The following is a 55,579-nucleotide window of genomic DNA, read 5'->3' on the forward strand; positions in this document are numbered from 1 at the left end:
ATGCACATCGGACAAGTCCGACGCTTCGATGCGGGTTTTCCCCAACACGCGATTGTCGTAATAACAACGCTCACTGCTGCACCATTCGCGCTCGCTTCGCCGCCACAGCTCGGATGCACGCCGGGACTGCTCCTTGTAGGGCAGCCTGCGCCAAGCGTCCGGCGGCGTTGGCGGCTCCCAAGGCTGCAGCGAGTACAACGTCACATCCTGTGCCGTGTCCAACGCCGCCAATGCCATGGCCCGCGGGCTGCCCGGGTCGGGCCGGCTCAGCTCGACTTCGAAGTCCGCGCTCTCGACGACAGGCGCGAGCTGTTTTCCATCGAACGCAGTGGCCCCGGCCAGCGTCGCCGATAGCGCAACGACCAGCACGCCCGCAAGCTTGCGATACGCAACCATTCGCTCATCCTTGGCAATAGCGTCGAAACACAACCGACGGCGGCGACGCCGCTCACTTCCACCCCGGCATCTTCTCCGGCTTCAACCCGCCGACCTCGAAGTTCGCCGTGCGGGTGCCGCCGGCCTTGACCGGGAACTCGATGCTCAGCTCCTGCGCGCCGCCGGCGATGCGCCACAGGCCGCGTTCGTCTTCGATGAACATGGCGATCGCCTCATCGGTCTTGGGCCGGCTGCCGGGCAGGGTCTTGGGCTTGCCGTCGGCGACGATCTTGAGCTTGCAGCCGCCGTAGCAGTTGAAGTCGCCGGTCTGCAGCACCAGGTAGGCGCTGCGGCCCCAGTCGGGGTGATCGCGGAAGATCAGCTGCACCGGCCGCGGCACGCTGCCGTCGGTCTCCACGTTCGCCCGGGCGTAGATCGACGCCGACAGCTGGGTGCCGGCCTTGCCCTTGGCGGTCTTCACCGGCGTGCTCATGTACGACCACAGCGATTCGACCCGGCGCCGTTCGCGCTCTTGCTTGGCCTTGGTTTTCGCTTCCTCGTACTGCGCGGCGATGCGGTCGGCGGTGGGCGTGCCGGCGTAGCGCGAGGTGACGATCTCGCCGTAGGCCGAGGCCATTTCCCAATTCTGCTGGCCGTAGGCGGCGTCGAAGTTCTTGGCTTCGGTCGCGGCCGCCTGCTCGCGCTGCGCGGCCTTGGCCGCCTCGGCGATCTTCGGATCGGGTTTTTCGCACCCTGCGAGCAACATCGCGGCGGCGAGCAGGAGCGTGGCATGGCGCAGTGTCATCGTGCTTGGCCCTTGGCTATCAGTTGGTTGACGGCATCGGCGGCGGCGGCGGGACGCTCGACGATCGACATGTGGCCGCAGCCGTCGAGCAGCATCCGCCGCGCCTGCGGCAACCGCGCCGCGTACAGGTCCAGCGCGCTGGGGTCGATCACCGCATCCTGCCGGCACCATAGCAGCAGGGCCGGCTGGCGGATGCGCGCGGCTTCGTCGCCGGGCAGGAAGCGCTCCTGGCTGCGGCCGATCTTGTCCAGCACCGCCTGCTCGAACCCGGCGTCGCGCTTGCGCCGCTCGATGTAGATCCGGCTCGCCGGCCAGGGAATGCGGGGCTTGGCGGCATCGTCGTAGAACACGATGTCGAGGTAGCGCTGCAGCGAGGCGGCATCGGAGACCGCGAACGGATTGCGCCCGCGCAGCACCGCCAGGCCGAAGGCGTTGTCCTGGAAGCGCACGCCGGCGGCGTCGAACAGGCCGACCCGGGCCACGTCCCGCGGATGCCGCGCCGCGGTCAGCGCGACGATGCCGCCGCCCATCGAATGGCCGAGCAGCACGATGTCGCTGCCGGGCTTGCGCGCGACCTGCTCGATGAAACGCGCGACGCGTTCGCTCTGGGCCAGGAAACCGTAGTCGGCGCCGGCCCGGCGCTCGCTTTCGCCCCAGCCCGGCAGGTCCGGCACGAACAGCCGATAGCGGCCGCGCAGGCGCTGCGCCAGCGGATACCAGTTTTCCTTGCTGCCGGTGAAGCCGTGGACCATGACCACGGTCGGCGCGCCCGGCGGCGCCTCGTCGCTATAGGCGTAGACCCAACGGTGGTCGCCGACCTGGGCGGCGTTGCGGGTCAGGCCGGCGACCGCGCGCTGGCGCGCGTAGTCGGCCAGCACCACCTGGTAGGGATCGCGCCACAGCCAGAACGCCAGAGCGCCCAGCAAGACGGCCGCCACCAGGGCGGCCGTCTTGAGCGTGCGACGCAGGCGCATGGGCGTGCGCGGCGGCGCGGCTTACTGCGCCGCGGCCGGGTTCTTGGCCTTGGCGATGGTCGCCTCGACCGAACCGGTGGTGATCGGGTGATAGCCCGGCTTGGCCTTGGCGAAGGTCTCTTCGGCCAGCTTCAGTCCTTGCGGGGTTTTCACCAGTTCGCCGTAGGTCGGCATGATCAGCTTGCGCCGGCCGATCTTCTGCAGGAACGCCGCGATCGCCGGGTCGGCCTCGTGATAGCCGCTGCGCACCGCCAGCGGATACCAGCGCTGGGCGATTTCGCCGTTCGGCGTGCCGGTGAACTTGTAGGCCGCGTCCAGCGCCTTGAGCTGATCGACGCTGAGTTTTTCCGGCATACCCTCGATGAAGTGCACCCATTCCTGGGTGCTCCACTTCGCGGTCAGCGCCGCCTCGGGCAGCGCGCCGCCCTCGACCCAGGCCTTGCGCGCGGCGTCGACCGCATCGAAACGCGGCGACACCGTAGCCGGCGCCGACTTCGGGATGCCCGGGCCGTAGATCCACTCTTCCAGCTCGGCCTCGCTGACCTTGCCCGGATGCTTGGCCAGCAGGTTGGCCTTGGCATATTCGACGAACTTGGTGGTCGGGATGCTCTGGAAGGCGAAGTGGTCGAAGTAGCCGCGCAGGAACGGGTCGAACACTTCGCGGCCGTAGCGCTGTTCGAGGAACTGCAGGAACCAGGCGCCCTTGGTGTAGACGGTCGCGCTGCTGGCCTCGTCCGGATCCTTCAGGGTGCCGGGCTTGAGCGCCAGCGCCTGCAGCTTGGGATCGATGGTCTTGAACTCGGCGGCCAGCTCGTTGCGGCCGATCACGTTCTCCATGTCGGAACGCTCCTTGCCGTACAGCGCCTCGACGATGCGGTTCTCGACGTAGCTGGTGAAGCCTTCGTTGAGCCAGCCGTCCTTGCTGCTGGAGAAGGTGACCAGGTTGCCCGACCAGCTGTGCGCCAGCTCGTGCGCGACCAGCGAGACCAGCGACTTGTCGCCGACGATCACGGTCGGGGTGGCGAAGGTCAGACGCGGATTCTCCATGCCGCCGTACGGGAACGAGGGCGGCAGGACCAGGATGTCGTAACGCTCCCAGCGATAGGGACCGTACAGCTTCTCGGTGGTCTCCATCATCTTTTCGGTGTCGGCGAACTCGGTCGCGGCCTTGCCGACCATCGCCGGCTCGGCCCACACGCCGGCGCGCGCGGAGATCGGCTGGAACACCAGGTCGCCGGCCGCGATCGCGAGCAGGTAGGACGGGATCTTCTGCGGCATCTTGAAGCTGTAGTCGCCGTCGCGCGCCGCCTTGGGATCGTTGTCGGCGCTCATCAGCACCATCGCGTCCTTGGGCGCGGTGACCTGGGCGGTGTAGGTGAAGCGCACGCTCGGCGTGTCCTGAAGCGGCACCCACGAGCGGGCGTGGATCTGCTGCGACTGGCTGAACATGAAGGGCGTCTTCTTGCCCTCGGTCATCGACGGCTCCAGCCACTGCAGGCCGGAGGCGCCGGGCGAGGTCGCGTAGCTGACCCGGATGCGCTTGTTGCGCTGCGGCGCTTCGATGGTGAGCTTGCTGCCCAGGGTCTTGTCGGCGGGAGCCAGGCTGAAGCTCAGATCGCCCCATTGGCCGTCGGCGCGCTCGCCGACCACTTTCTCGATCTTCAGCTCGCGGGTGTCGAGCACCAGTTGGGTGGCCTTCGGATCGGTCCAGTCGAGCGTGTAGGTGGCGCTGCCGGTCAGGGTCTTGGCGCCGAAATCCACCGCCAGCAGCAGGGCGAGGTCGTCGATGCGGACCAGGTCGGGCTGGGCGTAGGAATGCTCGTCGCGGTCGGCTGCGGCAACGGCGGTGTCGCTCACTTTGGCCTCCGGTGCGGCGCTCTGGGACGGATCGGTGGCGGGCGCCGCGCTGTCGCGCGAGCAACCGGCGGCGGCGCTGAGGGCCGCGACGAGACAGACGGTGAGGATCGAAGAACGCATGAACGGACCACGGCTGCGGGTGAAGCGCCGAGTGTAGCGCCTCGCCCCGGGGCGGGGCTTGTGCAGGTTGGCCGTTGCGCGGCCGCGATCGCGGCCTCGCCGGCGCGGGATCGGCTGCCTGGGCGCCGCAGGGCCGGGCGCTCGCTGCCGTCGTGCGCAGGCCGGCCTGGGCGGGGCGGTCCGGACCGGTCGGCGTCCGATCGCGACGCCGGGCGCGACAACGCGACGAACCACCGCCTTGCGATTCTGCGGTACGCATCATCCCAAAAATCCCGGCTGCCCAAGCCGCGGCGATGACGCTAGCCTGGGCGTCCTACTTCCATTATTCGGAACTTCAAACATGAGCCTTCCCCTCGCAGGCAAAGTAGCCCTGGTCACCGGCGCCAGCCGCGGCATAGGCGCGGCGATCGCCCGCCGCCTGGCCGCCGACGGCGCCGACGTGGCGCTGACCTACGTCAGCTCGGCGCAGCGCGCCGAGGAGGTGGCCGAGCAGATCCGCGCCGGCGGCCGGCGCGCGGTCGTCATCGCCGCCGACAGCGCCGATGCGGCGGCGGTGAGCGCGGCGGTCGAGCGCACCGTGGCCGAACTGGGCCGGCTCGACATCGTGGTCAACAACGCCGGCGTGTTCGCCTACGGGCCGTTCGAAGAGGAATCGCTGGAGAACTACGAGCGGGTCATGGCGATCCACGTGCGCGCGCCGTTCGTGGCCGCACAGGCCGCGTCCAGGCACCTGCCGCGCGGCGGCCGCATCATCACCATCGGCAGCTGCCTGGGCGAGCGCGTCGGCGCGCCGGGCATGGCCCTGTATTCGCTGAGCAAGGCCGCCGTGGTCGGGCTGAGCAAGGGCCTGGCGCAGGACCTGGGCAAGCGCGGCATCACCGTCAACACCGTGCAGCCGGGCCCGATCGACACCGACATGAACCCGGCCGATGGCGAAGGCGCCGACCACCAGCGCGCCGGCTTGCCGCTGGGCGAGTACGGCCAGGCCGACGACATCGCCGCCGCGGTGGCCTACCTGGCCGGCCCGGGCGGCGCGTTCGTCACCGGCACCCAACTGTCGGTGGACGGCGGGTTCTCGGCCTGAGGCCGGGGCGTTCGTCGCGGGCAATGCGCAAGGGACGGAGGGGGTTAAGCTCGCTTACCCCCTCCGCTCCTGCGTCTTACCCGATGTTCTGATTCAATCGATGCGGCCGCAACGCTTCAAGAGCAAGCCACGGCCAGCACGAAACCTGCGCCGCCGAGCACGGCATATCCGACTAGCGCAAGAAAAGTCAGACCCGCGCCGCAATCCTTGCAGCGCCCTGCCTCGAACCGTATCGGCAGCAACAAGCACCAAGGCGCCAACAGCCACCAGCTCACCGCATCGGCCTGCGCCGGCTCGCGTCCGCACTGGCTGCACTGGCCGTGCACCGAACTCAGGCCTTGTAGCCGGTATGGATCGCGCAGATCCCGCCCGACAGGTTCTTGTAGTCGACCCGGGCGAAACCGGCGTCGGCCATCATCTGCTTGAGCTCGTTCTGCGGCGGGTGCTTGCGGATGCTCTCGGCCAGATAGCGGTAGCTCTCGCTGTCGTTGGCGAACAGCTTGCCCAGGCGCGGCAGCACGTTGAAGGAATGGAAGTCGTAGATCGGCTTGAACCACTGCGCCGTGACTTCCGAGAACTCCAGCACCCGCGCCTGGCCGCCGACCTTGAGCACGCGCAGCATCTCGCGCAGCGCCGCGTCCTTGTCGGTGACGTTGCGCAGGCCGAAGGCGATGGTGACCAGGTCGAAGCTGGCGTCGGGGAACGGCAGCGACTCGGCGTTGCACTGCACGTACTCGAAGCCGGACACCCGGCCGCGGTCGGTCATGCGGTCGCGGCCGACCCGCAGCATGTCGTGGTTGATGTCGCCGAGCACGATCATGCCGGGCTCGCCGACCCGGTCGCGCAGCAGCGCGGCGATGTCGCCGGTGCCGCCGGCCAGGTCGAGCACGCGGTCGCCGCGGCGGACCTGCGCGGTGGCGGTGAAATAGCGCTTCCAGACCCGATGGATGCCGAGGCTCATCAGGTCGTTCATCAGGTCGTAGCTGCCGGCGACCGAGGAGAACACTTCGCCGACCAGCTTGCGCTTCTGCTCGCGCGGCACGTCGCGGAAGCCGAAATGGGTGGTCTCGGGCTGGGGCTTGGATTCGTTCATGGGCGCGATTATCGCACGCTCGCCGGGCCCGGGCTTCGCGGCATGGCAACGGTTCGGGCCCGCCGCCCGGGACACGGCGTCGCGGGCCGGCACCGGGCGCAGTCCGTCGGTCGGACCCCGCCCTACCCCGAAAGAACTAGCCCCGCCCCGCTCCGGCCAGCGGCGGCTTTGGCATGATGCGGTCATGACCGCCTCCGTGACCTGGCAAGCCAAGCGCTATGCCGACCTCAGCCTGGACGAGCTGTACGAACTGCTGCGCCTGCGTGCGCAGGTGTTCGTGATCGAGCAGAACTGCGTCTACCTCGACCCCGACGACAAGGACCGCCATCCCGAGGCGGTGCACCTGCTCGGCCGCGCCGAAAACGGCCGTCTGGCGGCGTATTTGCGGATCCTGCCGGCCGGGCTCAGCTATCCCGAAGTCAGCTTCGGCCGGGTGCTGACCGCGGCCACCCACCGCGGCCAGGGCCTGGGCGGGCCGATGCTGGAAGCGGCGTTGATCGAGATCGAGCGCCGCTGGCCGGGCGCCGATATCCGGATCGGCGCCCAGGCCCATCTGCAGGGCTATTACGGCCGCTACGGCTTCGCGCCGGCGTCGGAGGTCTACGACGAGGACGGCATTCCCCACGTCGACCTGCTGCGTCCGGGCCGCGCGCAGGCACACTGAGCCGCGCCGCACAGGCGGCGCACTCGACCGCGTCGCTCCGGCAGCCCAAACTGGCCGCCATCGACACGGAGTCCCTCATGATCGCCACCCCCGACTATCGCGCCTTGCTCAAGACCGCCGTCGCCGAAGCCCGCCAGGGCCTGGCCGAAGGCGGCATCCCGATCGGTGCGGCGCTGTACCACGACGACGGCCGCCTGCTCGGCTGCGGCCACAACCGCCGCATCCAGGAAGGCGACCCTTCGGTGCACGGCGAGACCGATGCGTTCCGCAAGGCCGGCCGCCAGCGCCGCTACCGCGACACCATCATGGTCACCACCCTGGCGCCGTGCTGGTACTGCAGCGGCCTGGTGCGCCAGTTCAACATCGGCACGGTGGTGGTCGGCGAATCGGTCAACTTCCAGGGCGGCATCGACTGGCTGCGCGAGTCCGGGGTCAAGGTGATCGACCTGGCCGACCAGGAATGCATCGACTTGCTCGGCGGCTACATCGCCGCCAATCCGGACGTCTGGAACGAGGACATCGGCGAGGACTGAGTTTCCCCGCCCGCAACGGAAAAGGAGTTTCCATGCACCCCACCGCTTCCTGGCCCCTGCTGTTGCTCGTCGCCGCGCCCGCGGCGGCGGTGCAGCCTGCGGCCTGCGGCGCCACCGCCGAACTCGCGCTGATCTGCCAGCAGTCCGACGCCGGCGCCAAGGCCACCCTGGTCCGCACCGAGTTGCCGGCGCGCGGCGGTTGCGCCCAGCCGCAGGTGGAGAGTTTCCCCGCCGGCGATCTCGACCGGCCGCGCAGCCTGGCCCTGGCCGCCGGCCAGACCGGCGAGTGCCGCTTCGCCAACGGACGCACCCTGCGGGTGCGCCTGCAGCAGGAATCCGAACCCGTGCTCGGCGCGTGCAATGCCGATGCGGCCACGCGTTTTTCGCTGTGGGTGGACGGGCGCAAGCTGATCAGCCGGCATAGCGTGCGCGAACGCTGCGAACCCGCGGCGGCGCCGTGGAGCTATCGGCTCGAAGGCGAGCTCGTCCACGACTGCAGCAAGCCGGAGGCCTGCACCGCCTGGTCCGGCCCCGACCACAGGATCGGCTCGCTGCCGATCGACACCGCCGAGTACCCGCCCGACGCGCCGGGCCCGGCGCCCGGCAGCCTGGAACGGCTGCTCGACCGCGGCCCGGTCTGCGCCGAAGCCGAACGCGAGTTGGCCGCCTCGTGGTCGGCGTTGGACGCCTACGGCCGGCGGACCGCGCCGGGGCCGATCCAGCGGCTCAACGCCGGCGGCCCGCAGGCCGGCGCGGCCCTGCCCGACGGGCTCGAATTCGCCTACGGCGGCGCGCGCGTGGACGAGTTCGATTTCGACAACGACGGCCGCATCGACCGGGTCTATTCCGGCGACAGCGACGGCCAGGGCGGCTGGTACTACGCGCCGCTGCTGGTGCTGGCCGGCGCCTCCGCCGACGGCTTCGTCGCGCGCGACGATGCGGACGCGGTCCGCGCGCTGCCCTGCCAATGGGATGCCGCGCAGCCGACGCTGTCGCAGTGCGACGACCTGCGCAACCCGGCCTGGAAAGATCATCGGCCCTCGACCCAGTCGGTGCCGGCGCCGTTGCCCGGCATCGCCGGCGGCGACGAATTCTTCCGCACCCGCTACACCACCGCATTGCCGTTCCGGTTCGGCGACGCGACCTACGTGGCGCTGGCGAGCGCAGGCACGCCGTCGCGCGATTACGTCGGCATCTATCGCCCGCGGCCCGGCGGCGGGCGCGAAGCGGTGTGCCTGATCCGGCGCGTGCCGGCCAACCTGTGAGGCGCCGCGCGCGGGTCCCGGCCGCGGGTGGCCGGTCCGCGCGCTTACCTTCGTCACTGGGCAAGCACCGGGTGCGGGCGCAGAATCGCCCGCAATGCCCGCCGCCCCCGTTCCGCTGTCGATCCGCGCCTACCAGCTCAGCGACTGGCCGCGCCTGTGCCAGATCCACGACCGCGCGCGCCTGGACGAACTGCAGCGCAGCGCCGGCGTCGCCGCCTTCCGCAGCCTGGCGCGCACCGCGCACAGCGAGGGCCTGTTCGACGGCCGGCTCGACGTGGCCGAGGTCGACGGCGTGGTGCGCGGCTTCGTCGCTTTCCAGCCCAAGTCGCTCAACTGGCTGTACGTGGACCCCGACAGCTACCGCCAGGGCGTGGGCCGCGCGCTGTTGCGCCACGCCATCGCCTGTTCCGGCCCGGTGATCTCGACCCAGGCGCTGGAAGGCAACGAACCGGCGATCGCGCTGTACCGCTCGGAAGGCTTCGTCGAACTGGAACGGCGGCCGGGGCGGTTGGCGGGCAGCGACGAGTTTCCGGCGGTGGGGGTGATCTTGGAGCGGCGGGTTCGGGGGTGAGTGGTAGAGCGCGAGGCGCTGGGCGCCGACTCAGATGCGGGAGTGCTGCGCGGGTACGATCCATGGCGCGGCGAGTGCGATGTTCTGCGCTTCAGCGCTTGAGGTTCCTGACTTCGGCTGGACCGGCGGAGCTACACCGCTGCGGTTGGCTTCGGCAGAATCGGCAGAGCTACACCGCTGATGCAAGAGAGCTACGCGGGCACGATCGGTTACACGGCGAGTGCGGTGCTCTGCGCCTTAGCGCTCGGGGAGCCGGACTGCGGAGACTGCGGCGGTGCTACATCGCTGCGGTTGGCTTGACCACCATCAGCCAGAAAATCGCGATCACGCTCAGGAATGCCGGCCAGCCCAGCCAGAACCACCACAACATCGTGCGGCGGTAGCTCGCCGGCAACGGCGCGTGCTCGGCCGCGGCCTGCTCCGCCAACCGCCGCGCGCGCGCCTGCAGCCACAGCACCGGCAACCAGCAGGCGCCGACCACGAAGAACAGGATCAGCGCGGTCTTGAGCCAGAACACGGTCGGCGGCATGCCCAGCAGGTGCATCAGCCACAACCCGGTGCCGAACTGCACCATCACCGCCGGCGCGGTGAAGCAGGCGTCGGCGATGACCACGGTGCGCGCGGTTTCGGCGATGACCTTGGGGTCGCCGCGGCGGTGCGCGATCCAGAAGAAGAAGGCGATGCCCAGGCCGGTGCCGAACAGCAGGGTCGAGGACAGGATGTGGATCCACTTCACCCACAGATAGACCATCGGCTTATCTCCGTTCCGCCAACACCCAGGCCACCGCCAGCGCCGGCAGCAGGACCAGGTTCTTGGCCAGCCCGCCGAGCGGGTCCAGCCACTGCCCCGGCAACAGCGCGCCGAACGCCAGGGTGTAGGCGAGCACGCTGAGCCCCATCAATCCCAACATCAGCCGCGGCCGCCAGCCGAGCAGCAGGCCCAGCGCCAGCGCGGCGTCCAGGCCGGCGGTGACGCGCGCCAGCGCCACCGGCTGCCAATGCGCCAGCGGCGAACCGGCGACCATCGCCTCGATCGTCGCGGCCGGGGTCAGCCAGCCCGCGGCGGCCGAGATCAGCCACAGCGCGACGATGGCGATGCGCAAGCTCGGCGCCAAAAAATACAGCTGCGCCTGCCAGCGGTCCTGGACCTGGCTCGGCGTCGCCGCCAGCGCCTCGTCCAGGGCGGCCGGCGCATGATCGAAATCGGCCCGCAACCGCGCATGCGCATCGGGCCGGGTGACGTTGCCGCGACGGAGCATGCGCCACATGGTCTCGCCGACCGGCCCGCGGCCGAGCCGTTCGCCGATCGCCACCTGCAGGCTCACCAGCGACTCGGGGAACGCGACCGCAGCGTCGCCGTCGATGCGCAGCCAACGCCGCCAGGCCGCCTGGTACTCGCGCAGGCTCAAGGGCTGCGGCGCGCCGATCTCGTACACGCCGCGCTGGGCTCCGCTCGCGGCGCGCGCGGCGATCTCGCCCAGGTCTTCGGCCGCGACCGGCTGCAGCGGCCAGCGCCCGTCGCCGGGCAGCAGATGGCGTCCCGGGAACGCGGCCAGCGCGCGCAGCAGCGAGGTGCCGCCATAAGACCCGGACGCCGCGTAGACCACCGACGGGCGCAGCGCCACCGCGCTCAGCGGCAGTTGCAGCAGGGCGTCGTCGAAGCGGTGCTTGGAGGCGATGAATTCGCCGTCGGCCGGCTCGCCGAGCGCGGACAACTGGACGAAGCGCGGCACTCCGCCGTCGACGCAGGCCCGTGCCAGCGCCAGCGGGCCGTCGACGTGGATGGCCTGGAAGGTTTGCGCGCCGGTCTCGCGCAGGATGCCGGCGGCGTTGATCACCGCATCGACCCCGCGCAGGGTGTCGCGCCAGTCCTGCGGCGAGGTCATCCGCGCCAGATCGGCGCGGCGTTCGTCCGCGCGCAGCGGGCGGTGGGTGTCGCGGACGCCGCGCAGCACGCGCCAGCCGTGGCGGCGCAGGGCGGCGATCAGGTAACCGGCGAGAAAGCCGTTGGCGCCGACGACGAGCGCGGTCCTGGTCGGAGCGGCGTCGGTCCGTGGCGCGCTTGCGCAAGCAGGGTCGTCCATGGGGCGACACGGTAGCAGAGCGCGTCGGCGGCGGGGACTGCCAGAACCAGCGGCTCGCGGCGCGGGCTATCGCGGCCCTGCGTTGCCGTCACCCCAGCCCTCTCCGCTTTGCACTTCCCGCGGTCGCCGCAAGCGGGAGAGGGAGCCGTTGCGTCGCAACGAAAGGCCTCGCACGCAAAGCCCCTCTCCCGCCTGCGGGAGAGGGGTTGGGGTGAGGGTTGTGGCCGGCCTCAGAGGATGTAGCGGCTCAGATCCGGATCCTGCACCAGCTCGCCCAGGTGCTGGTCGACGTAGGCGCGGTCGATCGTCACCGCCTGGCCGTCGCGGTCCGGCGCTTCATAGCTCAGCGCATCGAGCAGGCGCTCCAGCACCGTGTGCAGGCGGCGCGCACCGATGTTTTCCTGGCGCTCGTTGACCTGCGCGGCGATCTCGGCGAGGCGATCGACGGCGTCGGCGCTGAACTTCAACTCGACGCCTTCGGTCTTGAGCAGCTCCACATACTGAGTGGTCAACGCGGCCTTGGGCTCGGTCAGGATGCGGACGAAATCGTCCTTGCTCAACGCGCCGAGCTCGACCCGGATCGGGAAGCGGCCCTGCAGTTCCGGGATCAGGTCGCTGGGCTTGGCCAGATGGAACGCGCCGGAGGCGATGAACAGGATGTGGTCGGTCTTGACCGGGCCGTACTTGGTGCTGACGGTCGAGCCTTCGACCAGCGGCAGCAGGTCGCGCTGCACGCCTTCGCGGCTGACGTCGCCGCCGATCGTGCCGGCCTCGCTGCGCTTGGCGACCTTGTCGATCTCGTCGATGAAGACGATGCCGTGCTGTTCGCAGGCCTCGATCGCCGCCTGGCGGATCTCGTCCTCGTTGACCAGCTTGGCCGCCTCTTCCTCGATCAGCTGCGGGCGCGCGGCCTTGATCGCCAGATGCTTCTTGTGGGTCTTGCCGCCGGCGACCTGGGAGAACATCTGCCGCAGCTGCTGGCCCATCTCCTCCATGCCCGGGGGGGCCATGATGTCGACGCCGACGTTGACCGCGGTTTCGATCTCGATCTCGCGCTGGTCCAGTTCGCCGGCGCGCAGTTGCTTGCGCAGCTTGGCGCGGGTGTCGCTGTCGGGCGCGCTGGTATCCTGGGCCGGGGTCTCCGAACCGAAGCCGAAACCGCCCGGCACCCGCTTGGGCAGCAGCGCGTCGAGGATGCGGTCCTCGGCGCGGTCTTCGGCCTGGGTGCGCAGACGCGCCTTGGCCTGCTCGCGATACAGCTTGACCGCGGTGTCGGCCAGGTCGCGCACGATCTGCTCGACGTCCTTGCCGACGTAGCCGACCTCGGTGAAGCGGGTCGCCTCGACCTTGACGAAGGGCGCGTTGGCCAGCGTCGCCAGGCGCCGCGCGATCTCGGTCTTGCCGACGCCGGTCGGACCGATCATGAGGATGTTCTTGGGCATGACTTCGTTGCGCAGATCGTCGGCGAGCTGCATCCGGCGCCAACGGTTGCGCAGCGCGATCGCGACCGCGCGCTTGGCCGAATGCTGGCCGACGATGTGACGGTCCAGTTCCTGCACGATCTCGCGCGGGGTCATGGTGGCGTGTGAGTTGTCGGGTTTCATGATGGGGGGGCGGGAATGGGGAATGGAGAATCGGGAATCGTTGGAGCTGAGCGGGCGAGCGGGACGGAACGGGACGAATCGCTTCTACGATTCCCCGTTCCCTATTCCCGATTGCCGGCTTACAGCTCCTCGACCACCACGTTGCGATTCGTATAGATGCACACGTCGCCGGCGATGCCGATGGCTTCGGTGGCGATGGTGCGGGCGTCGAGCTGGGTGTGGGCGATCAGCGCGCGCGCGGCGGACAGGGCGTACATGCCGCCGGAGCCGATCGCGATGATGCCGTCTTCGGGCTCGATCACATCGCCGGTGCCGCTGATGATCAGCGAGGTTTCCTTGTCGGCGACCGCGAGCAGCGCTTCGAGCTTGCCCAGGCGGCGCTCGGTGCGCCAATCCTTGGCCAGCTCCACGGCGGCGCGGGTCAACTGGCCGTGCTTCTCGAGCTTGGCCTCGAACAGTTCGAACAGGGTGAAGGCATCGGCGGCGGCGCCGGCGAAACCGGCGAGCACCTGGCCTTCGCGGCCGAGGCGGCGCACCTTGCGGGCGTTGCCCTTCATCACCGTGTGGCCGAGCGTGACCTGGCCGTCGCCGGCGACGGCGACGCGGCCGCCGCGGCGGACCGAGACGATGGTGGTGGCGTGGAAAACGTTGGGATTCTGGCTGGGGTCCATGGCGGGCTCCGGGATAACTCTCCCGAAGTGGGGCTGGCCCCGGCCGGTTCAAGCCCCGCGCCGGGAGCGGCGACGCCGCTCCCGAGCCGCGTTCACTCGGCGTAGTCCTGCTTGCGGCAATCGGTTTCGCCGCCGGTTTCGACTTCGTAATCCAGATAGTAATAGGCATGCCACAAGCGCGCGCTGCGCAGCGGCTTGCCGCTCCAGGCAGTGAAGTGCACGCCTTCCCTGCTGACGCAGGCGCGCAGCGAAGCCGGCGCGGTCGCGTCGAACGCGATCATGCCGCTCCATACGCCCTCTTCAGCCCGGTCCAGGCGCACCGCATAGGCCCGAGGCGCCGGCTCGTCGGGGGCCACGGTAGCGTCTTCCAGCCGCTCGCAGGGCTTGGCCAGAGCCGACACCACCTGCCCGCGCAGCGGCGCGGACGCTTCCAGCCCCGGCCCCGGGGCGAGGATGCTCACCGCCAGCGGAAACCGGGCGATCTTGCGATGGGTCATGACGCAGCCGACCCGGTCCCGGCCGCCGGCCAGGCCGTAACTTTCGCGGGCGGGCGCCTGCTTCGCCGCCGGCGCGTTCGCCGCCGCGCCCATCGCCAGCATCGCCGCCAGTATCGTTTGCATGACACCGTTCCTTGGTTTGCCTGAGAGGTGCGGGATTTTAGTTCCCGCCGCGCCCATCGCGCGCTGCCGATAGCGACGACCCGATCACGCTTGCACAGTCAGTGCGAGAAATCGGCGCGCAGCAGCGGGCAGCGTGCGAACGCCGGCCCCCTGCCCGCTTACTCCTCGCGCTTGCGCTTGGCCCGCGGATGCGCCGCGTCGTAGACCTTGGCCAGATGCTGGTAATCCAGATGGGTGTAGATCTGGGTGGTGGCGATGTCGGCGTGGCCGAGCAGCTCCTGCACGCCGCGCAGGTCGCCGGAGGATTCGAGGATGTGGCTGGCGAAGGAATGCCGCAGCAAGTGCGGGTGCACGCGTTTGAACAGGCCCTGGCGCTGCGCCAGTTGGCGGATGCGCAGTTGGATCGCGCGCGGCGTGATCGGACCGCCGCCGCGGCCGGGGAACACCGGCGCGTCGTTGCCGGCGCCGTTGGAGGCGCGCCATTCGCGCAATGCCGCCGACGCGTACGAGCCCAACGGCACGCTGCGCTGCTTGTTGCCCTTGCCGAGCACGGTGACCAGGCCGTCGCCGAGGTCGAGGTCGCGCCAACGCAGGGCGCACAGTTCGCTGAGGCGGATGCCCGAGGAATAGAACAGCTCCAGCAAGGCGCGGTCGCGCAGGCCCAAAGGCGCGTCGGTCGGCACCTCGACCAGGGCCTTGGCCTCGTCCGGGTCCAGCACCTGCGGCAGCTTGCGCGGCGCCTTGGGCGCGCGGATCGCCGCCGCCGGGCTGGCCGCCAGCGCGCCCTGCTTGACCTGCCAGCCGTAGAAGCTGCGGCAGGCCGACAGGCGCCGCTGCAGGCTCTTCGCGGTCAGCCCGCGCCGATGCTCGGCGGCGATGAAGCCGCGCAGGTCCTCGGCCTGCAGCGCCAACACGTCCTCGTCGCCGCGCTGGCGCTCGCTCCACTGGCTCAGCGCGTCCAGATCGCGCCGGTAAGCGTCCAGGGTATGCGCGGACATGCGCTTCTCGACCTGCAGATGGGCGAGGAAAGCTTCGACGGCGGCGACGGACACGTTACGGGCGCTCCACGACGGCGAACGCCGTCGTCGACCGCATCTTGCGACCGCCTGCTGTAGATGTCGAGCGCGACCGATGCAGCGAGGTCAGCCGTCGAGCCGGAGGTTCAGCTGGCCGAGCCGGTAGCGCATCTCCTCGCGTACTTCCGGCTCCGGATGCGAAAGCGCGTAATGCCGCAATGCCGCCATCGCGTCGGGCGTGCCGATATCGGCGAAGGCGTGGCTGAACCACTTGGCGATCGCGCCGATGCTGGAGCAACCGCCGTCCTGCATGACCTGCAGGTCTTCATCCAAGGCGCGGCGCAAGAACGGCAGGCTGTCCGGGTCGGCCGCCAATTGCAGGCAGCGCACGATCCGCTGGTGCTGGCAGTGCCCGGGCAACGCCAGCAGGCGATGCAGGGCTTCCAAGCCCGGCGGGTCTTCGCGCCGCAACGCCAGCTCGACCAGCAACTCGGCACGGTCGGAATCGCCCGCGGCCGCGGCACGTTGGAACTCGGCGATCAGATGATCGCAGCGTTGCGACGGCAGGACCGGAGTGTCCTGCCAAAACGCTCGCAACTGGCGCTGGCGGGCTTCCAACCACGCCGCCGCTTCGGGCGAATGATCCCAGGCCATGCCGCCGCTTCGATTCAGTCGAACCGCTTCAACGCCACCGCCAGCGACTCGCCCATCATGCGCAGGAACAGCGTGCCCATGCCGGGGAAGAAGCGGTTGGCGTCGCGGCTGCCGACCGCGATCAGGCCGGTGCCGGGCAGCGGCAGCAAAGCGGTGGATTGCACGTCGTCGGCGCGCTCGCCGTACAGCAGGGCGTGCTTCTCCGGCTGCAGGCGGCCGCACAAGGGTTCGCCGCTGGCCAAGGCGTCGCGGAACGATTGCAGGCGCGGATCGGCCTCGTCGACCAGTTGCAGCCAGTCGCTGTCGTTCAAGCCCGGGACCGGCTTGAAGATCACCAGCCGCACCAGGTCGCCGTTGAAGTCCTCGGCCAGGCTCGCGGCCATCGCGCGCAGGGTGTCGGCGGCGCTGTCCTGGCGCAGCAGGGCCAGGGTCAGTTGGTGGGTGCGCACCGCCAGGCGTTCGTTCTCCTGGGCGTTGCCGAACAATTCCTGCAGGCGCCGCGACAGTTCGCGGTTCTTGTCGCGCAGCACTTCCAGCTGATAGCTGGCCAGCGACGAGGCCGAACCCTCTTCGCGCGGCACCACCAGGCTCATCGCCAGATCGGGAAACTGCTGGAGGAAACGCGGGTGCCGGCGCAGCCAGTTGGCCACTTCATGCGCGCCGAGCGCGTCGGCGGGCTTGTCGGCGAACCTATCGCTCATCGATTCCATTCTCCTTCGAACACGAATGCGGCTGGGCCCGCCATCGACAGCGGCGCATCTTCGCCGCTCCAGTCGATGCGCAGTTCGCCGCCGGGCAGTTCCACCGCGACTTCGCGGTCGATGCGGCCGCGCCGCATCAGCACCGCGGCCGCGGCGCAGGCGCCGCTGCCGCAGGCCAGGGTCTCGCCGACGCCGCGCTCGTACACGCGCAGGCGGATGCGGTCGCGCGCGACCACCTGGGCGAAGCCGACGTTGGCCGACTCCGGCAGGGCCGAGCTGGACTGAAGCAGCGGGCCGATGCTTTCCACCGGCGCCGCGTCGACGTCGTCGACCTCGATCACCGCATGCGGATTGCCCATCGACACCGCGCCGAAGCCGATCACGGTGTCGTGGATGTCGACCACGTACTGGTCCAGCGGCGCGTCGTAGCCGCGCAGGGGAATCCGCGACGGCTCGAAGTCCGGGCGGCCCATGTCGATGCGGAACCGGCCTTCGCCGAGCGGCACCACGGCGTGGCGGCCGGCCGGGCTGTCGACCGCGAACGCGCCGTCGCCGGCGGCGCCGTCGCGCACCAGCCAGGCGGCGATGCAGCGCGCGCCGTTGCCGCATTGCTGCGAGCCGGAGCCGTCGGCGTTCCAGATCCGGTAGGACGCCGCCGCGCCTTCGCTGAGCGGCGCCTCGATGGTCAGGATCTGGTCGCAGCCGATGCCGAAGTGGCGGTCGGCCAGGGCGCGGCACAGGCTCGGGTCCGGAGCGGGCTCGCCGCCGCGCAGGTCGAGCACGACGAAATCGTTGCCGGCGCCGTGCATCTTGCTGAAGCGCAACGGCCCGCTCGCGGTCGGCTTAGCCATCGCCTTGTCCGTCGCTGGGCACCGGCTCGGCCGGCTTGGCTTGGTCCTGGTCGGCCTCGGTCTTGTCGGCGTCGCTGTTGGGCGGCGGCAAGGCCTGGTCGATCGGCGGCAGCGACGGCACCGAGCCGCGCGCCTTGGGATCGGACGCGACCGGCGGGTCGTTGACGTTGGAAATGGTCACCGGCACTTCGCCGGGCTTGGTCGGCGGCGCTTCCTGCGGCGCGGGCTGGGTCGGCAGGACCAGCGGGCCCTTGTTGCCGCAGGCGGCCAGGGACAGGGTCAGCGCGGAAAGGAGGAGCGGCGTAACGAGGCGTGCATTCATGGGCCGAAGTGTAGCCCGCAGAAACGACGGAAACGAACCCGTCCGGTCCTCCGCGCGGCGAGCCGGCTGGGCAGGTTCAGCTGCGGCCGCGGCGCACTGTGACCCGGGTCGCTGCCGGCGTTGCGCGAGGGCTCAGCGCGGGGGCGGCTCCGGACGCCGCCACAGCCAGACCGCGACGACGGTCATGATTGCCGTGCCGGTCGCGGCCATCCACCACTTCGGCGCGGTCAGGAACATGACGACCGCGCACAGCGCCATCATCGTCGTCGCCAGCCGCTTGGCCCGGCGGCCGACCGCGCGGTACGCCTCCCAGTCGCGGATCATCGGCCCGAAGCGCGGGTCGGCGAGCAGCCGCGCATGCAGCCGCTGCGAGCCGCGCGCGGCGGCGAACGCCGACAGCAGCACGAAGGGCACGGTCGGCAGCCCGGGCAGGACGATGCCGACGATGCCCAGGCCCAGGCTCAGATAGGCCAGCAGCCACCAGGCCCAGCGCCAACGCCGCGGCGCCGGCGCGCCGGACGCCTCGCGGGCGGGGCCGGCCGCGGATTCGGGCTCGACGGGAGGCGGCGGCAGGGGCATGCGGAGAGTATGCGGTCGGCGACGGCGGCGGGAGCGGTTCAGATGGCGCGGGCGCGGCGCGGTTTCAAGCGCTGCGGCGGGCGGCGGCAGCGCTCGCGCGATCCGCACGCACCGTGCCGGCCCGCAAACGCCGACGCCCGGCCGCGGGGCCGGGCGTCGAGGGGCGCGCAGGGCGCCGGCGCGGTTCAGCGCGCCGCCGGCGCGTTGACCCCGAGCTGGTCGAGCATGAAGGCGTACATCTCGGCCTGTTCGCGGTAGCGGCGGAACCGGCCCGACTTGCCGCCGTGGCCGGCTTCCATGTTGGTGCGGAACAGCACCGGCTGCTTGCCCGTGTCCAGGTCGCGCAGGCGCGCCACGTACTTGGCCGGTTCCCAGTACTGCACCTGCGAGTCCCACAGGCCGGTGCCGACGAACATCGCCGGGTAGGCCTGCGCCTTCAGGTTGTCGTAGGGCGAGTACGACAGCATGTAGTCGTAGTAGTCCTTCTTTTCCGGGTTGCCCCACTCGTCGTATTCGTTGGTGGTCAGCGGGATGCTCGGGTCGAGCATGGTGGTGACCACGTCGACGAACGGCACCTGCGACAGGATCGCGCGGTAGCGGTCCGGCGCCATGTTGGCGATCGCGCCCATCAGCAGGCCGCCGGCGCTGCCGCCGTAGGCCGCGACCCGGTCCGGAGCGGCGTAGCCGGCCTCGACCAGTTGCCCGGTGACGTCGATGAAGTCGGTGAATGTGTTCTTCTTGTGGAACAGCTTGCCGTCGTCGTACCACTTGCGGCCCAGTTCCTGGCCGCCGCGGATGTGGGCGATGGCGTAGACCATGCCGCGGTCGAGCAGGCTGACCACGGTGTTGTTGAAGCCCGGGTCGGACGAGGAGCCGTAGCTGCCGTAGGCGTACTGCAGCATCGCCGCCTTGCCGTTCTTCTCGAAGCCCTTCTTGTACACCAGCGACACCGGGATCTTGACCCCGTCGCGCGCGGTCGCCCAGAAGCGCTCGGTGACGTACCGCTCGGGGTCGTAGCCGATCACCGGCTGGCGCTTGAGCAGCTTGCGTTCGCCGGTGCGGGTGTTGAGCTCGTAGGTGGTCGCCGGCGTGGTCATCGAGGTATAGGTGTAGCGCAACCACTCGGTGTCGTGCTCGGAGTTGGTCGACAGGCCCATCGAGAACGCCGGCTCGTCGGCCTTGACGAACTCTTCCTTGCCGTCGGCGCCGAGCAGGCGCAGGCGCTCGAGCGCGTTGGAGCGCTCGGCGATCGCGGTGAAGCCGTCGAACAGTTCGAAGCCCTCGACGAACACGTCGTCGCGGTGCGCGACCCAGTCCTGCCAGTCCTTGCGCGAGCGCGCGCCGTCGGCGGCGGTCACCAGCTTGAAGTTCGGCGCCGGCTTGCCGTCGGCGTCCGGCGCGTTGGTGCGGATCACCCAGCGCCCGGCCAGGTGGTCGGCGTCGTACTCGACGTCGCGCTCGCGCGGGGCCAGGACGAAGAACTCCTTCGGGTCGGCCGCCGGCGCGCAGCGGAACTCGCTGGACACCGTGCTGTGCACGCTGATGCAGATGTAGGCGTCGTCGCGGGTGCGGTCGATGCCCATGTAGAAGCTGTCGTCCTTTTCCTCGTAGACCACCACGTCGCTGGACGCCGGGGTGCCGAGCACGTGCTTCTTGACCCGCACCGTGAGCAGGGTCTCGGGGTCATTCTCGACGTAGAACAGGGTCTTGTTGTCGTCGGCCCAGACCAGGTTCGGCGACACGCCTTCGATGACGTCGGCGTAAGTCTCGCCGGTGGCGAGATTCTTGAAGCGCACCGTGTACTGGCGGCGGCCGACCGCGTCGTCGGCCCAGGCCAGGATCTGGTTGTCCTGGGTCACCGCATAGTCGCCGACGCTGAAATAGCCCTTGTCCTTGGCCATGGCGTTGACGTCGAGCAGGATCTCCTCGGCGCCTTCCATGCTGCCCTTGCGGCGGGCGTGGATCGGGTAGTCCTGGCCGGTCTCGAAGCGGCTGTAGTACCAGTAGCCGCGCTCGCGGTACGGCACCGAGCTGTCGTCCTGCTTGATCCGGCCGACGATCTCGGCGTACAGCGCGTCCTCGACCGGCTTGAGCGGCTGCATGAAAGCGTCGACGTAGGCGTTCTCGGCATTGAGGTACGCCAGCATCTCCGGGTTCTTGCGCTTGTCGTCGCGCAGCCAGTAGTACTCGTCGCCGCGCTGGGCGCCGTGCGGCGCCTTGACCGTGTACGGCTTCTTGGCCGCGTCGGGCGGGGCCGGCAGACCGGCGGCGGGGGCGGAAAGGGTCGTGGTCATCAGGAACGTGGCCGCAAGCGTGAACAGGATCGGTTTCATATGGGGTCCGGGCGCGGGAGACGCAATGGCGGGGGTCGCCGCGCCGCCGCGGCGCGCGCCGCGGCGGCGATTGCGGTCACTTCTGCGACAGCTGTTGCCACAGGAAGGTGTAGGCCAGCGCGTTCATGTGCGCGGCCTGGGCGTTGTTGGCCGCGCCGCCGTGGCCGCCTTCGATGTTCTCGTAGTAGCGCACGTTCTTGCCGGCCTCGAGCATCTTCGCCGCCATCTTGCGGGCATGGCCCGGATGCACGCGGTCGTCCTTGGTCGAGGTGGTGAACAGCACCGGCGGGTAGCTGCGCGTGGGGTCGAACAGGTGGTAGGGCGAGAAGGTCCGGATGAACGACCAGTCGGCGCTGTCCGGATCGCCGTACTCGGCCATCCACGAGGCGCCGGCCAGCAGGTGGCTGTAGCGCTTCATGTCCAGCAGCGGCACCTGGATCACCACCGCGCCGAACAGGTCCGGGTACTGGGTCAGCATGTTGCCGGTGAGCAGGCCGCCGTTGCTGCCGCCCTGCACGCCCAGGTGCGGGGTGCTGGTGATCTTGCGCGCGATCAGGTCGCGGCCGACCGCGGCGAAGTCCTCGTAGGCCTTGTGCCGGTTGGCCTTCAGCGCGGCCTGGTGCCAGCGCGGGCCGTACTCGCCGCCGCCGCGGATGTTGGCGACGACGTACACGCCGCCCTTCTCCAGCCAGCCCTTGCCGATGCTGCCGGAGTAGTTCGGGGTCAGCGAGATCTCGAAGCCGCCGTAGCCGTACAGGATGGTCGGCGCCTTGCCGTCGTAGGCCAGGTCCTTCGGCCGGACCAGGAAGTACGGCACCCGGGTGCCGTCCTCGCTCTTGGCGAAGTGCTGCTCGATCACGTTCCCGGACGCGTCGAAGAAGCTCGGCATGGTCTTGAGCGTTTCCGGCGGCTTGCCGTATTCGGCCAGGGCCAGGGTGCTCGGGGTCAGGTAGTCGCTGGCGCTGAGCCAGACCGCGTCGCTTTCGTCGGCGTCGACCGCGCCGACCATGATCGTGCCGAACGCCGGCGCGCCGACGAACTCGCTGCGCTTCCATTCGCCCGCGCCCGGGGTCAGCACGCTGAGCTTGTACTTGACGTCGTCGAGGACGTTGAGCACCAGGTGGTTGCGGGTCCAGGTCGCGCCGGCCAGCGAGGTGGCGTCGGTCGGCTCGAACAGGCTGACGAACTCGCGCTTGCCGGCCTGGAAGTCGTCGAAGCGCGCGGCGATCAGGCTGCCGGCCTTGTAGCGCTTGCCGCCGGCCTCGTAGGGATCGCGCAGCTCGGCGATCAGCCATTCGCGGTGCACGTACTTGTTGGCCGAATTGGGCAGGTCGATCTTGCTCAGCTTGCCGTCGGCGCCGCGCAGGTACAGCTCGTCGTTGTAGAACGCCAGGGTGCGCTGGACGAAATCGCGCTCGAAGCCCGGCGTGTGGTCGCGGTAGGCGCCGATCATCATGTCGCTGTCGCGGCCTTCGTACACCGGCGTGGCCGAGGCCATCGGCGTGCCGCGCTTCCACAGCTTGACCGTGCGCGCGTAGCCCGAGGTGGTCATCGAGCCGGGGCCGAAATCGGTGGCGACGTAGACGTGGTCGCGGTCGATCCAGTTCAGGCTGCCCTTGGCCTCGGGGCGATAGAAGCCGTCCTTGACCCAGGCCTTGTCGACCAGGTCGAACTCGCGGGTGACGTCGGCGTCGGAGCCGCCGCGCGACAGCGCGATCAGGCAGCGCCGGTAGTCCGGACGCAGGCATTCGGCGCCGTGCCAGACCCACTGCTCGCCCTCTTCGCGGTTGAGCGCGTCCAGGTCGATCACCGTCTCCCACTGCGGCTTGTCCTTGCGGTACTCGGCCAGGGTGGTGCGGCGCCACAGGCCGCGCTGGTGCTGGGCGTCCTTCCAGAAGTTGTAGTAGTGCTCGCCGATCTTCTGCACGCCGGGGATCTTGGCGTCGGAATCGAGGATCGCGCGGATCTGCCCTTCGAGCTGCTTGAACTGCGGGCTGGCGCCGAGTTCGCCCTCGGTCTGGGCGTTGCGGGCGCGCACCCAGTCGAGCGAGCGCTGGCCGTCGACGTCTTCGAGCCAGGCGTGGGGATCGGCGGCGGCGGGGCTGGTCACGGCGGACTCCTTGGCGGGGGCGGCGCCGGCGGCCGTCGCGGCGGCCAGACCCGCTGCGAACAACAACGACTGGCAGGTCTGCGACATCGTGGACATGACGGCTCCGGACAAAGGAAGGCCGCCACGCTAGCACAGCCTCCCAGGGCCTCCGCCCTGTCCAAGGTCACGTAGGGGCTTGCCCAGTCTGGCGCGTTGCCGGGCTGCGGCCGGCGCGGCGCCGGGGCCGGGCCGCGAGCCGAAAACGGCTCCTGCCCAGTTCCCCAGCGTCGCCAGGCGCCGAGCCGAAAGTTCATTGACGACAAGAACTTAGCCGATGGCCTGGCCGCCCTCGCGGTACCGCCGCATCGAATGAGCGCCACCCAGGAGCGTCGTGGCGACAGCGCAGACGGGTCGTCGCGGAGAGATCGCAGGCGGCGGACTACTCGGCCCGGGAACCACAAATCCGGTCTCGGCCACGTTCGCCCCGGAAAACCGCAAGCGCGCTTCCCGGGCCGCGTTCCGAGCGACGACGGCCGATAGCCCTCGCGCCGTCGCGACGCTTCCGGCGGCGCGGCCCCTGGCTTCCCGCCGCCCCACTCGCCCGCCCCGCCGGCCGCCGTGCGCGCGCGGCCCGTTCCGACGATTGGGTCGCCCTGGCGCGCCTTCTCGCCCAGCGCTGTTCGGCCCCGCGGTGGCGGGCACCCTTCGAAGCGGCGGATTCGATGATCCCAGGCCTTCCGCCGCCAACGCGCCAACAGCAGGAAAAGCGCGACTCTGCAATGCCGCGGGCGAAGCCACGCGCGCCCGATCGTGGAAACCGCCGACCGCTGCATCGACGCAGCCGCAGGCCGCGGCAAAGCGGTGAAGACATGCCGCATCGGCCCGTGAACACGCGCCCTGCACCGCTCGGCCGGGCGTTGCGCGAGCCGCTTGCGAACAGCGACAAATCCGATGCCACTCGCTGCCCCGCCGCGTCCGTTCGATGCGCCGCGCCGCGCGAGCGAGCCGAATCCCTCGGCGCTGGCCGTCCAATCGCGCAGGCGGCGAACTGCCCCGGATCCGCTTTCCGAGTCACCGCAAAGGGACGGACAAGGCCGCCCCAAGCGCCCGCCACACGACTTCCGCTTGATTTTTGTTGCGCTACCATGTGCGGCCTGCCGCGACCGCGCGCCCCGCACGACCGGCATCGAACGCACCGCCTGTCGGCTTTTCCGCGGCAACCAGGCGCACCGGCAACCGGCTATATGCCGTCGCCCGACGAATTTGCTTGACAGCGCATAAGGAACCGCCCTCATGTCGGACTACTCCGATGCATCCGCCCTTCTCTGCAACTGCACGGCGATTCGTCAGGCGGCAAGGCATGTAACGCGCTTCTACGACGCTTGCATGGCCGAAGTCGGCCTGCGCGGCACGCAGTACATCATCTTGTTGTTTCTCTCGCGCCGTGGCCCGGTGTCCATGGCCGAACTCGCGCAAGCGGTGGTCATGGACCGCACCACGATGAGCCATAACCTGGAACCGCTAGCCCGCGATGGACTTGTATCGGTCAAGGTCGGCGCAACCGACAAACGCTCGCGAGTGATTGCGCTGACCGCCGCCGGCCGGCGCCGGGTCGAACAAGGACGAGCCGCCTGGCAGCGGGCGCAGGATCATTTCGAGGAAAAATTCGGCCGCGCCCCGGCGCAGAAGATGCGCAAGATGATGGCGGCGGTCGTCGCTACGGAACTGGATCTCGCCGGATCATAGCCGTCGGCGCCAATCGGGCTTGAGCCGACGCCGGGCCCGCGCGCGCCGCTCGGTGCCGGGTTGCGGACCGGCGCGATTTCCCGCAGGCGGCCGGATGCGGATCATCGGCGCATCGAGGAGGAGAGCGGCGAATCGAGACGACATCCGGACTCGTGGCCTCCCCGATACGAGCCGGCGCAGCCATCGAGAGCGTCGCGCGCAGCGGCGCAATCAATGCGGCGTCCGACTGCGGGCGCAAGCGCCGTTACCGCAGGTTGACCGCGGCCCGACGCCGCGGCGGGAGAACCCGGATCGGCGCAGGCGACGCCGATCGCGCCTCGTCGGCTGGCGCGATGCTCGTACCGGACCGGCGGCCGGACGGACCGGCTGGCTCGACAACAGCGGACCAGACCACCGGCGTTGCCGACGCGACGCCTGCGCTGCGGCCGATGGCCGCGATGGGCCGGGATCGTGGACAGGCGTGCGCCGACCACCGAGGTGGCTTGCAGCCATACCCGTCGCGATGTCCGCGACAGCGGCATACGAACCTGCCGCATCCGGAATTATGGATTGTAGAAGTACCCGCTTCCGATGGCCGCCTCGGTCCTCCTGCCCATCTCCTCGGAAAACTTCAGCGCCCCCAACAACGGGCTGTGGTAGATGCCGATGGAGGAGATCGACCCACGCGGGTTTTTTACCAGCACCGTCACGCCTTTGAGCTCGACGCCGCCGAATGCCGTCGCGCGCCAGCGCAGATACGTGGTTTCGCCGGCGCTGTGCTGAGAAGTGAACTCGAGGCTTTCGTACAGATGGCTTGCCTGCCCCATCGTGAACTTGACCTTGTCGCGTCCGCGTATCGGCGCGACGAGGACGGCCGCTTCGAGGACGACGTCCTCGGCAAGGGCCGCAGCGAACGCCTCCGCCGACTTGTTTTGAAATGCGCCCACCCACCGGCCGTCTGTCTCCGCCATGTTCTTCGCTCTCCCGTAAGTTCGACGCTGCGGCCAAAGCACGAGGCCGGCACCTCGCTCCGGAGGCGCGGCCGAAGTCACCGCCAGATTCCGATCCGGCATCCTCCGCTCCCGCCTCGGCAGCGGCGCCTGGCGCCTGCCCGGCCGCGGACAAGCTAGATTTCGGCCAGAAACCGTTCGATCTGCAAGGCGATATCAGCCGGCCTCTCCATATGAGGCCAATGGCCGGCATTGGCGATGCCGACCAAACGCGCGCCGGGAAAGCGCGGAGCGATCGTGGCCGCCATCAACTCCGGGCTTGAGACGCTGTCTTCCTCGCCGGTCATGATAAGCACCGGCGCATCGATGCGGCTTCGCTGATTGCCTTCCGGAACCCCGGTGCTCCAGGCGTTGAAAGCCGATACGACCACCGGCGTCTTGACCTTGAGGCCGATCCGCACCAACCGGTCGAGACTTTCGTCTTCGAGCGAGGGCGAGAACTGGGCCCGAAGGGCGCGCTGGCCCGCTTCGTTTCCGCCGAGATTGCGCATCGCTTCGGCCACTTCCGGCGGCAAGGACAGGCCGCCCAGCGGTATCGGACTCAGCAGGATCATCCCCCTGACGACGGCCGGCCGCGCAACGGCGACAAGCTCGGCGATCTGCGTGCCCATGCTATGCCCGACGATCACGATAGCGCCGCCGATCCGGTCGACGACTTCGAGCACGGAGCGCGCCAGTTCATGCAGATCGCGCGGCGTCGCATCCTCGGCCCGACTCCCCATTCCGGGAAGGTCCGGCGTATATGCCTTCAGCCGGATCCTGGATTGGAGTTCGTCCAACAATGGACGCCATACGCTGCCCTCATCCAGAAACCCGTGCACGAACACCAGGCAGGGTTGCGCGCCCTTATTTTCTGCGAATCCTTTCGCTCCACTAGTCACATTAGTCGCACCATTCACATTCATTTCTCATCTCCTTGCGCAGCACACTCGAATGCTTCATTGACACGTTAGGAGCATATGCACATACTTGGATTTATCGCATACCTACCCACATGTCAACACGGAGGAAAGGAATGTGATATCCAGAACAGAAGTGGCGTTTCCTGTCGAAGGCGGCGTCGATTTGTCGGGCTGGCTGTATTTGCCCGAAGGCCAGGCGCGCCGTCCCGCAGTAACCATGGCGCACGGATACGGCGGCACGCGCGAACACGGCATCGAACGCTTTGCGACGACCTTCGCCGAAGCCGGGTTCGTCGTGTTGCTCCACGATCATCGTGGGTTCGGCAGAAGCGGCGGCAGCCCGCGGCACGATATCGATCCGTGGCGACAAATAGCCGATTGGCGCCGGGCGATTTCCTTTCTTGAAGCCAGGCCGGAAGTCGATCCGGATCGGATCGGCTTGTGGGGCACCAGCTACGCCGGCGGACACGCGATAGTTTTGGGGGCCACGGACCGTCGGCTTCGTTGCGTCGTGGCGCAGGTGCCGACGATCAGCGGATACGAACAAGGGTTGCGGCGAGTTTCGCCCGACGCTTTGCCCGCGCTGGAGCAAATGCTGACCGAAGACGAACGGGCGCAGTTGCGCGGCGAGCCGCTTCGCTACCAGGCCCTTTACAGCGCCGACCCTTCGGTTCCGGCGTCTTATCGCTCCCCGGAAGCCATCGAGTTCTACTCGCAACAGGTGCCTGGCGACACCTGGGAAAACAAGGTCACGGTCCGCTCAACACGCCTTGCGCGGATGTACGAGCCCGGCATCTGGGTTTCCCGCGTCTCGCCGACGCCGCTCATGCTGATCGTCGCGCAGGACGACAAGGTGACGCTTACGGACCTCGAACTCGCGGCCTATGAGCGGGCCCTCGAACCCAAAAAGCTCGTGCTGGTGCCGGGCGGGCATTTTGACCCGTATCTCGCCCAGTTCGACCGCGCGGCCGGGGCGGCAACGCAATGGCTACGAACGCACCTGGGCTGAACACGCCCGGCCAAGCAACCCAACGACTTTGCAGTCGTCAAGAAAGGAACATCGAAATGTCCAATGCGCACACTCCGCAGGCTCCGTTGCAGTTCAAGACGCTTACCAAGAAACGCAACAGCTCCACTCAAGGCGTGCCGCCGGGCAAGGAGGCCCTGGCCTGGGTGACCAACACGGTGACCATGATCCACGGAGCGCGGGATGCCGTCCTGGTCGACACATTTTTGTCGGAACAACAGTCCAAGGAGCTTGCGGATTGGGTGGCCGACAGCGGCAAGAATCTTGCCGCCATCTACGTGACCCACGCACATGGAGACCACTTTTTCGGCCTGAAGCTGCTGCTCGACCGTTTCCCGCAAGCCAAGGCCATCGCAACCCCCACCGTTGCCGCCAAGGTCCGCGACCAGATCAACCCCGAGTTCATCCAGGGTTTTTGGGAAAAGCGCTTTCCCGGCGTGCTTCCCAAAGAGTTCGCGGCTCCGCAACCCTTGCAAGGCAATGAGTTCGAACTGGAAGGCCACAAGCTGGTGATCCACGAAATCGGACACACCGACACCGCCGACACGACCTGCCTGCACGTCCCGTCCATCGACTTGGTGATTTCCGGCGACTGCGTCTACAACAACACTCATCCCTACCTGGCCGAGTGCGACGCCGCCGCGCGCGCCGGCTGGCTTGCGGCCCTGGACCAGATCGAGTCGCTTCGTCCGCGCTGGGTGGTGGCGGGACACGGCGATGTCGACCCGGACCATTCCCCCCGACACATCGAGCAAACGCGCAGGTACATTCTCGACTTCAACCGAGCAGCCGATGCGGCCGCGTCCGCGCGCGAGCTCTATGACGCAATGCTTGCGCGGTATCCGGACTTGGTGAACCCCGGCTCGCTCTGGGGCGCGGCGAACGCCGCCAAGCCTTCCTGAGCGCTCCACCTGCAAGCCCCACGCAGCGGAGCGACGCGTGGGCTTGCAAGTCATCGAGTGCCGCGCAGGAGTGGAGTTCAGCGTTACGCACAACGCCGGCCGCTTGGGTCGCCGCTGGAAGCTAGCGCGCAAGCAGGCCGGCGGACGTCCGCAGCTCATGCGGCTCGAGCCGCATGAGCTGCGGCTGCCGTTATCGGGAGCGTGAGCACCGCGGGGAACACCCGCCATCCGCGGAAGATGGACCGCATGCGGCCCCAGGCCGGATCAGCGCTATTCCTACGGGGAGGCCGCGGTCGTCGGGCCGACGTCGATCCGGCCTGCCTTCATAGTGACAGATCGTGCCGGCGCCGCCGGACCGGATCGGGCGGGCCGGTCGCAGACGCGGATTCCTGACAGCCGATGGGCTCAGGCCGCCCGCGGCCAGGCGCGCACGCCGGCCGGGCCGCGCGCGCGCCGGCGGGCCTGGACCGCGCCGCGACGGCGGCGGCGCAGGCCGGCGGCGACCGGATCGGCCACGCGGCGGGCGCGCAGCGGCAGGGCGAAGCGGTGCAGGGCCCACCAGGCCATCGCGGGCATCGCCACCAGCCACAGCGGCAGCCAACCCAATGCGCCGTGATGGCCACGCGCGGCCGGCAGCATCAGCACCAGCAAGGCGCCGATCGCCACCGCGTAGCGCAGCACGGTGTCCAGTTCGGCACGGACGGTATCGGCGTGGTGGTCGGCGGCGGTCATGGCAGGCTCCGGTAGCGGCTAAAGGGCGTTGAAGCCACCTTCGCCGCGCCACGTCTCAGAAGCTGCGATGCCCCGCGCCGTTCGTCGGCGCTTCGGCCGGGCTCAGTAGCCGGCCTTGTCCAGCGCCTTGTCGGCCTCGGTCCGGCCGAGCGCGATCAGTTCCTTGGCCCGCCAGAACTCGTAGAACTGGCAGGCGTCGCGCGGAATCCGGATCACCAGCTCGGGCGGATCCAGGGCCAGCTGCACCCGCGCGATCTGCGCCTGCATCATGTCCAGCGAGCGCGCCATCAGCTCGCTGAAGCCGAGTTCGTTGGGCCGCTCTTCGTCCTGCGCCGGATCGCTGGCGATCGCGTCGCGGCGCAGCCAGCGGGTCAGCAGCGAAGGCCTGGGCCGGGTCTGCGCGCTCTCGTCGCCGGCCACCGGCAAGGCGCCGGGCGGACGCTCCGGCCAGCCGTGCATGTCGACCGCGATCAGGCGGTGCGCATCGCTCAGGCGGGTGGCGGCGATCGGCAGCGGCGCCAGCAGGCCGCCGTCGACCAGCTCGCGGCCGTGCAGTTCGTAAGGCGGGAACACGCCGGGGATGGCGATCGAGGCGCGCACCGCATCCCACAGGTCGCCTTCGCGCAGCCACACCTCGCGCTGCCGGATCAGGTCGACCGCGACCGCGGTGAACGGCACCGGCAGGTCCTCGATGCGCGGCTCGCCGGTCAGCTCGCGCAGCGCCTGCATGAGTTTCTCGCCGCGGAACAGCCCCGGCTGGCCGATCCCGGGATCGAGCAGGCGCAGCATGTCGGTGCGGCTCATCCGGAACAGCCAGTCGCGGTAGACCTCGAGCTTGCCGGCGGCGAACAGGCCGCCGACCAGGGCGCCGCTGGACGAGCCGGCGACCGCGACGATGCGCAGGCCGCGCGCCTGCAGGGCTTCGATGACGCCGATCTGGGCCAGGCCGCGCGCCCCGCCGGCGCCCAGCACCAGGGCGACCGGTTCGCCGGCGGCGATGTGCGGGGCGTCGGCGCCGGGCATCAGCGTTCGTAGTTGCTCAGCGCCAGTTCCAGCATCGACTTGGCCTGTTCGCGCAGCACCACCGGCTCGACGATCTCGGCGTCGCTGCCGTAATGCATGACGTCCATCAGCAGCTCGCGGCCGGCGCTGTAGGGCACCTTGAGCTCGTAGCGGCCGTCGGGCAGGAAGCGGCCCTGCTGCTGCGAATGCCAGTGCTCGTCGGCGACCCAGCGCGCGGCCTTGGCGCTGAACACGATCGTCGCCCAGCCCTTGGGCGCGCCGGAGAAGATCCCGTAGCTGGAGGCCAGATGGCGGTCGAGCTCGTCGTCGGCGACGTCGCGCGCCGCCGCCTCGCCGACCTTGGCCGCGCTGATCCGGTCGACCGAGAAGCTGCGCAGCGCATCGCGCTCGTGGTCCCAGGCGTCGAGGTACCAGTTTTCGCGGTAGTGGGTCAGGCGCTGCGGCGAGACGCTGCGGCGGGTGCGCTCGTCGGTCGAACGCGCCCGGTATTCGAAGGTCAGCTGCTTGCGGTCCAGCACCGCGGTGGCGACGGTGCGGAACGCGGTCTCGTCGAGGCGGCGGGTGCGGTGCGGGATCACCCGCACCCGCTCCACCGGCAGCCGGCGGCCGCCGGCGTGCTCGTCGAGCAGCTTCTCGATCCGTTGCTGCAGCGGCGCCAGCGCGTTCGACAGCACCCCGCCGCCGCTGCGCATCAGCAATTGCTGGGCGGCGAGCAGCGAATGGAGCTCTTCCGAGCTAAGCCACAGCCCGGGCAGCTCGAAGCGGTCGCCTTCGCTGGTGTCGTAGCGGAAACCGGCCTCGCCGTTGCCCACCACCGGCGCCATCAGGTAGTCGCGCAGGTAGGCCAGGTCGCGATACACGGTCGCGCGCGAACACTCCAGGTCTTCCTGGAGTCGCTGAACCGTGACCGGGTACCGGGCCGCGGTGAGAATCCTGTGCAACGCGTGGATGCGTTCGATACGTTCCATGTCGGCGGGGTCTGGAGGAGGCGGTGGGGACGCAATTAGCATGGCACCGGCCGCTGTCCGGCCGCCACCATCGAACTGAAGGATCGTACGTGATCAAGCCCGCATTATCCGCAACGCCGGCCCGGGCGGCAGTGCTGATCGCCCTGCTCGCCTCGGCGCCGGCCGCGGCCGGCCCCAAGGAAGAGCTGATCGCGGCGGTGGACCGGCTCAACGCCGCTCGCAGCTACCGCTCGGTCATGAGCGCAGACACCGGGCTGACGGTGGAAACCCAGTTCGTCGCCCCCGACCGCCTGCGCGTGCGCATGGGCCAGTTGGGCGAACGGGTCGTCATCGGCAGCACGGTGTACGAAACCTCTGCAGGCAATACGCAAAAAACGCCGATGCCCGGCAACTGGGCGGCGACGATGCACAGCCGGACCAAACTGCTGGGCAGCGAGGCGGGCCTGAGCGTGACCCTGCTCGGCAGCCAGACCGTGGACGGCCAGCCGATCCGCCTGTACCGGGCGGACAACACCCAGCCGCGGATGTCGGCGACGTTCTGGATCGGCGCTCACGGCTACCCCCTGCAGGTCAAGACGACGCTCACCACGGCCAAGAACAAGAGCTATACCTCGACCGTGCGCTACTCGCGCTACAACGATCCGGGCCTGCGGATCGAGCCGCCGGCGATGCCGGCGCCGAAGCGATAGTAGACACCGAAGCGGTCGCACACGTTGCGACCGCTCCGCGCAAACGTTTGCTGCAATGCGATAAAAAGCCGCGTCCGGCTGGCACAAGCCCGGCGCGGGCGCAAGCTCGCCGGACCCCGCCGGGGTGTGCACAATGCCCGCATGCGAGAGCGCGCTCCCCCTGGGCCGGGTCCCCAAGAGCCAGCCATCGATCTGTCGCCCTCGCCCGGCGACGAGGTCAAGACCACGACCTGCTACATGTGCGCCTGCCGTTGCGGGATCAAGGTCTGGCTGGCCGACGGCGGCCCCGCGGGCAAGACGATCCGCTACATCCAGGGCAACCCCGAACATCCGGTCAACCAGGGCGCGCTGTGCGCCAAGGGCGCGGCCGGGATCATGCAGCACTACTCGCCGGCGCGGCTGCGCAAGCCGCTGCTGCGGGTCGGCGAACGCGGCCTGGGCGAGTTCCGCGAAATCGAGTGGGAGCAGGCGCTGCAGATCGCCGCCGACTGGCTGGCGCCGATCCGCGCGCGCAATCCCGACGAGCTGGCCTTCTTCACCGGCCGCGACCAGTCGCAGGCGCTGACCGGCTGGTGGGCGCAGCAGTTCGGCACGGTCAATTACGCCGCGCACGGCGGTTTCTGCTCGGTCAACATGGCCGCCGGCGGGCTGTACACCCTCGGCGGCTCGTTCTGGGAGTTCGGCGAACCGGACTGGGAGCACGCCCGCTATCTGATGCTGTGGGGCGTGGCCGAAGACCACGATTCCAACCCGATCAAACTCGGCCTGGGCAAGCTCAAGGCGCGCGGCGCCAAGATCGTCGCGGTCAATCCGGTGCGCAGCGGCTACGGCGCGATCGCCGACGAATGGATCGGCATCCGCCCGGGCACCGACGGCCTGTTCGCGTTCGCGCTGATCCACGAATTGCTGCGCGCCGACCGGATCGACCTGGACTATCTGGTGCGCTACGCCAACGCGCACTGGCTGGTGATCCGCAACCCGGGCGGCGCCGACGACGGTTTGTTCGCGCGCGACGAGGAAGGGCGCGCGCTGTGCTGGGCCGGCGGCCGCGCGCTGCCGGCCGACCGCATCGATATTTCCCCCGCCGTGGTCGGCGAATACGTCCTCCCCGACGGCCGCCGCGCGGTGCCGGCCTTCCACCTGGTCGCCGAGCGCTACCTGGATCCGCGGTACGCGCCCGACGCCGTCGCCGAACGCTGCGGCATTCCAGCCGGCACGATCCGCCGCATCGCCCGCGAACTGGCCCAGGCCGCGTTCGACGATCCGCTGCGGCTGCCGATCGCCTGGACCGATGCGCACGGCCGCGAGCACCCCGACATGCTCGGCCGCCCGGTCGCGATGCACGCGATGCGCGGCATCAGCGCGCACAGCAACGGCTTCCACACCTGCCGCGCCCTGCACCTGCTGCAACTGCTGCTCGGCGCGGTCGACACGCCGGGTTCGTTCCGCTATCAGCCGCCGTTTCCCAAGCCGCTGCCGCCGCCGAACCGCCCGGGCCGCAAGCGCCAGGCCAACGGCGCGCTCGACGCCGCGCCGCTGGGCTTCGTTCACGGCCCCGAAGACCTGGTGGTCGACGACGACGGCGCGCCGCGCCGGATCGACCACGCCTACTCCTGGGCCTACCCGCTGTCGGCGCACGGCATGATGCACACCGTGATCCGCAACGCCTGGGCCGGCGACCCGTACAAGATCGACACGCTGATGATGTTCATGGCCAACATGAGCTGGAACTCGGCGATGAACACCGGCCAGACCATCGCCTGGCTGACCGACCGCGGCGAGGACGGCGAGTACCGCATTCCGCGCATCATCTACGCCGACGCCTACGCCTCGGAGATGACCGCTTACGCCGACCTGGTGCTGCCCGACACCACCTACCTGGAACGCCACGACGCGATCAGCCTGCTCGACCGGCCGATCTCCGACGCCGATTCGGCCTGCGACGCGATCCGCCATCCGATCCTGGACCCCGCCCGGCAACGCCTGGACGAGAACGAGCCCGAACGCGACGTGCGCGGCTTTCAATCCGTCCTGCTCGAGCTGGGCGCGCGCCTGGGCCTGCCCGGCATGGTCCACGACGACGGCAGCCCGCGCTATCGCGACTACGCCGACTACATCGTCCGCCATGAACGCGCGCCCGGGGTCGGCCTGCTCGCCGGCTGGCGCGGCGAACATGGCGAGCTGGAGGCCAAGGGCCCGCCGAACCCCGAGCAGTTGCAGCGCTACATCGAGCACGGCGGTTTCTGGAGCAGTCCGGTGCCGGAGTCGGCGCGCTATTACAAGATGGCCAATCGCACCTACCTGGACTGGGCGCAGAAAATGGGCTTCCTCGGCCATGCCGAGCCGATCGTGCTGCAGCTGTATTCGGAAACGCTGCAGAAGTTCCGCCTCGCCGCGCAGGGTTTCGGCGAACGCCGGCCGCCGCCTGGGCAATGCGAGCGCGTGGCGACCTATTTCGATCCTTTGCCGATCTGGTACGAACCCTTCGAAGGCGCCCAGCTCGACGACGCGCAGCGCTACCCGCTCAGCGCGGTGACCCAGCGGCCGATGTTCATGTACCACGCCTGGGGTTCGCAGAACGCCTGGCTGCGGCAGATCGCCGCGCGCAATTATCTGTATCTGCATCCGGATACCGGCGCGCGCCACGGGCTCGCCGACGAGGACTGGATCGAAGTCGAATCGCACCACGGCCGCATCGTCGTGCAGGCCAAGTTCGCCGCCAACGTCCAGCCCGATACGGTCTGGACCTGGAACGCGATCGGCAAGCGGCGCGGCGCCTGGCGCCTGAGCAAGGACGCGCCGGAAGGGCGCAAGGGCTTTTTGATGAACCACCTGATTTCCGACCTGACCCCGCGCGGCGATTACGCCAACGCCGATCCGGTCACCGGCCAGGCCGCCTGGTTCGACCTGCGCGTGGCGATCCGCAAGGCCGAGGCCGTGGCCGACGGCGATACCGCCCAGCCGCAGTTCGCGCCGCTGCATTACCCGCCGGCCGCGGCCGCGCCGCTGCGCTACGGCGCCGATTTGCGCGCCGCGCGCGAGGGACGCGACGATGACGCGGGCTGAGCGCGAACCCAAGCGACGCCTGCGGCCGGTACGGCTGTTCGCCGGAGTGCTGTGCCTGCTGCTCGGGCTGACGCTGATGCTGCTGCTCGGCCTGGGCGTGCTCGGCCCGGGCGCCGGCGTCGGCGGCGCGCCGGCATTGATCGCGCTGATGCCGAGCGTGGCGATCGGCGCGACCGTATTCGCGCTCGGCCTGTGGCTGGTGGCGACCGGGAGAGGGCGATGACCGACCTGCCGCCGCCGTCCAAGAAAAAACTCGGCCTGGTGATCGACCTGGACACGTGCGTCGGCTGCCATGCCTGCGCGGTCAGCTGCAAGGAGTGGAACGCCGGCGGCTTCGCCGCGCCGCTGACCGACGAGCAAGCCTACGGCCGCGAGCCGTCGGGGGTGTGGTTCAACCGCGTGCACAGCTACGAGCTGGAGGCGATGCCGTTGGCCGATCCGGTGCGTGCGCCCGCGCCCGCGGCCAGCCCCTGCGCGACGCCGGCGCAACCGGCGATGACCCTGCACTTCCCGCGCTCGTGCCTGCACTGCGAGCAGCCGGCCTGCGTCACCGTGTGCCCGACCGGGGCCAGCTACAAGCGCGCCGAGGACGGCATCGTCCTGGTCGACGAAGACAAGTGCATCGGCTGCAAGCTCTGCTCCTGGGCCTGCCCCTACGGCGCGCGCGAGTACAGCCCGGTCGAAGGGGTGATGAAGAAATGCACCCTGTGCATCGACCGCATCTACAACCAGAACCTCAGCGAAGCCGAACGCCAGCCCGCCTGCGTCCAGGCCTGCCCGACCCGGGCGCGGCATTTCGGCGACCTCGGCGATCCCGAATCCGCGGTGTCCAAGCTGGTCGCCGAACGCGGCGGCGTCGACCTGATGGCTTCGCTGGGTTATCGGCCGACCAACAAATACCTGCCGCCGCGCCCGCGCCGGGCCGGCGGCGAGGCCGCGCCGGCGCCGGCCGAAACCTTGGACACCGGCGCCCTGCCCGGCGTGCTGCGCTGGCTGGACAAGGTGCTGTCGCGATGACCGCGCGCGCTGCCGGCGTGCGCCTTCGCCCGATCGGCCTCGCCCGCACCGCGGCGCCGCTTTCCGTACTCCGCTCGTCCGCAGGCTGATATGCATCCCGCGTTCTCGGTCATCTTCTTCACCACCCTGTCGGGCGCGGGCTACGGCCTGCTGACCTGGCTGAGCGCGCTGCTGTTCTGGCGCAGCCTGTCCGGCGACCAGGCGACCTCGTTGCCGCCGCCCGGCCTGGCCTGGGGCTTGGCGCTGGCGCTTTCGCTGGTCAGCGTCGGCCTGCTCAGCTCGACCCTGCACCTGGGCAAGCCCGGGCGCGCCTGGCGCGCGTTCTCGCAATGGCGCAGCTCCTGGCTGTCGCGCGAGGGCCTGCTCGCGGTCGCGACCTACCTGCCGGCGCTGGGCCTGGGCCTGTGGCTGATCGGGCCGTTGCGCGGCGCCGGCGCGTGGCTGCCGGCGGCCTTGGCCGCGGCGACGGCGGTGCTCGCGCTGCTGACCGTGGCCTGCACGGCGATGATCTACGCCTCGCTGCCGCCGATCCCGGCCTGGCGCCATCGCCTGGTCGTGCCGGGCTACCTGCTGTTCGCCCTGCTCGGCGGCGCCGCCTTGCTGGCGGCCCTGCCCGGCGTCGCCGACCAGGCGCGCTGGGCCTGGGCCGCGCCGGCCCTGCTGGCGCCGCTGGCGGCGCTGTTGAAACTGGCCTACTGGCGCGCGATCGACCGCCAGCCGCTGCCGGTCGATCGCGGCGACGCGCTCGGCCTGCCCGGGCGCGGGGCGACGGTGTTCGAGCGCCCGCACACCGAAGCCAACTACCTCACCCGCGAGATGGGCTACGTGCTCGCGCGCAAGCACGCGGCCAAGCTGCGCCGGATCGCGGTCGCGCTGTTCGCGCTGGCGCCCCTGCTTGCGGCGGTGCCGGCGTGCTGGCTGCCGGCAGGACCGGCGGCGGCGTTGGCCGCGGTCGCGGCGCTGGCGGTGCTGCTGGGAACCCTGGTCGAACGCTGGCTGTTCTTCGCCCAGGCCCGCCACGTGGTCACGCTGTATTACTGAGCGGCCCGATTACCGAGCGGCCCGCGGTTTCGCCCCAAGCCCTTGATCGCCAAGGCGATCCAAGGCGCCTGCCGGACGCGTGCGGCGGTCTGGACGCTTGAACGCCGCCTATCCGCAGGCGACCGCCGTCGCAGGCCTGTAATCGCTTTCATGGCATGATGGCGACCGTTTCCGCTGAACCCTTCAGACGACGATGCTCGGTGCAATCGGGCTCGCCCTGCTCGGCGCGCCCCTGGTCACATTGCCGACGCCCGCCTTCGGCGGCGACCCGACCCTGATCGCCATCGCCAGCGATCCGGCGCGCATGCGCCTGTACTGCCTCTCGACCCGCTGCGGCGACGAGGAATGGCGCCTGGCGCTGTCGCCGCCGCCGGCCCAGGCTCCCGTCATCGACCCGCTGGACCTGCCGCCGTTGCGCAAGGTGCAACTGCCCGGCTCGCAGCGCCGGGTCGGCGGCATCAGCGCGCCGGCGACCTCGCGCGAAAGCCGCGCCATGTACTCCAACGACTACCGCATCGGCACCCGCTACGGGGTGCAGGCGCTGCGCGACGGCCCGACCCAGCTCGGCCTGACCTTCGGCGCCGGCTACCGCCTGGCGCCGCTGCACGACGACGGCATCAACCGTCCGGGCGCGGTGTTCCGCGGCGAGCTCAACCTCGGCCAGAAGATCGGCGACCGCGCGCGCTGGACCCAGCGGGTGCAGGTCGAGAGCGGCCACGGCGACACCTTCGTCAAGCAGAGCGTGCGCCTGGACGTCGACGTCTGGCGCAACTGGAAACTGGAAACCGACTTCGCGATCCGCCACGACTCCAACGGCGGCGGCGGCAGCGAAAGCGCGGAAAGCTCGATCGAGCTGATCCGGCGCTTCTGACGGCCTGTGGGAGCGGCGTCCCACGGGATTTCCTCCGGTCATGAGCCGCGACCGCCGCAGCGCCGTCATACCACCGCGCGGTCCGAAGCCGATTGGTCGATGGAACGCCCCGCTTGCGCGGGCTGCGGCGATTCGCTGGTCGCGGCCACGACCGGAGCAAATCCCACGGGACGCCCCCGCTGCCGAAAGCGGCGCCGCTCAGTCGGCGGCGTCGGCGATCGCCGGCAGCGACTGGGCGATGAAATCGGCCGCGCCCTGCTCGAGCAGGCGCTGGGCGACCTCGATGCCGAGGCAGTCGGGCGCGTCGCCGCGGCCTTCGCCGTGGGCGCGCACGGCGCGGCCGTCGCCGGCCGAGCCGACCAGGCCTTCCAGGCGCAGGTGGGCGCCGTCCAGGCGCGCGTGCGCCGCCACCGGCACGTGGCAACTGCCGTGCAGGGCGCGGTTCATCGCCCGCTCCGCTTCCACGCAGGTGCGGCTGTCGGCGTGGTCGAGCGCGGCGCACAGCGCGCGCGTGTCCAGGTCGTCTTCGCGGCATTCGATCGCGATCGCGCCCTGCGCCGGCGCCGGCAGCCAGTACGGCGATTCCAGGCGGCGACGGATGCGCGCGTCCAGCCCCAGCCTCAGCAGGCCGGCGCAGGCCAGCACGATCGCGTCGTAGTCGCCGTGGTCCAGCCGCGCCAGGCGGGTGTTGACGTTGCCGCGCAGGTCGAGCAGTTGCAGGTCGGGACGCAGCGCGCGCAGCTGCGCCTGACGGCGCAGCGAGGAGGTGCCCACGCGCGCGCCCATAGGCAGGCGGTCGATGCCGTCGTGGGCGTTGCTGACGAAGGCGTCGGCGTAGTCGGCGCGTTCCAGGACCGCCGGCAGGGCGAAACCCGGCTCCAACTCCATCGGCACGTCCTTGAGCGAATGCACCGCGCAGTCGGCTTCGCCGCGCAGCATTGCCAGCTCCAGTTCCTTCAGGAACAGGCCCTTGCCGCCGATCGCGGCCAGCGAGCGGTCCAGCACCTCGTCGCCGCGCGTGCTCATCGGCACCAGCTCGACCGCCAGCCCGGGGTGGGCCGCGCGCAGGCGGTCGGCGACGTGCTCGCTCTGCCACAGGGCGAGCGGGCTCTTGCGGGTGGCGATGCGCAGGGTCTTCATGCCGGCATTATCGCCGCTGGCGGGGCGGGGCCCAAGGCTCAGTTGCGAGCGGGGTGCGAGGGGCGCGCGGATTGCGCGGCCGCTGGCCCGGGAGCGCGCCGTCTTTGTAGGAGCGGCGCGAGCCGCGACCGCCGAAGCGACGTGCGCAAGCGCAGCCGCCCAGGCGGTCGGGCCCCGGGCGGATACGTGGTATTCGGCCGCTTCGTGGTCGCGGCTCACGCCGCTCCTACAAGAGCGGGGCCGCCGTTTTACCGAATCCCGAGTCCCGAGTCCCGAATCAAAGATGCTTGAGCGTCTCGCGCAAAGCCGCCACGCAGCGGCGGCTGACTTCCAGCGGTTGCTTGCCGTGGCGCAGCACCGCCTGGACGTGCCCTTCCGAATCGCGCTTGAGTTCGACGATCTCGTGCCGGGCGACCAGGCAGTTGCGGTGGATGCGCACGAAGCGTTCGCCGAATTCGTCTTCCAGCGACTTCAGCGACTCCTCGATCAGGTCCTCGCCGCGCGCGTGGTGCACGATCACGTACTTCTCTTCGGCGTGCAGGTAGTGCACGTCCTCGATCGGGATCAGGCGCAGGCTGCCGCGCAGCCGCGCGCACAGGTGGCTGCGGCTCTGCCCCGGCGCGGTCCCGGCCTCGCCGTGGCGCTCGCGCCCGGCGGCGAAGGTGCGCACCCGTTCCAGCGCCGCGTCCAGGCGTTCGGCGCGCACCGGTTTGACCAGGTAGTCGATCGCCTCGGCCTCGAACGCCGACAGCGCGTGCGCGTCGTAGGCGGTGCAGAACACCACCGCCGGACGCGGATCGAACGCGGCCAAGTGGCGCGCCGCCTCCAGGCCGTCGATGCCCGGCATGGCGATGTCGAGCAGGACCAGGTCGGGCCGGTGCTCGGCGCAGGCGTGCAAGGCGTGTTGGCCGTCGGCGGCTTCGGCGACGATCTCGACGTCGTCGCGTTCGCTCAGCAGGCCGCGCAGGCGCTCGCGCGCCAACGGTTCGTCGTCAGCGATCACCACTCTCATGGCCTGCCTCATCGGACCCTTCATCGGCTCTGCGCCTCCACCCCGGTCGGCACGTGCAGTTCGCACAGATAGTAGCCCCCGTCCCAGCCTGCGGTCATCCTGGCCGTGGGTCCGTAGGCGTAACGCAGCCGCTGGCCGATGCTGTGCTGGGCGTGGCGCGAGCCGCCGGCCCGGCCCTCGGCCGGTGTCGGCGCCGGGTTGCGTATACGCAACAGCAGCCGGTCGGCGAGCTGGGTCAGCTCGATCTCGACCTCGCCGCCGGCGGGCAGGCGCGAGATCCCGTGCAGCACCGCGTTCTCGACCAGGGGCTGCAGAATCAGCCGCGGCAGCGGCATCTTCCACGGCAAGGGCTCGCGCTTGCGCCATACCACCCGCAGCCGCTCGCCCAGGCGCAACTGCTCGATCGCCAGGTAGCGCTCGGCCAGCTCGACCTCCTCGTCCAGGCTGGAGTCGCTCTGCGAGGCGCCCAATGCGGCGCGGAACAGGTCGGACAGGTCCAGCACCGCGCGCTCGGCCACCACCGGGTCGCTGCGGACCAGGCCGGCGATGGTGTTCATGCTGTTGAAAAGGAAGTGCGGCTTGATCCGCGCCTGCAGCGCGTCGACCTCGGCGCGGGCGTTGGCGCGCACCTGCGCCTTCCAGCTGTCGTTGACGTACAGGTAGCGCAGGACCACGCCGACCGCGAGCGCGGCGACCGCGGTGGTGCCGCCGACGAAGCGGGCGAAGCTGATCCCCTCGGGCACCAGCGCGACCGAGGTCGCGTCGTCGATCCGGTGGGTGACCGCCGCCAACGCGGCGGCGATCGCGGCCGCGCTGATCGTGGCCAGGAAGCCGCCCAGCGCCGGCGGCAATTGGGCGAGCAGGCGCCGCGAGCCGCACAGCAGGACCGAGATCGCCAGCGCCAGCCACAGCGCGAAGGCGCTGGAAGACACGAACCGGCCGTAGTTCCAGTGGCTGCCGTCGGGCACCAGGGCGAGCACGATCACGATCAGCTCGGCCATGCTCAGCATGACCAACAGGCGCGGCAGCCGGCACAGGTCCGGCAGCCAGGATTCGCGCTCGCCGACCGGTTCGCTCATGGCCCGGGACGCTCAGCCGGCCGCGAAGCGTTGCGACATCCAGTCGCCGAGCGCCGCGATCTCTTCGGCGCAGACCTGGTGGGCCATCGGGTAGGCGTGCCAGTCGACTTGGGCGCCCAGGGTGCGCAATCGCGCCGCGGCCAGTTCGCCGCCGCGGTAGGGCACCACCGGGTCGTGGCTGCCGTGGGCCATGAACACCGGCTGGGCGCGCACGGCCGGACCGGCTTCGCGGATCAGCCGATCGGCCATCGGCAGGTAGGTCGACAGCCCGACCAGCCCGCCCAGCGGCTCGCTGCGGCGCAGGCCGGCGGCCAGGGTGACCGCGCCGCCTTGCGAGAAGCCGGCCAGCAGCACCCGCGCGGCCGGCACGCCGCGCTCGCCTTCGCGCGCGATCAGCGCCTCGACCTGGGCCACCGATTCCTCCACTCCGGCCTCGTCGGCGCGGTTGGCCAGGTCGTTGAAGTCGCGGATGTCGTACCAGGCGCGCATGCGCAGGCCGTTGTTGATCGTTACCGGGCGCACCGGCGCGTGCGGGAACACGAAGCGCAGCGCCGGCCAGTCGCGGCGGACCAGTTCCGGCACGATCGGGGCGAAGTCGTGGCCGTCGGCGCCGAGGCCGTGCAGCCACAGCACGCTCCAGGCCGGCGCCGGGCCGGTGGCGTGTTCGACGGTTTCCAGCAGTTGGGGAGCGGGCAGTTCGGGAGCGGACGTGGTCATCGGCCGCATTGTGGCGGTGCGCGCACGCCGCGCCAAGCGCGGGCGGCGCCGGCGTGTCCGCCGTCGCATTCGCCCGCGCCGGGGGTCAGCGCGTGGGCAGCTTGAAATTGAGCGTGCGGCGGGCGCTGTGGGCCTCGCCGGTGGCCTCGAAGCGCAGCCGCGACACCGCCGCCAGCGCGGCCTCGTCGAAGATCCCGGCCGGTTGCGCCGAGACCAGCCGCGGCGCGCCGACCCGACCGTCGGGCAGGATGGTGAAGCTGACCTCGACGCTGCCTTCGATTTTGCGGTTCAACGCCGACAGCGGATAGCGCGGACTGGCGTCGGCGAGCAAGCGCGGCGCGGTGCGGCCGCTGCGGGCCGCCGTCGGCGCGGTCGCGGCGGGCGCCGCGGCCGGGGTCGAGGCCGAAGCCGGCGGCGCCACGGCGGGGGTTTCGGTCGCGGCGATCGCGCTGGCGCGCTGCGCGGCCGCGTCGGCGGCGGTCGCGCTGGCGGCGGCTTCGGCCTTCAGCGCGGCGCTCGACAACAGCGCCGCCTCGCGCCGCGCCGGCGCGGTCTGCGCACGTTCGGCGATCAAGCGCTGGGTTTCGTCGCGGCCCTGCTGCTGGCGCGCCAGTTCCGCCCGGCGCAGGCCGTCGCGCAGGCGCGGCAGCGCCGGCGCTTGCGGATCCATCCGCGCCAGCAATTCGAGCAAGCGCTTGGTCTCGACCAGATCGTCGTCGACCAGGGCCTGTTCGCCAGCGATGACCACGTAGGGTTGCAGTTCGCTGAGCGCGCCGATCACGTCGATCTGCCCGGCTTCGCGGTCGCGCAGGGCCAGGTAATAGTCGACCGCGCTGTCGCCGGCTGGGGTGTGGATGCGCTGCTCGCGCAGCGCCTGCGAAGCGCGCGCGCGCAGGCCTTCGGAATCGAGTTCGACCAGCGGCGCCGGCAAGGCCACGGCCGCATCGAGTTCGGCGCCGGTCTGCGGCTTCTCGTTACCGCCGCCCGAGCCGCATCCGCCCAGCAGGACGGCCAGGCTCAGGGCGGCGCCGAGCGCGGCGCCGCGGCGCGTTCCGGCGGCGCGACGGCGCGCCGGTGTGGCAACTAGCTTCACTGCACAAATCCCCTGTACCGCCCACTGCAGAAATCGCGCGCAGACTAGGCCCGGGATGTGACGGCGGTACTGCATCGCCCTTGCCAATCCTGGTGAACGCATGACGTTCTCCGGTGCCGAGCTTCCTGCCGCGAACCGCGGATTATGCGGCCAGCCGGAACGTGACGCGATGCTCAATCGGGCCATACGGTCAGCTCGCGCTCCGGAAGCTGACCAGGGCGCGAGGGTCCGTACGGTCGCCGGGGCGCGGTGAAATTGTATTGCGCCGCGGCCGGCGCCTATCCTCTGGCCCCATGTCCGCCCCTTCCGCCTTCGCCGCCGCGCTGCGCTACCTCGTATTCGGGGTGCTGATCGCGGTGATGCTGGTCAAGCCGGCGCTGGCCTTCGCCAGCGAGGCCGGCGAACCGGCGGCGGCCGTCGCCGCGCACGCGGGCGAGGCGGGCGGAGAGGCGCCGACGGCGCCGCACGACGAAGACGGCTGCGGCGACGCCAGTTGGCATCTGAGTCACTGCTGCGCGATGCAGGCGGCCTTGCTGCCGCGGATCCAGCTCGGCCTGGCCGCCGAGCGCGCCGCCGCGCCTTTGCCGGCCGGCGCCGGCAGCGACGCGATCCGCCCCACCGCGAACCCGTTCCGCCCGCCGATCCGGGCCTGATCCCGAACTCGCTTCCGCACCGCCCTGGCCGACCCGGCCAGTGCCTGCCGTGCGCGGCCGTCAGCCGCCGCGGCGTCCCAAGAGATTCTCGGAGATCGCTCCCATGTGGTTACGTCCGGCGGCCTTGGCCGTCCTGACGGCTGCGCTGTGCCTGTCGGCACAGGCGCAGCCGCGCCCTGCCCTGCCCGCTCCCAAGCCGGAGCCCGCCGCGCCGCGGCCGGCTTCGGTATTCACCCTCGACGACGCCCTCGCCCGGATCGGCCAGGCCCATCCCGACCTGCGCCTGTTCGGCGGCCAGCGCGACGTGCTGCTGGCCGAACGCGATCGGGCCGCGCAAACGCCGCCGTGGATGGTCGGCGCCGCGGTCGACAACGTGCTCGGCAGCGGCGCGGTCGCCGGCGCCAAGGCCGCCGAGGTCAGCTTGAGCCTGGCCTCGGTGTTCGAACGCGGCGGCAAGCTCGATGCGCGCCGGGCCGTCGCGCAAAGCCGCATCGACGCGCTCGCGGTGGATCGCGAAGGACGGCGCCTGGATCTGCTGGCCGAAGCCGCGCGCCGCTACCTGGCCATCGTCGCCGCGCAGCGCGGCATCGAGCTGGCCCAGTTCGACATCGGCCAACGCAAGCGCGCGGTCGCCGCCGCTCGCCAACGCCTGCAGGCCGGCGCCTCGCCCGAATCGGGCCTGCTGACCGCCCAGGCCGCGCTGGCCCGCGCCGAGCTCGACCGCCGCCGCAGCGAACAAAGCCTGCTCGCCGCGCGCCAGCACCTGGCCGCGCTGTGGGGCGAACGCGACCCCGGTTTCGCCAACGTCGCCGGCGATCCGTACGCGCTGCCGGCGATCCAGGACGCCACCGCGCTGGCCGGCCTGCTCGACCGCAGCCCGGAGCTGGCCCGCTTCGCCGACCAGGCGCGCATCGCCGAGGCGCGCCTGCGCCTGGCGCAAACCGAAGCCGCTCCCGACCTGTCCTGGCAGGTCGGCCTGCGCCGGCTGCAGGACGGCAGCGACTTCGGCCTGATCGGCAGCGTGTCGATGCCGCTGGGCGCGCGCCGCCGCGCCGAACCCGGCATCCGCGGCGCCCAGGCCGAACTGGCCCTGCTGGAAACCGAGCGCGAAGCCAAGGGTTTGTCGCTGTATTCGACCCTGGTCGAAGCGCACGGCCGCTATCGGGTCGGCGCGCTGGAGGTCGCGCGTTTGCAGGACGAGGTGCTGCCGCGTCTGGTCCGCGCCGAGGCCGCGGCCGACTACGCCTACCGCGCCGGCGCGATCGGCTATCTGGAACTGGCCCTGTTGCAGGCCGAAAGCATGGCGGTGCGCAGGCAGCGCCTGGATGCGGCCGTGGCCGCGCAACTGGCGCTGATCGAGATCCAGCGCCTGACCGGCGAGGGCTTCCTCGCCGCCTCTTCCGCCGAGCCCGCAGGAGCCGCCCGATGAAGTACCCACTGTTGATCGCCGGCATGCTGGCGCTGTCGCTGAGCGCCTGCGCGCCGCCCAAGCCCGCGGCGCAGACCGGCGCCGGCGAGCACGCCGACGAGAATGAAGCCGGCCACGAACACGGCGCAGGCGAAGCGGGCCACGGCGAAGCCGCGGCCGAGGAACAACCCGAGTCGACCGTGATCGCCGCCGAAATCGCCCGCCGCTCCGGCATCGCGGTCGCCGCCGCCGGCCCCGGCACCATCGCCGACGAGCACGAAGTGCAGGGCCTGGTCACGCCGCTGGAAGGCCGCGTCGCCCGCATCACCGCGCGCTATCCCGGCCCGGTGCGCTCTCTGCGCGCCAACGTCGGCGACCGCGTCCGCGCCGGCCAGACCCTGGCCACCATCGACAGCAACCTCAGCCTGACCACGTATTCGGTCGCTACGCCTATCGCCGGCGTGGTGCTGGCGCGCAACGCCTCGGTCGGCGAGGTCGCGGTCGAAGGCACGGCCTTGTTCGAAATCGCCGACCTGTCGACGCTGTGGGTCGACCTGCACGTGTTCGGCGCCGACGCCACCCATCTGCGCCCGGGCCTGCCGGTGACGGTGATGCGGATGGGCGACGAACGCGGCGTGCAGACCACCCTCGACCGGATCCTGCCCGGCACCGCCACCGCCAGCCAGAGCACCGTCGCCCGCGCCTCGATCGCCAACGCCGACGGCCTGTGGCGGCCGGGCTCGGCGGTGCGCGCGCGGGTCACGGTCGAGCAACAGCCGGTGGCCCTGGCCGTGCCGCTGACCGCGCTGCAGCGGATGGACGAGCGCGACGTGGTGTTCGTGCGCCAGGGCGAGCGCTACCTGGCCCGCCCGGTGCGCATCGGCCGCCGCGACGCCGCGCGCATGGAAGTGCTGGAAGGGCTGAAGGCCGGCGAGCAGGTCGTGGTCGAACAAAGCTTCCTGATCAAGGCCGACATCGAGAAATCGGGGGCCTCGCATGAGCACTGAGCCCCTGCCCGCCGCCCCGCCCGGCCTGCTCGAACGCATTCTGCGCTTCGCCATCCGCCAGCGCTGGCTGATGCTGGCGCTGACCCTGGCCCTGATCGGCATCGGCGTGTGGAGCTTCGGCAAGCTGCCGATCGACGCCACCCCCGACATCACCAACGTCCAGGTGCAGATCAACACCCAGGCGCCGGGCTACTCGCCGCTGGAAGCCGAGCAGCGGGTCACCTTCCCGATCGAAACCGCGCTGGCCGGCCTGCCCAGGCTCGACTACACCCGCTCGCTGTCGCGCTACGGCCTGTCGCAGGTGACCGTGGTGTTCAAGGACGGCACCGACCTGTACTTCGCCCGCCAGCAGGTCGCCGAGCGGCTGCAGCAGGTGAAGTCGCAGATACCGGCCGGCCTGGAACCCGAGCTCGGCCCGACCGCGACCGGCCTGGGCGAGATCTTCATGTACACCGTCGACGCCGATCCCAAGGCGCGCAAACCCGACGGCAGCCCCTACAGCGCCACCGACCTGCGCACCCTGCAGGACTGGGTGATCCGGCCGCAGTTGCGCAACACGCCCGGGGTCACCGAGGTCAACACCATCGGCGGCTATGCGCGGCAGATCCACATCACCCCGGATCCGGCGCGGCTGATGGCCCTGAACCTGAGCCAGCGCGACCTGGTCGCCGCGCTCGCGGCGAACAACCAGAACGTCGGCGCCGGCTACATCGAACGCAACGGCGAACAGTTCCTGGTCCGCGTGCCGGGCCAGATCCCCAACCTGGCCGCGATCGGCGACATCGTCCTGGACCGCCGCGACGGCGTGCCGATCCGGGTCCGCGACGTCGCCGCGGTCGGCGAAGGCCCGGAACTGCGCAGCGGCGCGGCGACCCAGAACGGCCACGAAGTCGTGCTCGGCACGGTGTTCATGCTGGTCGGCTCGAACAGCCGCGAGGTCTCGCAGGCCGCCGCGGCCAAGCTCGAAGCGGCCAACGCCAGCTTGCCCAAGGGGGTCAGCGCCAATCCGGTCTACGACCGCACCTCGCTGGTCGACCGCACCATCGCCACGGTGTCAAAGAACCTGGTCGAAGGCGCGTTGCTGGTGGTGGTGGTGCTGTTCCTGCTGCTCGGCAACATCCGCGCCGCGCTGATCACCGCGCTGGTGATTCCGCTGGCGATGCTGTTCACCATCACCGGCATGGTCCGCGGCGGCGTGTCCGGCAACCTGATGAGCCTGGGCGCGCTCGACTTCGGCCTGATCGTCGACGGCGCGGTGATCATCATCGAGAACTGCCTGCGCCGCTTCGGCGAAGCCCAGCACGCGCTGGGCCGGGAAATGAACGACGAGGAGCGCCACGACCTCACCGCCGCGGCCACCGCCGAGGTGATCCGCCCCAGCCTGTTCGGCCTGGGCATCATCACCGCTGTGTACCTGCCGATCTTCGCCCTCAGCGGGATCGAGGGGAAGATGTTCCACCCGATGGCGATCACCGTGGTGCTGGCGCTGACCGGCGCGATGCTGCTTTCGCTGAGCTTCGTGCCGGCGGCGGTGGCGATCTTCCTCGGCGGCAAGGTCGCCGAGCAGGAGAACCGGGCGATGGCCTGGATCAAGCGCGGCTACGCGCCGGCGCTGGCCTGGGCCTTGCGCAGCCGCGCCTGGGTGATCGGCGGCACCGCGGCGCTGGTGATCCTCAGCGGCGCCCTGGCCCTGCGCATGGGCAGCGAGTTCGTGCCCAGCCTGGACGAGGGCGACGTCGCGGTGCAGGCGATGCGCATCCCCGGCACCAGCCTGAGCCAGTCGGTGACCATGCAGAAGCATATGGAGCAGGCCTTCCTGGCCCTGCCCGAGGTGCAACGGGTGTTCAGCAAGATCGGCACCGCCGAAGTCGCCAGCGACCCGATGCCGCCGTCGGTGGCCGACACCTTCCTGATGCTCAAGCCGCGCGAGCAATGGCCCAACCCGGGCAAGTCCAAGGCCGCGCTGATGGCCGAGATCGAGTCCATCGCCGGCACCCTGCCCGGCAGCAACTTCGAATTCACCCAGCCGATCCAGATGCGCATGAACGAGTTGATCTCGGGCGTGCGCGCCGACGTCGCGATCAAGGTCTACGGCGACGATCTGCAGCAACTGCTCGAGCTCGCGCAGCGGATCGAGGCGGTGGCGAAGAACGTGCCGGGCGCGGCCGACGTCAAGGCCGAGCAGGCCACCGGCCTGCCGATGCTGAGCATCGAGCCGGACCGGCGCGCGCTGGCGGTGTACGGCCTCAACCCGGCCGCGGTGCAGGAGACCGTCGCCACCGCGGTCGGCGGCGAGGTCGCAGGGCAGTTGTTCGAAGGCGACCGCCGCTTCGACCTGGTGGTGCGCCTGCCCGAACGCCTGCGCCAGGACACCGCGGCCCTGGCCGACCTGCCGATCCCGCTGCCGGCGGACACCGGCGATCGCGACGAGTCCAGCTTTGATGCGACCTGGAGCGGCGGCGCGCCGCGCACCGTGCCCTTGCGCGAGGTAGCGCGGATCCAAAGCGTGCTCGGGCCGAACCAGGTCAACCGCGAGAACGGCAAGCGCCGGATCGTGGTGACCGCGAACGTGCGCGACCGCGACCTTGGCGGCTTCGTCGCCGAACTGCGCCAGCGCATCGATGCGCAAGTGCAGGTGCCGGAGGGCTACTGGATCGGCTACGGCGGCACCTTCGAGCAGCTGATCTCGGCCAGCCAGCGCCTGGCGGTGGTGGTGCCGGTGACCCTGGCGCTGATCTTCGCCCTGCTGTTCATGGCCTTCGGCTCGGCCAAGGACGCCGCGATCGTGTTCAGTGGGGTGCCGTTGGCGCTGACCGGCGGGGTGATCGCGCTGGCCCTGCGCGGGATCCCGCTGTCGATCTCGGCCGGGGTCGGCTTCATCGCCCTGTCCGGCGTGGCGGTGCTCAACGGTCTGGTGATGATCGCCTTCATCCGCAAGCTGCGCGAACAGGGCGACCCGCTCGACCACGCCGTGGTCGACGGCGCGCTGGGCCGCCTGCGCCCGGTGCTGATGACTGCGCTGGTGGCCTCGCTGGGCTTCCTGCCGATGGCCTTCAACGTCGGCGCCGGTTCGGAAGTGCAGCGGCCGCTGGCGACGGTGGTGATCGGCGGCATCGTCTCCTCGACCCTGCTGACCTTGCTGGTATTGCCGGTGCTGTACCGCTGGCTGCATCGCGGCGATGCGCGGCGCAGTGCGGCCGCAGACGAAGACGGCTCGACCCCGGTGCCGTTGCCGGCCGCCTGAGCCGCCACCGCGCGGATCGCGGCGACCGCGCGATCCGCGTCCTCGCCGGCCGCTCACGGGCGGCCGGCTTCAATGGGTCTTCGCGACATCGACCGGTGGAGCATCGATATGGGCAGTGGACACGATCACGGCAGCAGCGCGATCCGCCACGAACGTCCGCTGTGGTGGGCCTTGGGCCTGACCGGCGGCTTCCTGATCGCCGAAGTCGTCGGCGCCTTCCTCACCGGCAGCCTGGCGCTGCTGTCGGACGCCGCGCACATGGGCACCGACACCCTGGCGCTGAGCATCGCCTTGGTCGCGGTGCGCCTGGCGCGGCGCCCGCCCGACGCCCGGCGCAGCTACGGCTATGCGCGGATGGAAGCGATAGGGGCGATGGTCAACGGCCTGCTGCTGTTCGGCGTCGCCGGCTACATCCTGTGGGAAGCGGCCGCTCGTTTCCGCGAGCCGAGCGAAATCGCCACCACCGGCATGCTGATCGTCGCCGCGTTGGGCCTGGCCGTGAACCTGGTCGCGATGCGGCTGTTGCGCGCCGGCAGCGGCGAAAGCCTCAACCTCAAGGGCGCCTACCTGGAGGTGTGGAGCGACATGCTCGGCTCGGTCGCGGTGATCGCCGCGGCGATCGCGATCCGCGTCACCGGCTGGGCCTGGATCGACCCGGCGCTGGCGGTGGCGATCGGCCTGTGGGTGCTGCCGCGCACCTGGACCCTGCTGCGCGAAGCCGGCAACGTGCTGATGGAAGGCGTGCCCGCCGGCATCGAGTTGGAAGCGCTGCGCCGCGACCTGGCCGGTCTCGACGGGGTGATCGACGTGCACGACCTGCACGTCTGGTCGCTGGCCTCGAACGCGCCGGCGCTGAGCGCGCACCTGAGCGTCGCCGCGGGCACCGACATCGGCGCCCTGCGCCGCGCGGCGAACGCGCGGCTGGACCGAGGCTACGGCATCGGCCACAGCACCTTGCAGATCGAGTACGAGCGCTGCGACACCGCGCATGCCTGAGCCACGGCTTCGATCATTGGCGACGGGCCGGTCGCGCCTGCGCGTTCCCGTAGCGGCTTACGCCGCTCCTACAGGCGACGCGCAACCTCGCTCCTCACTCCTCTCTTCTCGCCCCTAGCCCTCTGGGCAGGGGCCGCCCGCGTCGGCCCAGGTCTTGAACGCGGCGACGAACTCCGGATGCGGCACCGGCACCGGCGCGCGGTTGCCGCCGGGCGCCCAGCCCCACAGCACCAGCTTGTCCTCGGCCACGTGCTTGAGCAACGCGGCGAAGTCGCGGCCGCCGTTTTGCTTCTTGTCCTGGATCATCTTGCACAGCTGCGGCGCCGGCAGGCCGATCCAGGCCATCTTGTGCTCGGGCGGCGGCAGCTGCCAATGCGGCGCGCCCGGCGGCGCGTTCGGACCGTAACTGGCCGGCAAGTTGGCTTCGCCGTGGCAGGTCGAGCACGGCAGACCGGCCGCGCCCTTGCCTTCCGGGCCGCGCACCACGCCCATCGCATGCGGCAGGCCGGCGTCGAACTGCAACGGCTGGTCGCCGGGAATGTGGCAGTTCTGGCAGCGCGGATGCTGGAACACCTTCTGCACGGTGGCGAAGGCCGCCACCGCCTGGGCGCGTTGTTCCGGCGAGGTCTTGGGGCCGCAGGCGCTCAGGGCCAGGGCGGCGGTCGCGGCGATCGCTAGGGTTCGCATTCGTCGGTCTCCCTCAGGCCAGGCGCAGCGGCAGCTCGCGCAGCCGCTTTTGGGTCAGGGCGAACACGGCATTGGCCACCGCCGCCGCCACCGGCGCGGTGCCGGGTTCGCCGGCGCCGCCCATCTTTTCTTGGCTGGGCACGATGTGCACCTCGATCTGCGGCGACTCGTCCAGGCGCAGCACGCGGTAGTCGTGGAAGTTCGACTCCTGCACGCGTCCGTCCTTGAAGCTCAGCGCGCTGTACAGCGCCGCGCCGAGGCCGAAGTTGATGCCCGATTCCATCTGCGCGCGCACCCCGTCGGGATTGACCGCCAGGCCGCAGTCGATCGCGCAGACGAAGCGATGCACGCGGATCGCCTTGCCGCCGCCGGGCGCGTCTTGCAGCGAGACCTCGGCGACCTGGGCGATGTAGCTGCCGAAGGATTCGTGCACGGCCACGCCGCGCGCGCGGCCCTCGGCCGGCTTGCCGCCCCAGCCGGCTTTCTCCGCGGCCAGGTTCAGCGCGGCGAGATGGCGCGGATGGTCCTTCAGCAAGCCGCGCCGGTACGCGACCGGGTCCTGGCCCGCGGCGTGGGCGAGTTCGTCGATCAGGCTTTCCATGATGAAGCCGTTGTAGCTGTGGCCGACCGATCGCCACCACAGCACCGGGATGCCGGTGGCCGGCGAATGCAGGTCGACGCGGTGATCGGCGATGGCCTTGATGTAGGGCGAGTCGGCCACGCCCTCGACCGAGGTCGCGTCGACCCCGTTCTTCACCATCACCGCTTCGAACGGCGAGCCGGCGGCGATCGACTGCCCGACCAGGACATGTTTCCAGGCCACCGGGCGGCCCTGCCCGTCCAGGCCGATCTTGGCCTGTTGCAGGTACATCGGCCGGTAGTAGCCGCCGCGCACGTCGTCTTCGCGCGTCCACACCGTCTTGACCGGTTTGCCGGCGGCCTTGGCCACCTGCACCGCTTCGGCGACGAAGTCCGAAGTCGGCGTCGCGCGCCGGCCGAAGCCGCCGCCGAGGAACATCGTGTGGATCTTGACCTGCTCGGGCTTGAGCCCGGCGATCTTGGCCGCGACCTGCTGGTCCAGGGTCTGGAATTGGGTGCCGGTCCAGATTTCGCACTGGCCGTCGGCGATCTTGACCGTGCAGTTCAACGGCTCCATCGGCGAATGCGCCAGATACGGCACCTGGTATTCGGCCTGGACCGTGCGCGCGGCCTTGGCCAGCGCCGCGTCGACATCGCCGGCCTGGCTCGCGACCGCGCCCGGGGTGGCGGCGAGCCGGCGGAACTCTTCGCGCAACTGGCCGCTATCCAGGCCGGCGTGCGGGCCGAGGTCCCAGTCGATCTTGAGCGCGTCGCGGCCGAGCTTGGCCGCCCAGTAATGATCGGCGACCACGGCCACGCCGCTGGGCACCTGGACCACCTCGCGCACCCCCGGCACCGCCTTGGCCGCGGCGGCGTCGTAGGACTTGACCGTTCCGCCGAACACCGGCGCGCGCGCGACCAGCGCGGTCAGCAGGCCTTCGAACTGCACGTCCATGCCGAACTTGGCCCGGCCGTCGATCTTCTCCGGGCCGTCCAGGCGCTTGGTCGGCTTGCCGATGATCTTCCAGTCCTTGGCGTCCTTGAGCTTGGGCGCTTGGCCCGGCGCCGGCAGCTTGGCCGCGTCGGCGGCGAGTTCGCCGTAGCGCGCGCGGCGCTCGCCGGCGATGGCCACGCCGTTCTCGGTGCGGACCTGGTCGGCCGCCACGCCGAAACGCTGCGCCGCGGCCGCGACCAGCAGCGCGCGCGCGGTGGCGCCGGCCTGCCGATAGCGGTCGAACTCCGACCAGGTGCTGGTCGAGCCGCCGGTCATCTGCATGCCGAACGCGGTATGCGCATAGGCCTGCGCCGCCGGCGCGTGCTCGACCCGGATCTTCGACCAGTCGGCGTCGAGCTCTTCGGCGATCAGCATCGCCAGGCCGGTCCAGATGCCCTGGCCCATCTCCGAGTGCGACAGCAATACGGTGACGGCGTCGTCCTCGCCGATCCGCAGGAACGCGTTCGGCGCGAACCCGGCCGACACGGCCGCGGCCTGCGCCGGCGCGGCGGCGGCGAAACGGCGCGCGCCGGGAACCACGAAACCGACCACCAGGCCGCCGCCGATCAGCGCGCCGGCCTTGAGGAATTGGCGCCGCGAAGGCGCGGGTACGGTGCTCACATCGACCTCCTGGACGTGGCGGATCGCTCGGGCGGCTGCGCTGCGCGCAGCGGCGCCGGCGGATCGGCTGCGTAAGACGGAACGGCGGAAAGCGGACTACGGGGCGCGTCAGGCCTTGCCGATTTCGGCCGCGCGCTTCACCGCCGCGCGGATGCGCGGATAGGTGCCGCAGCGGCACAGGTTGCCGGACAGGGCCTGGTCGATATCGGCGTCGCTGGGCGCGGGAATCTTCGCCAGCAGGGCCGCGGCGGACATGATCTGGCCGGACTGGCAGTAGCCGCACTGGACCACGTCGACCTCGGCCCAGGCACGCTGCACCGGATGGCTGCCGTCGGTCGACAGGCCTTCGATGGTGACGATGGTCTTGCCTTCGACGCTGGACGCCGGAGTCACGCAGGCGCGGCGCGGGGCGCCGTCGACATGCACGGTGCAGGCCCCGCACTGGGCGATGCCGCAGCCGAACTTGGTGCCGGTGAGCTGCATCAGGTCGCGCAGTACCCACAGCAGGGGCATGTCCGGCGGCGCATCGATCTCGTGCTCGCGGCCGTTGACGTTGAGCTTCATCGGAATCCCTCGCGGCGGCTGGGGTCGCCCGAGCCTACTCCGCAAATATCGCAGCCGCCATATCGGCGCGCGCATCCTGCGACCAAAGGACGATGCGCCGCAGCAACGCCGATGCGGCGACGCGGTCGCGAACGCTTGCCGGATTCTGCGCGTCGGATCGGCGCCGGGCGACCCGGCGGACCGCCGCGGCGCGGCCCAACGCGCATCCGCGCAGGCTCCGCGCGCGCGCGCGGCGCTTGCCCAAAACTGCCTGCCGCGTCGCAGCATCGCCGCGCCGCGTGCGGCCGGCGCGCAGATCGTTCTAGACTCGGCCAACTCCGTCTGCGCGAGCTCCGCATGGCCGATTCGCCGGACCCGACGATCCCGCAGCGCAGCGCGCCCGGCGGCGCGCGCGCGGTGCTCGAAGCCAGCGCCGTCGCGGCCGCGCGCGGCGACCCCGCGGCGCTGGCGGTGGTGCTGGAAACCCAGGGCTCGACCTACGTCCGTCCGGCGGCGATGGCCTTGTTCGGCGCCCGCGGCGGCCAGGTCGGCTGGCTCAGCGGCGGCTGCATCGAGCCGGAAATCGAACTGCGCGCACAGGAAGTCGCGCACAGCCAGGGCATCGACTGGCTGGAGATCGACACCCGCCACGACGAGGACCTGTTCGCCGGCTCCGCGGTCGGCTGCCGCGGCCGGCTGCGCCTGGCGCTGTTGCCGCTGGCGGCGCTGCGCGACTGGCCGGTGCTGGTCGACGAATGGCGTCGCGGCCATGGCGACCTGCGCCTGGAGATCCGCGGCGACGGCGCGCTGCGCGCGGCGGTCGGCGACGAGCGCTTGCGCTGGCCCCTGCCGGTCACTCCCCCGCCCTGGGCCGGCGGCGCGACGGCGGCCTGGTCGCTGGAGGTCGCCGCGCCGCCGTCGGTGCTGGTGCTCGGCGCCGGCCCGGAAACGCCGGCGCTGCTGCCGCTGCTGCGCACCCTGGGCTGGATCACCAGCCTGGCCGAACGCCGGCCGCGCTGGGCCGGCCTGGCCGCGCTGGCCGACCATGCGATCGAACGCAGCCCGGCGCAGGCCTTGGCCGTGACCCGACCGCACGACGCGGCGGTGGTCATGCACCACCATTTCGAACTCGACCGCGAAGCCTTGGAGCACCTGGGCGACAGCCCCGGCGGCCAGGCGATCGGCTTCGTCGGCCTGCTCGGCCCCGCGGCGCGGCGCGACGATCTGTTCCGGGTGCTGCCGGCCGGCGCGCGCGATTCGCTGCGCCCGCGCCTGCACGCGCCGATCGGTTTGCCGCTGGGCGGCCACGGCCCGGAAGCGATCGCGCTGAGCGTGGCCGCGCAACTGCAGCGCCACCGCCACGGCGGAGACTGAGCGATGGCGCATGTGGCGGTGGTGCTCGCCGCCGGCGGCAGCCGGCGCCTGGGCCGGCCCAAGCAGTTGCTGACCCGCGCCGGCGAACCGCTGCTGCGCCGCAGCGCGCGCCTGGCCCTGGCCAGCGGCGCGGCGCGCACCGTGGTCGTGCTCGGCGCCGAACCCGACGCCATGACCGTGGCCTTGTTCGGCCTGGACCTGGAATGCGTGCTCAATCCCGATTGGGCGGACGGCTTGGCCGGCAGCCTGCGCTGCGCCGCGCGCGCGCTGGGCGCAGATGCGGCCGCGGTGTTGGTGCTCGGTTGCGATCAGCCGGCCTTGGAAGCCGATCACCTGCAGCGGCTGCTGCACGGCGCGACGACCGCGGCCAGCGGATGCGCGGCGACGGTGCATGGCGACGAGTTCGCATTCGACGCGAGGGTCGGTCCGGCCTCAGCCGTGGCGACGGCGGCCGAGGCGCAGATCGCTGCGATCGCGGCGAGAAGGCCGAACACAGCGGGGATTTTTTCGGGCACGGCGATCGCGCCGCCCCTGGGCGTGCCGGCCGTGCTGTCGCCGGCGTTGTGGCGCGAAGCCGCGCAACTGCACGGCGAC

General features: G+C 70.7%; 51 protein-coding genes and 1 pseudogene (2 of these 52 only partly in view). 21 read left to right on the forward strand and 31 right to left on the reverse strand.

Features of this window, described 5'->3' with window-relative positions; genetic code table 11:
- The 4 genes in view from AC3A57_RS00785 to AC3A57_RS00800 are tightly spaced (at most 52 nt apart) and all read right to left on the reverse strand, a layout consistent with a single transcriptional unit that may run on beyond the window.
- Positions 1–396 carry the 5' portion of a hypothetical protein gene (locus AC3A57_RS00785; RefSeq protein WP_487577127.1) on the reverse strand. It extends 288 nt beyond the left edge of the window, so 396 of the gene's 684 nt are visible here — the first part of the coding sequence; its start codon is at positions 394–396; its stop codon lies beyond the left edge, outside the window.
- Positions 397–448: 52 nt separating this feature from the next.
- Positions 449–1,180: a hypothetical protein gene (locus AC3A57_RS00790; RefSeq protein WP_487577128.1), complete on the reverse strand. Its 732-nt coding sequence runs from the start codon at positions 1,178–1,180 to the stop codon at positions 449–451.
- Positions 1,177–2,154 (reverse strand): alpha/beta fold hydrolase, encoded by a 978-nt coding sequence (locus AC3A57_RS00795; protein ID WP_487577129.1) that lies wholly within the window; start codon positions 2,152–2,154, stop codon positions 1,177–1,179. The genes AC3A57_RS00790 and AC3A57_RS00795 overlap by 4 nt, the downstream gene beginning before the upstream one ends.
- Before the next feature lie 21 nt (positions 2,155–2,175).
- Positions 2,176–4,131: a M1 family metallopeptidase gene (locus tag AC3A57_RS00800; protein WP_487577130.1), complete on the reverse strand. Its 1,956-nt coding sequence runs from the start codon at positions 4,129–4,131 to the stop codon at positions 2,176–2,178.
- Between the two features lie 340 nt (positions 4,132–4,471).
- Here AC3A57_RS00800 and AC3A57_RS00805 point away from each other — a divergent pair, with 340 nt between their 5' ends.
- Complete coding sequence (locus AC3A57_RS00805; protein ID WP_487577131.1) at positions 4,472–5,215, forward strand: 3-oxoacyl-ACP reductase family protein; 744 nt, start codon at positions 4,472–4,474, stop codon at positions 5,213–5,215.
- Positions 5,216–5,546: 331 nt separating this feature from the next.
- Here the strand turns inward: AC3A57_RS00805 and ubiE are convergent, their stop codons facing one another.
- The gene (gene ubiE / locus AC3A57_RS00810; protein ID WP_487577132.1) at positions 5,547–6,308 is read right to left on the reverse strand and encodes a bifunctional demethylmenaquinone methyltransferase/2-methoxy-6-polyprenyl-1,4-benzoquinol methylase UbiE; all 762 of its coding nucleotides are present in this window, start codon (positions 6,306–6,308) and stop codon (positions 5,547–5,549) included.
- Positions 6,309–6,492: 184 nt separating this feature from the next.
- On the opposite strand from ubiE, the gene AC3A57_RS00815 reads away from it, so the two are divergent.
- The 4 genes from AC3A57_RS00815 (at position 6,493) to AC3A57_RS00830 (ending at position 9,341) form a co-directional block, all read left to right on the forward strand.
- Positions 6,493–6,972 (forward strand): GNAT family N-acetyltransferase, encoded by a 480-nt coding sequence (locus AC3A57_RS00815; RefSeq protein ID WP_487577133.1) that lies wholly within the window; start codon positions 6,493–6,495, stop codon positions 6,970–6,972.
- A gap of 77 nt (positions 6,973–7,049) precedes the next feature.
- On the forward strand, positions 7,050–7,505 hold the full coding sequence (locus AC3A57_RS00820; RefSeq protein ID WP_221670096.1) for a nucleoside deaminase: 456 nt from the start codon (positions 7,050–7,052) through the stop codon (positions 7,503–7,505).
- 32 nt (positions 7,506–7,537) lie between these two features.
- Positions 7,538–8,770: a hypothetical protein gene (locus tag AC3A57_RS00825; RefSeq protein WP_487577134.1), complete on the forward strand. Its 1,233-nt coding sequence runs from the start codon at positions 7,538–7,540 to the stop codon at positions 8,768–8,770.
- Positions 8,771–8,864: 94 nt separating this feature from the next.
- The gene (locus AC3A57_RS00830) at positions 8,865–9,341 is read left to right on the forward strand and encodes a GNAT family N-acetyltransferase (protein WP_255594974.1); all 477 of its coding nucleotides are present in this window, start codon (positions 8,865–8,867) and stop codon (positions 9,339–9,341) included.
- Positions 9,342–9,618: 277 nt separating this feature from the next.
- On the opposite strand, the gene AC3A57_RS00835 is transcribed toward AC3A57_RS00830, so the two are convergent.
- The 13 genes from AC3A57_RS00835 to AC3A57_RS00895 form a co-directional block, all read right to left on the reverse strand.
- Positions 9,619–10,092: a DUF2269 family protein gene (locus AC3A57_RS00835; protein ID WP_487577135.1), complete on the reverse strand. Its 474-nt coding sequence runs from the start codon at positions 10,090–10,092 to the stop codon at positions 9,619–9,621.
- Positions 10,093–10,096: 4 nt separating this feature from the next.
- Positions 10,097–11,425 (reverse strand): NAD-dependent epimerase/dehydratase family protein, encoded by a 1,329-nt coding sequence (locus AC3A57_RS00840; RefSeq protein ID WP_487577136.1) that lies wholly within the window; start codon positions 11,423–11,425, stop codon positions 10,097–10,099.
- A gap of 230 nt (positions 11,426–11,655) precedes the next feature.
- On the reverse strand, positions 11,656–13,029 hold the full coding sequence (gene hslU, locus AC3A57_RS00845) for an ATP-dependent protease ATPase subunit HslU (protein WP_487577137.1): 1,374 nt from the start codon (positions 13,027–13,029) through the stop codon (positions 11,656–11,658).
- A 119-nt stretch (positions 13,030–13,148) separates the two neighbouring features.
- The gene (gene hslV / locus AC3A57_RS00850) at positions 13,149–13,700 is read right to left on the reverse strand and encodes an ATP-dependent protease subunit HslV (RefSeq protein ID WP_487577138.1); all 552 of its coding nucleotides are present in this window, start codon (positions 13,698–13,700) and stop codon (positions 13,149–13,151) included.
- A 92-nt stretch (positions 13,701–13,792) separates the two neighbouring features.
- Positions 13,793–14,320: a hypothetical protein gene (locus tag AC3A57_RS00855; RefSeq protein ID WP_487577139.1), complete on the reverse strand. Its 528-nt coding sequence runs from the start codon at positions 14,318–14,320 to the stop codon at positions 13,793–13,795.
- A 158-nt stretch (positions 14,321–14,478) separates the two neighbouring features.
- A complete protein-coding gene (gene xerC, locus AC3A57_RS00860) occupies positions 14,479–15,318 on the reverse strand; it encodes a tyrosine recombinase XerC (protein ID WP_487577696.1) in 840 nt (279 codons plus the stop codon).
- Between the two features lie 144 nt (positions 15,319–15,462).
- Positions 15,463–15,990 carry a hypothetical protein gene (locus tag AC3A57_RS00865; protein ID WP_487577140.1) on the reverse strand — a complete coding sequence of 176 codons (528 nt, stop codon included), beginning with the start codon at positions 15,988–15,990 and terminating at the stop codon, positions 15,463–15,465.
- A gap of 14 nt (positions 15,991–16,004) precedes the next feature.
- Positions 16,005–16,700 (reverse strand): DUF484 family protein, encoded by a 696-nt coding sequence (locus tag AC3A57_RS00870; protein ID WP_487577141.1) that lies wholly within the window; start codon positions 16,698–16,700, stop codon positions 16,005–16,007.
- The gene (gene dapF, locus AC3A57_RS00875; protein ID WP_255594975.1) at positions 16,688–17,542 is read right to left on the reverse strand and encodes a diaminopimelate epimerase; all 855 of its coding nucleotides are present in this window, start codon (positions 17,540–17,542) and stop codon (positions 16,688–16,690) included. Before dapF ends, AC3A57_RS00870 begins: the two co-directional genes overlap by 13 nt.
- Positions 17,535–17,864, reverse strand: coding sequence for an LPS translocon maturation chaperone LptM (lptM, locus tag AC3A57_RS00880; protein ID WP_487577142.1), 330 nt, complete (start codon positions 17,862–17,864; stop codon positions 17,535–17,537). Before lptM ends, dapF begins: the two co-directional genes overlap by 8 nt.
- A 132-nt stretch (positions 17,865–17,996) precedes the next feature.
- Positions 17,997–18,443, reverse strand: a complete 447-nt coding sequence (locus AC3A57_RS00885) for a YbaN family protein (RefSeq protein WP_487577143.1) — start codon at positions 18,441–18,443, stop codon at positions 17,997–17,999.
- Between the two features lie 185 nt (positions 18,444–18,628).
- Positions 18,629–20,776, reverse strand: coding sequence for a S9 family peptidase (locus AC3A57_RS00890; RefSeq protein WP_487577144.1), 2,148 nt, complete (start codon positions 20,774–20,776; stop codon positions 18,629–18,631).
- Between the two features lie 76 nt (positions 20,777–20,852).
- Positions 20,853–22,973, reverse strand: a complete 2,121-nt coding sequence (locus AC3A57_RS00895) for a prolyl oligopeptidase family serine peptidase (protein ID WP_487577697.1) — start codon at positions 22,971–22,973, stop codon at positions 20,853–20,855.
- Between the two features lie 1,185 nt (positions 22,974–24,158).
- On the opposite strand from AC3A57_RS00895, the gene AC3A57_RS00900 reads away from it, so the two are divergent.
- Entirely contained in the window at positions 24,159–24,611 is a 453-nt protein-coding gene (locus AC3A57_RS00900) for a MarR family winged helix-turn-helix transcriptional regulator (RefSeq protein ID WP_487577145.1), read from the forward strand.
- Between the two features lie 542 nt (positions 24,612–25,153).
- Here AC3A57_RS00900 and AC3A57_RS00905 read toward each other — a convergent pair.
- The gene (locus tag AC3A57_RS00905; protein WP_487577146.1) at positions 25,154–25,561 is read right to left on the reverse strand and encodes a nuclear transport factor 2 family protein; all 408 of its coding nucleotides are present in this window, start codon (positions 25,559–25,561) and stop codon (positions 25,154–25,156) included.
- 155 nt (positions 25,562–25,716) lie between these two features.
- Positions 25,717–26,505, reverse strand: coding sequence for an alpha/beta fold hydrolase (locus AC3A57_RS00910; RefSeq protein WP_487577147.1), 789 nt, complete (start codon positions 26,503–26,505; stop codon positions 25,717–25,719).
- A gap of 112 nt (positions 26,506–26,617) precedes the next feature.
- Here AC3A57_RS00910 and AC3A57_RS00915 point away from each other — a divergent pair, with 112 nt between their 5' ends.
- Positions 26,618–27,511 (forward strand): alpha/beta hydrolase, encoded by an 894-nt coding sequence (locus AC3A57_RS00915; protein WP_487577148.1) that lies wholly within the window; start codon positions 26,618–26,620, stop codon positions 27,509–27,511.
- A gap of 56 nt (positions 27,512–27,567) precedes the next feature.
- Positions 27,568–28,431, forward strand: coding sequence for an MBL fold metallo-hydrolase (locus tag AC3A57_RS00920; RefSeq protein WP_487577149.1), 864 nt, complete (start codon positions 27,568–27,570; stop codon positions 28,429–28,431).
- 405 nt (positions 28,432–28,836) lie between these two features.
- On the opposite strand, the gene AC3A57_RS00925 is transcribed toward AC3A57_RS00920, so the two are convergent.
- From AC3A57_RS00925 to AC3A57_RS00935, 3 genes are all read right to left on the reverse strand, one after another.
- Complete coding sequence (locus AC3A57_RS00925; protein WP_487577150.1) at positions 28,837–29,163, reverse strand: hypothetical protein; 327 nt, start codon at positions 29,161–29,163, stop codon at positions 28,837–28,839.
- Positions 29,164–29,265: 102 nt separating this feature from the next.
- Positions 29,266–30,186, reverse strand: coding sequence for a patatin-like phospholipase family protein (locus AC3A57_RS00930; RefSeq protein ID WP_487577151.1), 921 nt, complete (start codon positions 30,184–30,186; stop codon positions 29,266–29,268).
- Positions 30,186–31,154: a helix-turn-helix transcriptional regulator gene (locus AC3A57_RS00935; protein WP_487577152.1), complete on the reverse strand. Its 969-nt coding sequence runs from the start codon at positions 31,152–31,154 to the stop codon at positions 30,186–30,188. Before AC3A57_RS00935 ends, AC3A57_RS00930 begins: the two co-directional genes overlap by 1 nt.
- A gap of 89 nt (positions 31,155–31,243) precedes the next feature.
- On the opposite strand from AC3A57_RS00935, the gene AC3A57_RS00940 reads away from it, so the two are divergent.
- The 6 genes from AC3A57_RS00940 to AC3A57_RS00965 all read left to right on the forward strand — a co-directional run bounded on the left by AC3A57_RS00940 (position 31,244) and on the right by AC3A57_RS00965 (position 37,838).
- The gene (locus AC3A57_RS00940) at positions 31,244–31,843 is read left to right on the forward strand and encodes a hypothetical protein (RefSeq protein ID WP_487577153.1); all 600 of its coding nucleotides are present in this window, start codon (positions 31,244–31,246) and stop codon (positions 31,841–31,843) included.
- 141 nt (positions 31,844–31,984) lie between these two features.
- Positions 31,985–34,909, forward strand: a complete 2,925-nt coding sequence (locus AC3A57_RS00945; protein WP_487577154.1) for a molybdopterin oxidoreductase family protein — start codon at positions 31,985–31,987, stop codon at positions 34,907–34,909.
- Positions 34,896–35,132 carry a hypothetical protein gene (locus AC3A57_RS00950; RefSeq protein WP_487577155.1) on the forward strand — a complete coding sequence of 79 codons (237 nt, stop codon included), beginning with the start codon at positions 34,896–34,898 and terminating at the stop codon, positions 35,130–35,132. The genes AC3A57_RS00945 and AC3A57_RS00950 overlap by 14 nt, the downstream gene beginning before the upstream one ends.
- Entirely contained in the window at positions 35,129–35,926 is a 798-nt protein-coding gene (locus AC3A57_RS00955) for a 4Fe-4S dicluster domain-containing protein (protein WP_487577156.1), read from the forward strand. The genes AC3A57_RS00950 and AC3A57_RS00955 overlap by 4 nt, the downstream gene beginning before the upstream one ends.
- A 90-nt stretch (positions 35,927–36,016) precedes the next feature.
- Positions 36,017–36,967 (forward strand): dimethyl sulfoxide reductase anchor subunit family protein, encoded by a 951-nt coding sequence (locus tag AC3A57_RS00960; RefSeq protein ID WP_487577157.1) that lies wholly within the window; start codon positions 36,017–36,019, stop codon positions 36,965–36,967.
- A gap of 193 nt (positions 36,968–37,160) precedes the next feature.
- Complete coding sequence (locus AC3A57_RS00965; protein WP_487577158.1) at positions 37,161–37,838, forward strand: DUF481 domain-containing protein; 678 nt, start codon at positions 37,161–37,163, stop codon at positions 37,836–37,838.
- Positions 37,839–38,036: 198 nt separating this feature from the next.
- On the opposite strand, the gene hemC is transcribed toward AC3A57_RS00965, so the two are convergent.
- The 5 genes from hemC to AC3A57_RS00990 form a co-directional block, all read right to left on the reverse strand.
- On the reverse strand, positions 38,037–38,978 hold the full coding sequence (hemC, locus tag AC3A57_RS00970) for a hydroxymethylbilane synthase (protein ID WP_487577159.1): 942 nt from the start codon (positions 38,976–38,978) through the stop codon (positions 38,037–38,039).
- Between the two features lie 277 nt (positions 38,979–39,255).
- The gene (locus AC3A57_RS00975) at positions 39,256–39,990 is read right to left on the reverse strand and encodes a LytR/AlgR family response regulator transcription factor (protein WP_221670117.1); all 735 of its coding nucleotides are present in this window, start codon (positions 39,988–39,990) and stop codon (positions 39,256–39,258) included.
- 20 nt (positions 39,991–40,010) lie between these two features.
- Complete coding sequence (locus AC3A57_RS00980; RefSeq protein ID WP_487577160.1) at positions 40,011–41,069, reverse strand: sensor histidine kinase; 1,059 nt, start codon at positions 41,067–41,069, stop codon at positions 40,011–40,013.
- Positions 41,070–41,081: 12 nt separating this feature from the next.
- Positions 41,082–41,786 (reverse strand): alpha/beta hydrolase, encoded by a 705-nt coding sequence (locus AC3A57_RS00985; protein ID WP_487577161.1) that lies wholly within the window; start codon positions 41,784–41,786, stop codon positions 41,082–41,084.
- Positions 41,787–41,871: 85 nt separating this feature from the next.
- Entirely contained in the window at positions 41,872–42,879 is a 1,008-nt protein-coding gene (locus AC3A57_RS00990; protein WP_487577162.1) for an energy transducer TonB, read from the reverse strand.
- Positions 42,880–43,172: 293 nt separating this feature from the next.
- Between AC3A57_RS00990 and AC3A57_RS00995 the strand changes: the two genes are divergently transcribed.
- The 5 genes and pseudogenes from AC3A57_RS00995 to AC3A57_RS01015 form a co-directional block, all read left to right on the forward strand.
- Complete coding sequence (locus AC3A57_RS00995; protein WP_487577163.1) at positions 43,173–43,532, forward strand: hypothetical protein; 360 nt, start codon at positions 43,173–43,175, stop codon at positions 43,530–43,532.
- Between the two features lie 103 nt (positions 43,533–43,635).
- Positions 43,636–44,961: a TolC family protein gene (locus AC3A57_RS01000; protein ID WP_487577164.1), complete on the forward strand. Its 1,326-nt coding sequence runs from the start codon at positions 43,636–43,638 to the stop codon at positions 44,959–44,961.
- Complete coding sequence (locus tag AC3A57_RS01005) at positions 44,958–45,947, forward strand: efflux RND transporter periplasmic adaptor subunit (RefSeq protein ID WP_487577165.1); 990 nt, start codon at positions 44,958–44,960, stop codon at positions 45,945–45,947. Before AC3A57_RS01000 ends, AC3A57_RS01005 begins: the two co-directional genes overlap by 4 nt.
- A 25-nt stretch (positions 45,948–45,972) precedes the next feature.
- Positions 45,973–49,191 carry an efflux RND transporter permease subunit gene (locus AC3A57_RS01010; RefSeq protein ID WP_487577698.1) on the forward strand — a complete coding sequence of 1,073 codons (3,219 nt, stop codon included), beginning with the start codon at positions 45,973–45,975 and terminating at the stop codon, positions 49,189–49,191.
- Positions 49,192–49,299: 108 nt separating this feature from the next.
- Positions 49,300–50,175, forward strand: a pseudogene (locus AC3A57_RS01015) (cation diffusion facilitator family transporter); the annotation flags it as partial.
- Positions 50,176–50,301: 126 nt separating this feature from the next.
- On the opposite strand, the gene AC3A57_RS01020 reads toward AC3A57_RS01015, so the two are convergent.
- From AC3A57_RS01020 to AC3A57_RS01030, 3 genes are all read right to left on the reverse strand, one after another.
- Complete coding sequence (locus tag AC3A57_RS01020) at positions 50,302–50,874, reverse strand: hypothetical protein (protein WP_487577166.1); 573 nt, start codon at positions 50,872–50,874, stop codon at positions 50,302–50,304.
- 13 nt (positions 50,875–50,887) lie between these two features.
- Positions 50,888–53,068 carry a xanthine dehydrogenase family protein molybdopterin-binding subunit gene (locus tag AC3A57_RS01025; RefSeq protein WP_487577167.1) on the reverse strand — a complete coding sequence of 727 codons (2,181 nt, stop codon included), beginning with the start codon at positions 53,066–53,068 and terminating at the stop codon, positions 50,888–50,890.
- Between the two features lie 108 nt (positions 53,069–53,176).
- Positions 53,177–53,632, reverse strand: a complete 456-nt coding sequence (locus AC3A57_RS01030; RefSeq protein ID WP_221670125.1) for a (2Fe-2S)-binding protein — start codon at positions 53,630–53,632, stop codon at positions 53,177–53,179.
- Positions 53,633–53,968: 336 nt separating this feature from the next.
- On the opposite strand from AC3A57_RS01030, the gene AC3A57_RS01035 reads away from it, so the two are divergent.
- The gene (locus tag AC3A57_RS01035; RefSeq protein WP_487577168.1) at positions 53,969–54,985 is read left to right on the forward strand and encodes an XdhC family protein; all 1,017 of its coding nucleotides are present in this window, start codon (positions 53,969–53,971) and stop codon (positions 54,983–54,985) included.
- 3 nt (positions 54,986–54,988) lie between these two features.
- Positions 54,989–55,579: the 5' portion of a nucleotidyltransferase family protein gene (locus tag AC3A57_RS01040; RefSeq protein ID WP_487577169.1), read on the forward strand. 144 nt of this gene lie beyond the right edge of the window; the window shows 591 of its 735 coding nt (coding positions 1–591); it begins with the start codon at positions 54,989–54,991; the stop codon falls past the right edge of the window.

This window comes from Lysobacter sp. Soil_C_15, from assembly GCF_057657315.1.

Bases quoted from the DNA above. Each gene is read 5' to 3' on its own strand.
- AC3A57_RS00790 (WP_487577128.1), bottom strand. From the start codon at position 1,180: ATGACACTGCGCCATGCCACGCTCCTGCTCGCCGCCGCGATGTTGCTC.
- AC3A57_RS00795 (WP_487577129.1), bottom strand. From the start codon at position 2,154: ATGCGCCTGCGTCGCACGCTCAAGACGGCCGCCCTGGTGGCGGCCGTC.
- AC3A57_RS00800 (WP_487577130.1), bottom strand. From the start codon at position 4,131: ATGCGTTCTTCGATCCTCACCGTCTGTCTCGTCGCGGCCCTCAGCGCC.
- AC3A57_RS00805 (WP_487577131.1), top strand. From the start codon at position 4,472: ATGAGCCTTCCCCTCGCAGGCAAAGTAGCCCTGGTCACCGGCGCCAGC.
- ubiE (WP_487577132.1), bottom strand. From the start codon at position 6,308: ATGAACGAATCCAAGCCCCAGCCCGAGACCACCCATTTCGGCTTCCGC.
- AC3A57_RS00815 (WP_487577133.1), top strand. From the start codon at position 6,493: ATGACCGCCTCCGTGACCTGGCAAGCCAAGCGCTATGCCGACCTCAGC.
- AC3A57_RS00820 (WP_221670096.1), top strand. From the start codon at position 7,050: ATGATCGCCACCCCCGACTATCGCGCCTTGCTCAAGACCGCCGTCGCC.
- AC3A57_RS00825 (WP_487577134.1), top strand. From the start codon at position 7,538: ATGCACCCCACCGCTTCCTGGCCCCTGCTGTTGCTCGTCGCCGCGCCC.
- AC3A57_RS00830 (WP_255594974.1), top strand. From the start codon at position 8,865: ATGCCCGCCGCCCCCGTTCCGCTGTCGATCCGCGCCTACCAGCTCAGC.
- AC3A57_RS00835 (WP_487577135.1), bottom strand. From the start codon at position 10,092: ATGGTCTATCTGTGGGTGAAGTGGATCCACATCCTGTCCTCGACCCTG.
- AC3A57_RS00840 (WP_487577136.1), bottom strand. From the start codon at position 11,425: ATGGACGACCCTGCTTGCGCAAGCGCGCCACGGACCGACGCCGCTCCG.
- hslU (WP_487577137.1), bottom strand. From the start codon at position 13,029: ATGAAACCCGACAACTCACACGCCACCATGACCCCGCGCGAGATCGTG.
- hslV (WP_487577138.1), bottom strand. From the start codon at position 13,700: ATGGACCCCAGCCAGAATCCCAACGTTTTCCACGCCACCACCATCGTC.
- AC3A57_RS00855 (WP_487577139.1), bottom strand. From the start codon at position 14,320: ATGCAAACGATACTGGCGGCGATGCTGGCGATGGGCGCGGCGGCGAAC.
- xerC (WP_487577696.1), bottom strand. From the start codon at position 15,318: ATGTCCGCGCATACCCTGGACGCTTACCGGCGCGATCTGGACGCGCTG.
- AC3A57_RS00865 (WP_487577140.1), bottom strand. From the start codon at position 15,990: ATGGCCTGGGATCATTCGCCCGAAGCGGCGGCGTGGTTGGAAGCCCGC.
- AC3A57_RS00870 (WP_487577141.1), bottom strand. From the start codon at position 16,700: ATGGAATCGATGAGCGATAGGTTCGCCGACAAGCCCGCCGACGCGCTC.
- dapF (WP_255594975.1), bottom strand. From the start codon at position 17,542: ATGGCTAAGCCGACCGCGAGCGGGCCGTTGCGCTTCAGCAAGATGCAC.
- lptM (WP_487577142.1), bottom strand. From the start codon at position 17,864: ATGAATGCACGCCTCGTTACGCCGCTCCTCCTTTCCGCGCTGACCCTG.
- AC3A57_RS00885 (WP_487577143.1), bottom strand. From the start codon at position 18,443: ATGCCCCTGCCGCCGCCTCCCGTCGAGCCCGAATCCGCGGCCGGCCCC.
- AC3A57_RS00890 (WP_487577144.1), bottom strand. From the start codon at position 20,776: ATGAAACCGATCCTGTTCACGCTTGCGGCCACGTTCCTGATGACCACG.
- AC3A57_RS00895 (WP_487577697.1), bottom strand. From the start codon at position 22,973: ATGTCGCAGACCTGCCAGTCGTTGTTGTTCGCAGCGGGTCTGGCCGCC.
- AC3A57_RS00900 (WP_487577145.1), top strand. From the start codon at position 24,159: ATGTCGGACTACTCCGATGCATCCGCCCTTCTCTGCAACTGCACGGCG.
- AC3A57_RS00905 (WP_487577146.1), bottom strand. From the start codon at position 25,561: ATGGCGGAGACAGACGGCCGGTGGGTGGGCGCATTTCAAAACAAGTCG.
- AC3A57_RS00910 (WP_487577147.1), bottom strand. From the start codon at position 26,505: ATGAATGTGAATGGTGCGACTAATGTGACTAGTGGAGCGAAAGGATTC.
- AC3A57_RS00920 (WP_487577149.1), top strand. From the start codon at position 27,568: ATGTCCAATGCGCACACTCCGCAGGCTCCGTTGCAGTTCAAGACGCTT.
- AC3A57_RS00925 (WP_487577150.1), bottom strand. From the start codon at position 29,163: ATGACCGCCGCCGACCACCACGCCGATACCGTCCGTGCCGAACTGGAC.
- AC3A57_RS00930 (WP_487577151.1), bottom strand. From the start codon at position 30,186: ATGCCCGGCGCCGACGCCCCGCACATCGCCGCCGGCGAACCGGTCGCC.
- AC3A57_RS00935 (WP_487577152.1), bottom strand. From the start codon at position 31,154: ATGGAACGTATCGAACGCATCCACGCGTTGCACAGGATTCTCACCGCG.
- AC3A57_RS00945 (WP_487577154.1), top strand. From the start codon at position 31,985: ATGCGAGAGCGCGCTCCCCCTGGGCCGGGTCCCCAAGAGCCAGCCATC.
- AC3A57_RS00950 (WP_487577155.1), top strand. From the start codon at position 34,896: ATGACGCGGGCTGAGCGCGAACCCAAGCGACGCCTGCGGCCGGTACGG.
- AC3A57_RS00955 (WP_487577156.1), top strand. From the start codon at position 35,129: ATGACCGACCTGCCGCCGCCGTCCAAGAAAAAACTCGGCCTGGTGATC.
- AC3A57_RS00960 (WP_487577157.1), top strand. From the start codon at position 36,017: ATGCATCCCGCGTTCTCGGTCATCTTCTTCACCACCCTGTCGGGCGCG.
- AC3A57_RS00965 (WP_487577158.1), top strand. From the start codon at position 37,161: ATGCTCGGTGCAATCGGGCTCGCCCTGCTCGGCGCGCCCCTGGTCACA.
- hemC (WP_487577159.1), bottom strand. From the start codon at position 38,978: ATGAAGACCCTGCGCATCGCCACCCGCAAGAGCCCGCTCGCCCTGTGG.
- AC3A57_RS00975 (WP_221670117.1), bottom strand. From the start codon at position 39,990: ATGAGAGTGGTGATCGCTGACGACGAACCGTTGGCGCGCGAGCGCCTG.
- AC3A57_RS00980 (WP_487577160.1), bottom strand. From the start codon at position 41,069: ATGAGCGAACCGGTCGGCGAGCGCGAATCCTGGCTGCCGGACCTGTGC.
- AC3A57_RS00985 (WP_487577161.1), bottom strand. From the start codon at position 41,786: ATGACCACGTCCGCTCCCGAACTGCCCGCTCCCCAACTGCTGGAAACC.
- AC3A57_RS00995 (WP_487577163.1), top strand. From the start codon at position 43,173: ATGTCCGCCCCTTCCGCCTTCGCCGCCGCGCTGCGCTACCTCGTATTC.
- AC3A57_RS01000 (WP_487577164.1), top strand. From the start codon at position 43,636: ATGTGGTTACGTCCGGCGGCCTTGGCCGTCCTGACGGCTGCGCTGTGC.
- AC3A57_RS01005 (WP_487577165.1), top strand. From the start codon at position 44,958: ATGAAGTACCCACTGTTGATCGCCGGCATGCTGGCGCTGTCGCTGAGC.
- AC3A57_RS01020 (WP_487577166.1), bottom strand. From the start codon at position 50,874: ATGCGAACCCTAGCGATCGCCGCGACCGCCGCCCTGGCCCTGAGCGCC.
- AC3A57_RS01030 (WP_221670125.1), bottom strand. From the start codon at position 53,632: ATGAAGCTCAACGTCAACGGCCGCGAGCACGAGATCGATGCGCCGCCG.
- AC3A57_RS01035 (WP_487577168.1), top strand. From the start codon at position 53,969: ATGGCCGATTCGCCGGACCCGACGATCCCGCAGCGCAGCGCGCCCGGC.